At 46.1% G+C, this 40411-nt stretch carries 41 protein-coding genes; 20 read left to right on the top strand and 21 right to left on the bottom strand.

Annotated elements, in window-relative coordinates; all coding sequences use genetic code 11:
- Nucleotides 1–205 precede the first annotated feature (205 nt).
- From ruvC to Q0274_RS05415, 3 genes are read left to right on the top strand one after another with little or no spacing between them, the layout of a single operon-like run.
- Nucleotides 206–685: a crossover junction endodeoxyribonuclease RuvC gene (gene ruvC, locus Q0274_RS05425; protein ID WP_298028244.1), complete on the top strand. Its 480-nt coding sequence runs from the start codon at nucleotides 206–208 to the stop codon at nucleotides 683–685.
- A gap of 9 nt (nucleotides 686–694) precedes the next feature.
- A complete protein-coding gene (locus tag Q0274_RS05420; protein WP_298028243.1) occupies nucleotides 695–1501 on the top strand; it encodes a nitrilase-related carbon-nitrogen hydrolase in 807 nt (268 codons plus the stop codon).
- Nucleotides 1501–2028, top strand: a complete 528-nt coding sequence (locus Q0274_RS05415; RefSeq protein WP_298028242.1) for a cysteine hydrolase family protein — start codon at nucleotides 1501–1503, stop codon at nucleotides 2026–2028. Before Q0274_RS05420 ends, Q0274_RS05415 begins: the two co-directional genes overlap by 1 nt.
- Nucleotides 2029–2157: 129 nt before the next feature.
- Here Q0274_RS05415 and nhaA read toward each other — a convergent pair whose 3' ends face one another.
- The 5 genes from nhaA to glmM form a co-directional block, all read right to left on the bottom strand.
- Nucleotides 2158–3321 carry a Na+/H+ antiporter NhaA gene (gene nhaA, locus Q0274_RS05410; RefSeq protein WP_298028241.1) on the bottom strand — a complete coding sequence of 388 codons (1164 nt, stop codon included), beginning with the start codon at nucleotides 3319–3321 and terminating at the stop codon, nucleotides 2158–2160.
- Nucleotides 3322–3384: 63 nt separating this feature from the next.
- Nucleotides 3385–3825 (bottom strand): CopD family protein, encoded by a 441-nt coding sequence (locus Q0274_RS05405; protein WP_177386933.1) that lies wholly within the window; start codon nucleotides 3823–3825, stop codon nucleotides 3385–3387.
- Nucleotides 3826–3834: 9 nt separating this feature from the next.
- On the bottom strand, nucleotides 3835–4227 hold the full coding sequence (locus Q0274_RS05400; RefSeq protein WP_298028240.1) for an SHOCT domain-containing protein: 393 nt from the start codon (nucleotides 4225–4227) through the stop codon (nucleotides 3835–3837).
- Nucleotides 4214–4675 (bottom strand): signal peptidase II, encoded by a 462-nt coding sequence (gene lspA / locus Q0274_RS05395; protein ID WP_298028239.1) that lies wholly within the window; start codon nucleotides 4673–4675, stop codon nucleotides 4214–4216. The genes Q0274_RS05400 and lspA overlap by 14 nt, the downstream gene beginning before the upstream one ends.
- A 98-nt stretch (nucleotides 4676–4773) precedes the next feature.
- Complete coding sequence (gene glmM / locus Q0274_RS05390) at nucleotides 4774–6114, bottom strand: phosphoglucosamine mutase (RefSeq protein ID WP_298028238.1); 1341 nt, start codon at nucleotides 6112–6114, stop codon at nucleotides 4774–4776.
- A 152-nt stretch (nucleotides 6115–6266) separates the two neighbouring features.
- Here glmM and rpsT point away from each other — a divergent pair, with 152 nt between their 5' ends.
- Together rpsT and prfA are read left to right on the top strand one after the other, a co-directional pair.
- Nucleotides 6267–6539: a 30S ribosomal protein S20 gene (gene rpsT / locus Q0274_RS05385; protein WP_291938896.1), complete on the top strand. Its 273-nt coding sequence runs from the start codon at nucleotides 6267–6269 to the stop codon at nucleotides 6537–6539.
- A 24-nt stretch (nucleotides 6540–6563) separates the two neighbouring features.
- Nucleotides 6564–7631: a peptide chain release factor 1 gene (gene prfA, locus Q0274_RS05380; protein ID WP_298028237.1), complete on the top strand. Its 1068-nt coding sequence runs from the start codon at nucleotides 6564–6566 to the stop codon at nucleotides 7629–7631.
- Nucleotides 7632–7642: 11 nt separating this feature from the next.
- On the opposite strand, the gene Q0274_RS05375 is transcribed toward prfA, so the two are convergent.
- From Q0274_RS05375 to Q0274_RS05355, 5 genes are all read right to left on the bottom strand, one after another.
- Nucleotides 7643–8131, bottom strand: a complete 489-nt coding sequence (locus tag Q0274_RS05375) for a chemotaxis protein (protein WP_298028236.1) — start codon at nucleotides 8129–8131, stop codon at nucleotides 7643–7645.
- A gap of 909 nt (nucleotides 8132–9040) precedes the next feature.
- Nucleotides 9041–10942, bottom strand: a complete 1902-nt coding sequence (locus Q0274_RS05370) for an ABC transporter ATP-binding protein/permease (protein WP_298028235.1) — start codon at nucleotides 10940–10942, stop codon at nucleotides 9041–9043.
- 401 nt (nucleotides 10943–11343) lie between these two features.
- The gene (locus Q0274_RS05365) at nucleotides 11344–13845 is read right to left on the bottom strand and encodes a TonB-dependent siderophore receptor (RefSeq protein ID WP_298028233.1); all 2502 of its coding nucleotides are present in this window, start codon (nucleotides 13843–13845) and stop codon (nucleotides 11344–11346) included.
- A gap of 281 nt (nucleotides 13846–14126) precedes the next feature.
- A complete protein-coding gene (locus Q0274_RS05360) occupies nucleotides 14127–14972 on the bottom strand; it encodes a universal stress protein (protein WP_298028231.1) in 846 nt (281 codons plus the stop codon).
- A gap of 301 nt (nucleotides 14973–15273) precedes the next feature.
- Nucleotides 15274–15531 carry a SemiSWEET family transporter gene (locus Q0274_RS05355; protein ID WP_298028229.1) on the bottom strand — a complete coding sequence of 86 codons (258 nt, stop codon included), beginning with the start codon at nucleotides 15529–15531 and terminating at the stop codon, nucleotides 15274–15276.
- A 314-nt stretch (nucleotides 15532–15845) separates the two neighbouring features.
- On the opposite strand from Q0274_RS05355, the gene Q0274_RS05350 reads away from it, so the two are divergent.
- The 6 genes from Q0274_RS05350 to Q0274_RS05325 all read left to right on the top strand — a co-directional run bounded on the left by Q0274_RS05350 (nucleotide 15846) and on the right by Q0274_RS05325 (nucleotide 18452).
- A complete protein-coding gene (locus Q0274_RS05350) occupies nucleotides 15846–16037 on the top strand; it encodes a hypothetical protein (protein WP_298028227.1) in 192 nt (63 codons plus the stop codon).
- Nucleotide 16038: 1 nt separating this feature from the next.
- Nucleotides 16039–16446: a hypothetical protein gene (locus tag Q0274_RS05345; RefSeq protein WP_298028225.1), complete on the top strand. Its 408-nt coding sequence runs from the start codon at nucleotides 16039–16041 to the stop codon at nucleotides 16444–16446.
- A gap of 13 nt (nucleotides 16447–16459) precedes the next feature.
- A complete protein-coding gene (locus tag Q0274_RS05340; protein ID WP_298028224.1) occupies nucleotides 16460–16987 on the top strand; it encodes a hypothetical protein in 528 nt (175 codons plus the stop codon).
- A 46-nt stretch (nucleotides 16988–17033) separates the two neighbouring features.
- Nucleotides 17034–17336 carry a hypothetical protein gene (locus Q0274_RS05335; protein WP_298028222.1) on the top strand — a complete coding sequence of 101 codons (303 nt, stop codon included), beginning with the start codon at nucleotides 17034–17036 and terminating at the stop codon, nucleotides 17334–17336.
- 229 nt (nucleotides 17337–17565) lie between these two features.
- Nucleotides 17566–18048 (top strand): hypothetical protein, encoded by a 483-nt coding sequence (locus tag Q0274_RS05330; protein WP_298028221.1) that lies wholly within the window; start codon nucleotides 17566–17568, stop codon nucleotides 18046–18048.
- A gap of 35 nt (nucleotides 18049–18083) precedes the next feature.
- Complete coding sequence (locus tag Q0274_RS05325; RefSeq protein ID WP_298028219.1) at nucleotides 18084–18452, top strand: hypothetical protein; 369 nt, start codon at nucleotides 18084–18086, stop codon at nucleotides 18450–18452.
- Nucleotides 18453–18795: 343 nt separating this feature from the next.
- Here Q0274_RS05325 and Q0274_RS05320 read toward each other — a convergent pair whose 3' ends face one another.
- On the bottom strand, nucleotides 18796–20136 hold the full coding sequence (locus tag Q0274_RS05320) for an FAD-dependent oxidoreductase (protein ID WP_298028217.1): 1341 nt from the start codon (nucleotides 20134–20136) through the stop codon (nucleotides 18796–18798).
- Between the two features lie 327 nt (nucleotides 20137–20463).
- A complete protein-coding gene (locus Q0274_RS05315) occupies nucleotides 20464–21087 on the bottom strand; it encodes a TetR/AcrR family transcriptional regulator (protein ID WP_298028216.1) in 624 nt (207 codons plus the stop codon).
- Nucleotides 21088–21363: 276 nt separating this feature from the next.
- On the opposite strand from Q0274_RS05315, the gene Q0274_RS05310 reads away from it, so the two are divergent.
- The 4 genes from Q0274_RS05310 (at nucleotide 21364) to Q0274_RS05295 (ending at nucleotide 25475) form a co-directional block, all read left to right on the top strand.
- A complete protein-coding gene (locus tag Q0274_RS05310) occupies nucleotides 21364–22002 on the top strand; it encodes a helix-turn-helix domain-containing protein (RefSeq protein WP_298028214.1) in 639 nt (212 codons plus the stop codon).
- Nucleotides 21999–22586 carry a UPF0323 family lipoprotein gene (locus Q0274_RS05305; protein WP_298028212.1) on the top strand — a complete coding sequence of 196 codons (588 nt, stop codon included), beginning with the start codon at nucleotides 21999–22001 and terminating at the stop codon, nucleotides 22584–22586. Before Q0274_RS05310 ends, Q0274_RS05305 begins: the two co-directional genes overlap by 4 nt.
- Before the next feature lie 345 nt (nucleotides 22587–22931).
- On the top strand, nucleotides 22932–24116 hold the full coding sequence (locus Q0274_RS05300; RefSeq protein WP_298028210.1) for a glutathionylspermidine synthase family protein: 1185 nt from the start codon (nucleotides 22932–22934) through the stop codon (nucleotides 24114–24116).
- Between the two features lie 426 nt (nucleotides 24117–24542).
- Nucleotides 24543–25475 carry a D-2-hydroxyacid dehydrogenase gene (locus tag Q0274_RS05295; RefSeq protein WP_298028208.1) on the top strand — a complete coding sequence of 311 codons (933 nt, stop codon included), beginning with the start codon at nucleotides 24543–24545 and terminating at the stop codon, nucleotides 25473–25475.
- Between the two features lie 188 nt (nucleotides 25476–25663).
- Here the strand turns inward: Q0274_RS05295 and Q0274_RS05290 are convergent, their stop codons facing one another.
- Both Q0274_RS05290 and Q0274_RS05285 read right to left on the bottom strand, forming a co-directional pair.
- Nucleotides 25664–26809 carry a PepSY domain-containing protein gene (locus tag Q0274_RS05290; RefSeq protein ID WP_298028207.1) on the bottom strand — a complete coding sequence of 382 codons (1146 nt, stop codon included), beginning with the start codon at nucleotides 26807–26809 and terminating at the stop codon, nucleotides 25664–25666.
- A gap of 49 nt (nucleotides 26810–26858) precedes the next feature.
- Nucleotides 26859–28829: a TonB-dependent receptor gene (locus Q0274_RS05285; RefSeq protein ID WP_298028205.1), complete on the bottom strand. Its 1971-nt coding sequence runs from the start codon at nucleotides 28827–28829 to the stop codon at nucleotides 26859–26861.
- A 109-nt stretch (nucleotides 28830–28938) separates the two neighbouring features.
- On the opposite strand from Q0274_RS05285, the gene Q0274_RS05280 reads away from it, so the two are divergent.
- Complete coding sequence (locus Q0274_RS05280) at nucleotides 28939–29895, top strand: AraC family transcriptional regulator (protein ID WP_298028204.1); 957 nt, start codon at nucleotides 28939–28941, stop codon at nucleotides 29893–29895.
- A gap of 219 nt (nucleotides 29896–30114) precedes the next feature.
- Here Q0274_RS05280 and Q0274_RS05275 read toward each other — a convergent pair whose 3' ends face one another.
- From Q0274_RS05275 to Q0274_RS05250, 6 genes are all read right to left on the bottom strand, one after another.
- Nucleotides 30115–30918: a transporter substrate-binding domain-containing protein gene (locus tag Q0274_RS05275; RefSeq protein ID WP_298028202.1), complete on the bottom strand. Its 804-nt coding sequence runs from the start codon at nucleotides 30916–30918 to the stop codon at nucleotides 30115–30117.
- A gap of 15 nt (nucleotides 30919–30933) precedes the next feature.
- The gene (locus tag Q0274_RS05270) at nucleotides 30934–31737 is read right to left on the bottom strand and encodes a transporter substrate-binding domain-containing protein (protein WP_298028201.1); all 804 of its coding nucleotides are present in this window, start codon (nucleotides 31735–31737) and stop codon (nucleotides 30934–30936) included.
- Nucleotides 31738–31801: 64 nt separating this feature from the next.
- On the bottom strand, nucleotides 31802–32605 hold the full coding sequence (locus tag Q0274_RS05265) for a transporter substrate-binding domain-containing protein (RefSeq protein ID WP_298028200.1): 804 nt from the start codon (nucleotides 32603–32605) through the stop codon (nucleotides 31802–31804).
- Between the two features lie 22 nt (nucleotides 32606–32627).
- Nucleotides 32628–33437, bottom strand: coding sequence for a transporter substrate-binding domain-containing protein (locus Q0274_RS05260; protein ID WP_295150425.1), 810 nt, complete (start codon nucleotides 33435–33437; stop codon nucleotides 32628–32630).
- A 607-nt stretch (nucleotides 33438–34044) separates the two neighbouring features.
- Nucleotides 34045–34488, bottom strand: a complete 444-nt coding sequence (locus Q0274_RS05255; protein WP_298028198.1) for a copper resistance protein CopD — start codon at nucleotides 34486–34488, stop codon at nucleotides 34045–34047.
- Nucleotides 34489–34730: 242 nt separating this feature from the next.
- Nucleotides 34731–36050, bottom strand: a complete 1320-nt coding sequence (locus tag Q0274_RS05250; protein ID WP_298028197.1) for a Na+/H+ antiporter NhaC family protein — start codon at nucleotides 36048–36050, stop codon at nucleotides 34731–34733.
- 87 nt (nucleotides 36051–36137) lie between these two features.
- Here Q0274_RS05250 and Q0274_RS05245 point away from each other — a divergent pair, with 87 nt between their 5' ends.
- Nucleotides 36138–37148 carry a DUF475 domain-containing protein gene (locus Q0274_RS05245; protein ID WP_298028194.1) on the top strand — a complete coding sequence of 337 codons (1011 nt, stop codon included), beginning with the start codon at nucleotides 36138–36140 and terminating at the stop codon, nucleotides 37146–37148.
- Between the two features lie 227 nt (nucleotides 37149–37375).
- On the opposite strand, the gene Q0274_RS05240 is transcribed toward Q0274_RS05245, so the two are convergent.
- Complete coding sequence (locus tag Q0274_RS05240; RefSeq protein ID WP_298028192.1) at nucleotides 37376–38458, bottom strand: DUF3137 domain-containing protein; 1083 nt, start codon at nucleotides 38456–38458, stop codon at nucleotides 37376–37378.
- Nucleotides 38459–38591: 133 nt separating this feature from the next.
- Between Q0274_RS05240 and Q0274_RS05235 the strand changes: the two genes are divergently transcribed.
- The 3 genes from Q0274_RS05235 to Q0274_RS05225 all read left to right on the top strand — a co-directional run.
- Complete coding sequence (locus Q0274_RS05235; protein ID WP_298028190.1) at nucleotides 38592–39023, top strand: redoxin; 432 nt, start codon at nucleotides 38592–38594, stop codon at nucleotides 39021–39023.
- Nucleotides 39024–39159: 136 nt separating this feature from the next.
- A complete protein-coding gene (locus Q0274_RS05230) occupies nucleotides 39160–39711 on the top strand; it encodes a sel1 repeat family protein (RefSeq protein WP_298028189.1) in 552 nt (183 codons plus the stop codon).
- A 293-nt stretch (nucleotides 39712–40004) separates the two neighbouring features.
- Nucleotides 40005–40411 (top strand): hypothetical protein (locus tag Q0274_RS05225; protein ID WP_298028188.1); only part of this gene is annotated, 407 nt, incomplete at its 3' end.

The following is a 40411-nucleotide window of genomic DNA, read 5'->3' as shown; positions in this document are numbered from 1 at the left end:
TTAAATTTCAAATTTTTAATGTATCTAGAGTATTCGGTAGGTAAAATTTCCTTCTCTAAATTCGATAAAATTTCTTGTGCTTGCGACGTCGCCATTGAATTCCCTTATAAATTAAGCCGCTATTTTAGCTAAATTTCACTAAATTTGCGGTAAATTTCAGTTTATTCACCGGTGATTAAACTGTGAATAAGTGTGAAAGGTGGTTATGAAAATTTTAGGAATTGATCCGGGAACTAGAAATTTAGGCTATGCGATTTTGGAAAAAGATGTGAATAAGATAAAACTCATCGAAGCCGGATTGGTAAAAATGAAGGCCGAAAACGTGCAATTTCAAATGACGCAGATGAGTGAGGCGATCGATCAAATTTTTAGCGCTCATAAGATCGATGAGGTCGCGATAGAATCGATGTTTTATGCCTATAATCCGCAATCTGTTTTAAAGCTTGCTCAGTTTCGCGGCGCGCTGGCCCTTAAAATTTTACAAATTTTTGGTAATTTTGCCGAATACACGCCGCTTCAGATAAAAAAATCGGTCACCGGAAGGGCAAAGGCGGCGAAAGAACAGGTTGCGTTTATGGTGAAGCGGATTTTGGGGATTAATAAGGAGATTAAGCCGCTTGATATTACGGATGCTATAGCTATCGCGCTTACGCATGCAAATGTTATGCGCTTAGCGCCTAAATAGGAGGGTTTTATGAAAATTGCTATTTTGCAAATGGACGTGAAAATAGCTCAAAATTTCAAAGATTGCGAGCAAAATTTTATTTGCGCGCGCAGGCTGATAGATCGTGCGTTAAAGCGCGGTGCGGACGTAGCGGTGCTGCCTGAGGCCTTTAACATGGGCTTTTGCGTACAAAATTTCAAGCGCTTAGCCGACGCGGGAGCTGCGCGAACGAAGGGATTTTTAAGCGAAATTTCGCAAAAAAGCGGCGCTGTTTTAATAGGTGGAGCGATAAATTCTAGGCAAGATAAAATTTATAATTCTGCTTTCGTCTATCAAAACGGAGCTAAAATTTTACGCTACGACAAGATCCACGCCTTCTCACCCGTTCGAGAAAACGAGATCGTAAGCGGCGGCGATAAGCTAGGCATTTGCGAGATAAAATTTCAAAATCGCGCGGTCAAAATTGGCGTCGCGATCTGCTACGATCTGCGCTTTTGCGAAATTTTTCGCGCTTTAGCGCTTCGCGGCGCGCAGATTGTTTTTGTGATCGCGCAGTTCGCGCAAAGCCGCATAGAGCATTTTATCACGCTCGCTAAGGCTCGCGCGATCGAAAATCAAATTTTTATCTGCGCGGTAAACGGCTGCGGCGATACGGGGCAGGGCGAGAGTTTCGGCGGAAATTCCATGCTGATAAATCCCTACGGCGAGATCGTCGCGCGCCTAGGCAAAAAAGAGGCCGTGAAGATTGCTCGAGCGGATTTAAATGAAATTTTAAAATTTCGCGCTAAAATGGATCTTTTAAAAGATATGAAACCTGAAATTTATAAGGAGTTTTGATGAAAACTTTGGTATTTGTGATCGATATGCTAAACGGCTTCGTAAAATTCGGCGCGATGGCCGATCCTAGCATAGCAAAGATCGCTCCTGCGGTGATTAGGCAGATTGAGGCGGCGAAAAATGTGCATTTCATCTGCGACGCTCACGCCGAGCGTGATTTAGAGATGAAGCGCTATCCGATCCACTGTCTAGTTGGCTCGCCCGAAGCGGAGGTGATCGAGGAACTCGCACTCTACGTAAGCGAGCAAAACGTCACTTTTAAGCGCAGCACGAACGGCTTTCATAATTTGGATAAGAAAATTCTGGACGGCTTTGATCGCTTTGTGATTACCGGCTGTTGCACCGATATCTGCGTGATGCAGTTTGCGCTTAGCCTACGCACCTATCTCAACGAAATTGGCGCCGATAAAGACGTCATCGTTCCGCGTGATGCGGTGGCTACATACGATGCGCCGAACCATGAGCGCGGCTACTACGACGAATGTGCACTGAACTTAATGCAAAATGCGGGGATTTTGGTGATTTAAGCTGCGCTTGGATCAGACAGAATTTTAAGTTAAATTTTATAGCGTATAAATTTAAAATTTAGAGCCGCTCTTAAAATTTTGAAATTTTTTGAGTGGTAGAATTTTAAAATTTTAATCTTTTTATTGAATTTAGCTTTGTTTTACCGCGACTGCTTTTGCGACGAAAAATCCCACTACCCCGGAAATTATCGAGCCTAAAAATACCGCGAGCTTGTCCGTGTAATGATACATATCGCTGCCGCCGTATGCCAGACCGTCGACGAAAAGCGCCATCGTAAAGCCAATACCACAGATGATTGCTACTGCGTAAAGCTGCGGCCAGCCTGCGTTTTCCGGCATGTAGGCGATTTTGGCTTTGATTAAGATCCAGCTGAAGGCAAAAATTCCGATCTGTTTACCGAAAAATAGTCCGAGCATAATGCCCATCGGTACCGGGCCGAAAAGGAAGCTAGGACTGATGCCCGCTAGCGAGACGCCTGCGTTTGTAAAGGCAAAGATCGGCAAGATGAAAAAATTTACGGGGTAGGCTAGTCCGTGCTCCATATCCTTTAGCATAGACCCCGAGCGGGTCTTAAGCGGGATACAAAAACCCGCCAATACTCCTGCGATGGTCGCGTGGATGCCGGAGTTTAGTACCATCACCCACAGCACGACGGCTATGATGATAAACGGAAGCTTTTTATCAACGCCAAGTCTGCTCATCGCTAACATTATTGCGACACAGGCAGCTGCGCCGCCTAGATAGATTGCGTTTATGGTAGAGGAATAAAACAAAGCGATGATTAAAATTGCACACAAATCGTCCATTATCGCAAGCGTCAAAACGAAAATTTTAAGGCTCGCGGGGATTTTTTTGCCTAAAAGCGCCATCACGCCCACGGCAAAGGCTATGTCGGTCGCCGTAGGGATTGCCCAGCCCTTCATCGCGACGGCATCGCCCCAGTTGATGATCGAAAATATGATCGCAGGCATCATTACTCCGCCCAAAGCCGCGAAGCTAGGAAGTAAAATTTGTGAGAAATGGCGCAACTGCCCTTCGATCTTTTCGCGCTTAAGCTCAAGTCCAATGGCAAAAAAGAATATCGCCATGAGCACGTCGTTTACCAAAAAATGCATCGATTCATCGAGCTTTGCAGGACCGACGCCTATGGTGAAGCTTAGATGTAAAAACGCCTCGTAGTATTTTGATAAAAAGCCTACGTTTTGAGCGATGATCGCAAGGACTGCGGATAAAAGCAGTATGATCCCCGCGCTACTTTCGCTCGATAAAATTTTTCTTATGATCTGCCGCACATGCTTCCTTTAAAATTTTGTCCTAATTTTATGCAAATTTTAATTAAATTTTTATCAAAGTGCTTAGTTGCTCGGTAAATTCGGCATTATTAGCATCGCATAAAGTATTATAAACATTATGATCGTAGGACCCTCGTTGATCGCACGGAAGTATTTTCCGCTCCTGTGGCACTCGTTTTTTTCAAATTTATACATATAATAATACAGCCACAAATGATAACAGATTAGCAAAACTCCGGCTAGTAATTTTATATGAAAATATCCCATTTTCATAAGCCCCGGATTTAAAATGATAAGCATCACGCCGCTAAAAACCGTCACCGCCATTGCTATCCAGCCGATCGCGTGATACAGCATCCGCTCCATCTTTTTAACGACCTTTACGAAATCCGGCTTGTCTAAATTTTCAGCGTGATAAACATATAGGCGCGGCATATAAAATAGCATCGCCATCCATGAAATAAAACCCGCAAAATGGACAAATTTAAACCAATAGTAACTCATTTTTTCTCCTTAATCTCTCATTAAAATTTCTTTTCGCGCTTCGAATTCCTCTTTGGAAATCGCGCCTTTTTGATACAGCTCATAAAGTGCATCGACCTTTTTCAGACGCCCCTCATAGTCGTCCTCCTCCGTCTCGCTTTCAAAAGCATTTAAATCTTCTACCCAAATTCCTACGAAAAATATGTCTAGCAAAATCCAAATTCCCCAAATCGCCCAAAACAAAAAGCCCACCAAAAACCATAGTGTAAAACTTCCCAGCCAAAATAGCGCGATTTGAGCAAATCCGCTGATAAATTTGCCGCAATAAATTCTATGCAGTCCGCCGCCAATCGGCATAGCTGCGATCCACGAAAACGCACCTAAAAACCAAAGCGCGTAAGCGATATAATTATTTCTCTTCATTTTTCTCCTTTTTTGCGGTGCGTAAGCCCTGAAAAATAAAAATCACTACGGCCAGATCTATCATCACGTCGGCGAAATTAAATACCGCAAACTCAAACCACTTATGCCATGCGACATAATCCACGACGCCGCCACGAATGAAGCGATCAAGTAAATTTGAGCAACCTCCTGCGAGCATCAGCGCAAACGGCATCCAGTGCTCGCAAAAGAGCTTTTTATGACAAAATATATACGCCGCAAGCGCTGAGATAAGCGCGATCTGGATAAATTTTAAATTTTCGCCCAAAAACGCAAACATCGAAAACGCAACGCCGCGGTTAAGCGTAAGCTCTAGCGAAAAAAACTCCCCCTGCCACGAAAAGCCGTTTAAAAATAGAAGTTTGATCGCTTGATCGATCGCAAAGATCACTGCGAAAAGCAAGATAAATTTAATACAGGTCTTAGCCATCTTGCAATCCAAATTTAAATATATAAAGCCTGCGCTTTTTATCCGCGCTTTTCCTGTGGAGCGGACAGCTTGCCGCGTCATAAAATTTTATAAAATCGCTATTCATTTAGGGCTTTGATGAAAAATTTTTCCACTTCATCCATTCGCTTTTGCAGCAGTTTTTCGTTTTTGCCCTCGAGCAAGAGGCGGATAACGTTTTCGGTGCCGGAGTAGCGAAAGAGCGAGCGGATTTTGTCCGCTTTGAGGCTTGCTTCAAGCTCCTTTAGCCCTTTTAATTTTTCAAGCGGCTTTTTATCCGAAATTTTTAAATTCTTTAAAATTTGTGGATAGGGCTTAATCATCCCCGAAAATTCGCTTGCCTTCTTTTTCATATCCAGCATGCAGGCGGCGAATTGCAGCGCGCTTGCGATGCCGTCGCCCGTTTTGGCGTAATCGCCAAAGATCACGTGCCCGCTCTGCTCGCCGCCGAAATTTGCGCCTAGTTCGTGCATTGTCTCAAGTACAAATTTATCGCCTACATTGCAGCGATGAAGCGCGATGTCGTGTTTAGCTAAAAAATCCTCCAGCGCAGAATTACTCATCACTGTGGCTACCATTTTATTGCCTGCTAAGCGATTTTTTCCTTTTAAATAGACTGCTAAAATTCCAAGTAGCGCGTCGCCGTGGATGATCTCGCCGTTTTCATCAACGACTACGAGCCTATCGGCATCCCCGTCGAAGGCAAAGCCGACATCGGCGCGCAATCTTTTGACCTCCGAGGCTAAATTTTGCGGGCTTAACGCGCCGCAAGCATCATTAATATTTTTGCCGTTGGGTTCGTCGCCGATGACGATCGTTTCGGCCCCCAGCTCGTTAAATACCGTAGGTGCGACCTTATAGCTTGCTCCGTTTGCACAATCAAGCACGACGCGAAGCCCGTGCAGCGTCTTTTGCTTCGGGAAAGAATTTTTAATATGCACGATGTATCTGCCGATGACGTCATCCACGCGCTTTGCAGCGCCTATTTGCATCATTTTGGTGCGCGCCTCGGCGATTAGATCGTCGCTGAAATAAATTTTTTCGATCTGCGCTTCCTCTTTTTCATCGAGTTTAAAGCCCTCGCTATTGAAAAATTTAATGCCGTTGTCGTAGTATGGATTGTGGCTCGCGCTTATCATGATGCCCGCGTCGCAGCGCATGTCCTCGGTGAGAAAGGCAATCGCAGGAGTAGGCATCGGCCCGATTTGGCGGACGTTATAGCCTACCGAGGTAAGGCCTGCTACGATCGCAGTTTCTATCATATAACCGCTTCTGCGGGTATCTTTGCCGACTAAAATCATATTCGTAACGGAATTTTTTCTAAAATAAATTCCCGCTGCCATCGCTACGCGCATCGCAAGCTCGGCGGTTAAAAATTCTCCCGCTTTGCCTCGTACGCCGTCCGTTCCGAAAAGTTTCATTATCAAATCCTTGTATAAAAATCGGGAAATTCTACCAGAAAAAGTTTAATCTTAATAAATTTAAACTATATTTAAATTTTACTTAAATTAAGCGTCGATTAAATATTTTTTACGTATAATCGCAGGTTCAAATTTAACCGAAAAGGAACGTTATGGCAAATCACAAATCCGCCGAAAAACGCGCGAGACAAACCATAAAAAGAACGGAGCGAAATAGATTTTATCGCACCAGAGTAAAAAATATCACAAAGGCCGTAAGAGAGGCGGTCGAGAGCAAGGATCTAGACGCAGCGACTCAGGCTCTGAAAACGGCTAATGAAAGCTTCCACAGCTTCGTAAGCAGGGGCTTTTTGAAAAAACAGACCGCGAGCAGAAAAGTAAGCCGCCTAGCCAAACTCGTAAATTCTTTAAAAACCGCCGCGTAAGCGCTACTTACGCATAAAATTTAAATGCTAGCCGATAAACTAAAGCCTTTTTTGGATCGCTATGACGAGCTTTCGCGCATGCTTAGCGATCCCGCAGTTACCGCAGATATCGCTAATATGACGGCGCTATCTAAGGAGCAGCGCAGTATCGAGCCGATCAAAGAGGCGGCTAGCGAGTATCTTAAAATTTTAAATCAGATCGAAGAAAACAAAGCTCTGCTAAGCGATGCCGATCTCGGCGAGCTAGCCAAAGAGGAGCTTAAAAACCTAGAGACGCAAAAACCGCAGCTTGAAGAAAAAATCAAAATTTTACTGCTTCCGAAAGACCCCAACGACGATAAAAATATCTTTTTAGAGATCCGCGCCGGTACAGGCGGCGACGAAGCGGCGCTGTTTGCGGGCGATCTGCTCGGCGCGTATCTGCGCTACGCCGATCTTCGCGGCTATAAATGCGAGATCGTAAGCACTAGCGAAGGCAGCGTCGGCGGCTACAAAGAAGCGATCTTGCTCGTAAAGGGCGCGGGAGCGTATTCGCGGCTAAAATTTGAAGGCGGCACCCACCGCGTGCAGCGCGTCCCTGAAACGGAGAGCCAGGGCAGGGTGCATACCTCTGCAATCACCGTCGCCGTCATGCCCGAGATCGAGGATAGCGAGATACAGATCAATCCAAACGACCTTCGCATAGACGTTATGCGCAGCTCCGGCCACGGCGGGCAGTCCGTAAATACCACCGATAGCGCCGTTCGCATCACTCACATCCCAACCGGTTTAGTCGTCACCAACCAAGACGGCAAGGATCAGCACAAAAACAAAGAAGCGGCGATGAAGGTGCTAAAGGCGCGTCTTTACGATATGCAGGAGCAGGAGCGCTTAGAAAAAGAGCGCAAAGATCGCAAGGATCAGGTGGGCACCGGCGACCGCTCGGGGCGGATTCGTACCTACAACTATCCGCAAAATCGCATCAGTGACCACCGCATAAATTTAACTCTCTACCGCCTGGACGCGATCATGGCGGGCGGCTTGTTCGACGAGATCATCGATCCTCTCATCGCGCACTCTCAAGCCGAAGCGATCGCAAACGCGGGCTATTAAGCCTTTTAAATTTAGACTCTACATCCGTCCGCTTTGCCGAATTTTGCCTCGATCAAAAGAACCAAGATGAAGAAAATTTTTTCATCGTTAAACTTTGCAATCTCACGCAGGTCTTGATCTGCGCTTATGAGCTTGATACCGTTTGATTTCAAAATCGTAGCGAGCTCGTCCACACTAAAGCCCATTTTACCAGCAATCTCTCTAATATTATAGGACTCGATCGCGCCGATGATGCGATCCATATTACAAAAGCCGGGATTTTTGCGCCTTAAGATCACGTCCAAAAACTCGCCCCAGAGCTTTGCGAGCTTTCTTTGCCTAGCAATCACGTGCAAAATCGCGACGCAAAGTAGGCCGAATCCAGCGATCTTATGCAGGCTCATCCACGTCTCGTCGTACTCGCCGCGCGCAAAGCAAGCGCCCGAAAAGCCCAAAATGAGGAGCGCGCAAGCTAGCAGCACGATGAGCGCAAATTTATAAACAATCCCCGCCTTAAGCATCAAATCTCCTTGCTTTTTTTAAAATTTAGCGGCTCAGGCATAGCGCTCGCGGACGCTATGCTGCTGCACCGGTACGCCTCGCCGATCACCGCTATCGTATCGCCTCGGCGTTGTTGCGCCGCCCGCACCGCTGCTTCACTTATACGCTCCGCGGGTCGCCATCGTTGTATCGCGGCGGTATTATTGCGTTGCTCGCACTGCGCTTACGCATCTCGTCGATCGCGGTTGCCATATTGCGGCATTTTATGCTGTCGTCACCGTAATCACGCCGCGTCGCTTTGCGCTGCCTATCCACGGTCACGGCCGTACTGCTCGCTTCGATCGTAGCGCCGTTACGATGATGATTTGCCCGAGCGAAGGTTATGTCATACGACGCCGAGTAGGTACATATTGCCGCTCTGCTTCTCGACTACGGCGTGCCGCCCGTGCTGCCGATGTGTTACGTGCCATCCGACGCACTACCGATTTATCGCGACGCCTGCGCATCGCGCTTCTCGCGCAGCCCCTCATTTAGCATGCCGTTATGCTACCGATCGCGGCTCGGTTTAAAATTTTATCTAGGCGACATCTCCTCGGCGGATCATTTTGCGTTTAAATTTTACCGACTTAATTTCGCGCAAAATCGCGATCGCGCGCCGTCTACCGACCTCCAAGCCGATCGCCGCCGCGTAGTCGTATGGCCCATGACGCCGCCGTGCTGACGACTGCATGTATGGGTCCGAGCATACACGGATGCGAGCCTCTGCACCTATGTACGCGAGCACTAATTACTCATGCGCACAGGCACCTAGCGCCTCGGCTAAGTTTTATCGCCGCTTAATATAAACGAGTAATTTTAATAAATCTGGATTTAAAAAGATATGAATTTAAAGGCGAAATCCCTGCGGCGTGAAATTTCAACGGCCGAATTTAAAGCTCTATCGTCCGCTCAAATATCTCCTCAAGCCCCGTTTGATGCACGATCGCTAGCATGCCGAGGCTAGGCAGATCCGCGCGCAGACCCAGTAGCAGCTCGCGCGCCGAGGCGGGATCGAGCGCGGACGTGATCTCGTCTGCGAAAACAAAGCTCGGCTTGTGGTAATGAATGCGTGCGAAACTAAGCCGCTGCGCCTCCCCGCCGCTTAAAATTTTAACGTAATCGGCGCGTGAGTTTAGCATGCGAGCAAATTTCTTAAGTCCTACGCGGCGTAAAATTTCTAAAAATTCCGCGTCGTCTGCGCGCGGCGGCTGCGGATATGAAATGAGTTCTTTTAGACTAAGCGGCGCTAGATAGGGCTTTTGCGGGATAAACATCACGCCCGTGCGCGGCAGACTGATCTCTCCGCGACCGTATCGCCAAAGCCCCGCCGCGTAGCGCAGAGCCGTGCTTTTGCCCGCGCCGCTCTTGCCCCGCAGCATCACAAACTGCGCGGGCGCAAGCTCGAAGCGTAGATCCTCGATCAGCGGCTCGCCCGCAGGCGTGAAGACCGACAAGCCCTCGCAGCGAGCGGAATTTTCGTCGCTTTGTTTGACGCAAGCACGTAGATTTGCGCTCTCGCCGTCCATGCGCGAGATGAACTCATAGATCCTCTGCACGCTCGCCGCCCACTCCATGATCTGCTTGTAATAGTCCATAAACCACGCAAATCCGTCCTGCACGCTGTAAAACGCCGAGCGCGCCTGCATCATGTCGCCAAAGCTCATCGCGCGCGCCAGATAGAGCGGCAAGCAGGCAAAGATCGGGATTAAATTCGTGATTTTTAGGTAGCTTGCCGAAAAGCATTCGAGGCGAAATTCCGTATTCATGATGCTGCGCCAGTTTCTCATGATCTCGCCGAAGCTCGCGCGAAAGCGGCCGCGCTCGGCATCCTCTCCGCGCATAAAGGCTACGGCTTCTGCGTTTTCGCGCACTAGCAGCAGGTCTGAGCGGTAATTGGCTTCGGCGCGCTGTTTAGCAAAATTTAGCCCCCTAAGCCTGCGCCCGATGAGATGCGTAATCAGCGAGCAAAGGAGAGTATAAATAAGCGCGACATATAGCAAAAAGCCCTCGATCTCAAAGTGCATGCCGAAAATTTCAAATCTCAGCACCTTCGAGACCTGCCACAAGATCGCAACGAAGGCGATGAGCTTGGCGAGATTATAGACGAGCGATTTTACGAGATCGACGCTTTTTTGCACGAGCAGCAAGCTGTCCTCGGCGATACGCTGATCGGGGTTGTCTAGCTTTGCGATCGTTTTTGAAATTTCACGATCTGCGCGAGTTTTGGATGAAATTTTATTCTCGCCTGCGCCGCTTTGCCCTGCTACATTTTGCTCCGCCGTGCTCGGTAAAATTTCAAACCCCTTTGCGTCTCTATGCAAAGCTGCGCTGTCCGCTTCGACTGCGGAACACTCTGCACACTCGTTTAAATTTTCATCTACATTTGCGTCGCCAGATTTTTCTAAATTTGATCCGCCCCTGGCGCTAAAATTTCCATCAAGGCTCGTGCGGTAGAAGTTTGCGTTATGTAGCCATTTGCGCTCCATCATCGCGCTTAGCCGCTCGCGCCAGACGATTACGAGCAGTTTGCGAAGCCAGCTGCCGCAGACGATGAAAAGCACAATGAGCGCCGTGTAGAGCAAAAACTCGCCCACGAGCGCGGGAATGAGCTCGCCCTTAAGCTCGCTTAGCGCGTCGTAAAAGCGCTTATCCCACGCGTTCATCAGCACGCTGATTTTTATGATAGCGAGGCTAAAACCAAGCGCGAGCAGCAGCAGCGCCCACAGCTTCGCCGCGCCCTTGCCGAACCAGTGCGGACGTAGAATTTCAAAAAATTGCTTTAGCGTTTTCAAATTTTCTCTTTAAATTTTAAAATTTAGCGCCGATTACAGCGAAATCGCGGGATTAAATTTGATCCCGCAGACTCGCGAGCGAATTTTATGCTCGCAAGTCTGCGCGTTTAATTCGCTTGGAATTTCGCGAGATTAAATTGCGAAATTAAATTTATCGCCCTTGCCCGCATCGCCTGCAATCGCCCGCACTAATTAATCGCTAATCAACCAAATCGCAAGTTAAATTTTAATCCCGCGGCTTCGTTCAAATTTTACTCGCCTCGCTACGTGCTACTTGCGACAAAGCCTAGTCTCGCGCCTCTGCGCTCGCCTCATCCGCGCCCTTATGAAGCGCGGAATTGTCTATAATCGCGGCAAGTTCGGTCGGCCCGAGTTCGCATAAGCGCAAATTTTATCCGCGCTCAATACGTATAATTTAGCGTTAGCATAAAATTCCGCGGCTCGCCGTAGTAATTATTCATCCCCGCGACGCGATTTTGCGTATTTTGAAAATACTTCTTATCCGTGATGTTTTTGACCGCAAAATTTACGCTAAAGTGTTTGTCGAAATGATAGCCGACGTTTGCGTCCCACAGCGCGTAAGCCTTTTGCGGCGCGGCATAATACGCAACGTTTTCGCGATATATCGAAGCAGTTTTGCTCTGATAGCGCACGCCCGTACCCAGGGCGATCTTACGATTTTCGCCGAGTGGAATTTCATAGTTCGTGTAGAGCTTAAACAGATGCTTCGGAATGTAGCGTTTGGCGTTTGCGCCCTTGCTATAATCGACCGCTGCGGAGGTTCTTTCCGTCTTTAAATAGACGCTGCGGTTGAAAGTATATCCTGCGAACAATTTCCAATCATCCGTGAGCGAGCCTTGCAGCTCGGCATCCACGCCGCGGCTTCGCACCTTGCCCTCGGCGATGGAGTAGTTCGTATTAAGAGGATCGCTCATCGCCCTATTTTTCTGAATGATCTGAAATAGCGCGACATTCGTATTAAGCGCGCCGTCAAAAAATTCTCCCTTCACGCCGGTTTCTAAATTATAGCCGACGACGGGATCTAAAATTTTACCGTCTTTATCGCGCGCAGCTTGCGGCTTAAAAATTTCGGCATAGCTTGCGTACCACGAAAAATTATCTGCAAAATCCCAGACCACTCCCGCATACGGCGTAAAATCCGATTTACTCGGGCTTGCGCTATGCGAAGCCGTACCGCGCAAAATATTATAATAATATCTGCTGTAAGTTACCTTCGAAAAGCGCCCGCCGAGTAAAAAGTGAAAATCGTCGGTTAAGTTTAATCTAGTCCCGAGCGAGATCGCGCGCTGCTTTATAGTAGTGGAGCTTCGGTCTTTAAACGTAGCGGCACTTCTCCAATCGGGCTGAGCGATCCTTGAGCGGTCCCAGTTATAAATGTTCATCCCCAGTGACGCCATAGATGAATCTATTGTCCTAGTCTCGCGCCAATTAAGCTTTTCGTTGCTAAGCGAGCCGTTTAAGAAAAAGTCGTGCTTCTGCCCAAATGCTTCGAATTTACCGTCTAGTCCCGTTTGAAACCCGATCTCTTTGGAGTCGTTATCGTAAATCCTATATCGCACCGTATGCGACGTAGTGCCGTTGTAAGGATTTGCCCCGCCGAGCGCTCCGAATTTTAACATGCTGTCGCTATCGGTATAATTGAGCCTCGCATAGGCTTTCAGATCATCGCTAAATTCGTGCGAGAGTTCGCTGTAGGCGTTAAATTTTTTATATTCGCTTCTGTCCCAATCCGAGCCGAAGTAACTTCTGCGCGGTAAATTTAATAAATTTTTTTGATTATCCAAGACGGGCACGCCGTAAATATCATATACGCCGACGGTTTTTTGCCACAAAAATCCCGCGCTAAGAAGCGTCCTATCGGCTACGTCAAATTCCGTCGAAACGCCGACGCCTTCGCGATAGCCGTTGTGTGGATAGTCCTTAAACGAACCCGTTTTACTTAAAATTCCGATCAACCGCGCGCGTGCCGTACCGCTTTGATTTACCGTATCCGTTACGTCGATCATACCGCGATAATTATCCCAGCTACCGCCGCTTAGACTTGCGTTAAAGCCGAACTGATCGCTCGGACGCTTTCGGATTAAATTTATCGTACCGCCGGGCTCGCCGTTACTTTGCGTAAGGCCCGCTACGCCGCGCAGAACCTCAACGCGATCGTAGAATTCCAAATCGGTAAATTCCTTCGATGAGCCCAGCGGCCCGAACACGGAGCTGGAAACCGAGCTTGCGATGCCGTCTTCTTGGATATTATCGACATAAAAGCCGCGCGAGACGATGCGATTGCCGCCCGCGTCGTTATTTAGCGAAATGCCGGTTGCGTATTTTGAAAGAGCCTCTTCGGCGTTGTGCAGGCTCAGATCTTTTAAAAGCTGATTGGAGATGACGCTTATGGATTGCGGCGTTTCTCTTATGCTTAAATTTAGCCCCGTCGCAGTGCTCATATTGCCCGTCGTATAAGAGCCCGTGCCCTCGGTAGTGGACAGATCGGCCTTGCCCGTGACGTTTATGGTGCCGAGATTATCGTCGTCCGAGCTCTGCAGCGTAGAATTTGCCGCGCTACCGCTTTGTGGCATGGAATTTTGTGTAATGCCTTTAGTAGCGGGGCTTACGACGGCGTTGCCCTGCGGCGCGGAATTTGCAGCGGTAGGGCCTCCAGGCTTTTGCGCAGAGCTTTGCGGAGCCGCACTATTAGAGGCTAAATTTGAAGCCCGCGGCGTGGAACTCCGCGATGCGGCGGCTGCGCGCGAGCTTTGCGATGACGAAATTTTAGAGGCAGAGCTTGCGGCGGACGAGTTTTGAGAAGCGCCGCTATTTTGCGCCGCAGTAAGCCAAAACGGCGAGCAAAGTAGCGCAAAAGAAAGTAAAATTTTACCCTTTTTCATAAAAAATCCTTTTTAGATTTTATAATCTATATCAATTTACTGGCGGTATTATCTTACAATTCTTCTTAAATAATAATAAAATTTTTAATAAACTAAATCATAAAAATTTATATGCAATTACTAATTTAACGGAATTTAATAAGATCTATTGACGAATTTTTAAGCAAAATTTCTATGAATTTGAAAAACAAAGGATTTAAAAATTTAAAATTCTAAAATTCCGCCACTTTAAAATAACGTAAGCGACGGAATTTAGCGTTTATCGGCGTTTGATCTTGCGATTACGATAGCACTAGTACCGGTACAAGTGCATTGTGCAAGATGTCCTCGGAGACGCTGCCTAAAAAGAGCTTTTTGAAAAATCCCTTTGTAAAGGCGCCGGTAGCGATTAGATCGAGGTTATTGGCGCGGCGATATTTAATGATCTCATCGGCGGGCACTTCCGCTTGGATGTATTTGAAAGTGGCGTTTTGAGTGCCTAAAATTTCGCGCGCTAGATCCAACATCCGCTCGCCCTCTGTGACACCCGCATTGATGTGCAAGACATGCTTATGTGCGCTCGCAAGAAGCTTTGAGCTTTTTATAAACTCAAGCGTGCGCTTTGCCGCGTCGGTACCGTCAAATGCAATGAGCACGGAGTTTATCGGCGAAAATTCCTTATTCACGAGCAGCGACGGCACGTGAAGCTCCTTTATTAGCACGCTTGCGTTAAAGCCTACGTCCTCGTTATTTGAGCCCTTGATACCGAGTACAAAAATTTCAGTTTCGTCCTTATACTCAGCGATAACGTCGATGAAATCGCCATCTTTAATGATCTTACTCGCCTTCACGCCCGCAGCAGTCGCAGCGCAGATATATTCATCCAGCATCGCTTCAGCTTCTTCGTGGTCCTTTTCTGCATCCACGCCGCCTAGTGTGGGACTTCCGTAGCTATTTGCAAGGATATCATTCTCTCCTAGGACGATCCCGCCTGCGGCTAGCCCATAAAAATTCTCGCCAAGCTCTGGAATTTCAACCACGTGAATAAATACGAGCTCGGCACCCAAGGTTTTAGCGACGTAAATTCCGTAATCTCTAACCGCTGGGGCAAGCGCATTTTGATCGACGCAAGTGATGACCTTTTTCATTTTTCGTCCTTTTAAAGATAAAATTTTGACCGAAATAAGCTTATCAAATTTTGTATAAAAGTTATTTAAATTCGGCAGATTTGAATGCGGCGCGGGTGATTTTCTAAAATTCTAAAGCCACGCCGCAATAAGTTTGTGAGGCGTGGGCGCGCTTGTGGTAAGCTAGCTCAGACTCGGTGTGACAGGCGATCGAGCAGTTGCAACGTAGTAGCATAGTGGGCGGCTAAAAAGCGTTGCGGGTGCGGCTTGCAGAGTGCGGTGCGGGCGATTTTGAAATTTATTAAGCCGCTAAAGGCGCGGTTTAAAGCGCCGTTATTGCGGTTAGTAGCCCAAAGATGATCCCCGTGAAATTCGCCGCGGCGAGCGGATAGTCCTTTTTAGGCTTTAAAAGACCGTAACTAACCCATATCGTGCAGTTTATCGCAGCTGCAAGCGGCTGGAGAAACGGGACTTTGTTGCCGTCTAAATTTGCCATTATGTTCGGCACGTAGGATACGTACATGATGACCGACAGGCATGTGCCCGCCCAACCTAAAATTTGTAAATTTCTTTCGCTCATCGGCTCTCCTTGTTTTTAAGATACGTTCAAATTTACGAATAAAACGGAGCGGGATTTTGATACATCAAAGAGTAAGAAACAAATTAAAAGATGGCTAGAAATAAAATTTGACTTTAGATTTATAACAGCGCCCTCTTGCCTGCTCGCATCTGCGTAAATTTTAAAGCGGCGTTTGAGGCGCACATTTTAAAACGGCGAAATTTAAAACGCCAGGCGACAGCTGAAATTTAAATTTTAAAGAGATAAAATTTTAAACGACTGAAGCCAAATTTAAGTAAAATTTTACAGGAAAATTACGGTAAAATTTTAAAAATATGAGAAGTAAATTTTATAATTTCTCGGACGTTGAAGATAGGAGTGCTTGCCCTAAGTGCGGAGGTGAACTGCAAGATTATGCCGAGATAGAAAAGTGGAATCAAGCAGAAAAGAATAAAAAGCTTGAAAGATATTATAAATTTGAAAAAGAGTGGTTAAAGACGATAAAAAAGCAAGGAAGCGAGAAATAAAATGCTAAATTATAAAAATATCGGTTCTATTTACGAGCTTGGCTCTTTGTCCAAAAGCGGCTTAGACATATATTTGCTTATCGGATCGCACTTTATGGATAAGATAGATATCTTTAGCAATATCACAACGGATTTTCTTATAGGCGTCAAGTGGATATTCTTCTACGCAGAGAAAGCGTCGCAATTAGAAGATATCTTTGATAGTTTTATAGAGCGGCACGATTTATTGGATATCGTTACATTGTCATACGGAATCGATGAAAAAACGGAGCTTGTAAATCTATTTTTATCTAAGATTACTCCAACAACTATGGGCATATCAATATTAGATGAGAAAAATGCCGCCGAAAACGAGCTATTGCATGAAATTCTAAAAGGCGTAAATAATAAAAATGGCGATGAAATTTAAAAAGAGGTGAGATATGCAGCAAAATGAAGGGTTGTATTATTTAGTAGCTGGATTTCTATCCGATTGGTGCGATATAGAGCTGTTTTGCGATGAATTTTATAAGATGTATGATTTGGAATCGCAATATTTTGCAACCAATAAAGCGGAAGAGCAGGCATTAAAAGAATTGGATATGATGGCGGGTAGATTTTCTGAGTTTGATGAAGATTTTAAAAAGGCTCCTAACGTATTTTTTAAAGAAGGCGAGATAAGGCAAAAGGCAGAAGAAATTTTTCGATTATTTTCTAATATCAAAATTTCTAAAGAGGAATTTTTTAGATTTTTGAAAGAGCAGAGAGGGTTAAATTTTCCGATTGGCGTTGATTTGGGCGAAGGCTATGTAATGTGCCCGAATTGCTCTAATGCAATGAAAGTAGATAAGCGCCAAAGCGTAATTACATGCGATAATAAATATTGCATCGCTAAGCTTATCAATCCTTTGGCAAAATTAACGCTTGCAAAGATCGAGAGTGCGAAATACAATAGCCAAGAAGCCGATTAAAAGGCTCAAGCGGATAAATCTTTGCTAAACTGCAAAAAGGAGTGCGATGCTAAGCGGAAAGGAAATTTACGAGAATTTTTTGTTAAGATTTTCGGACAACGAACGCGATATTATGAAAAATTTGGCGAGAAATATATATGAACTAAACAAAAGAGAGTTTATCATTGAGTTTGATAAAAACAATATATATAAAGTCAGATTTTATGACGACTTTGAGGGATGCTGTGATCCAGGTCTCGAAGAAGGAGAAGAGGGGTGGGATGAGCTATTTTTTGGATTTGAATTTGTAGTTTTAGAGGTTTTATCAACGCAAGCTGCAAAATTTAAAAAAGGCGACTATATCGAATAAACTATAAAAACTATCCCAAAATATTTGATATGGATAGAAATTTGATTTAGATATGATGATTTAATAGAATTATGGAGAAAAATAGATGCTTAATTTAGAAGAGCAGGAATTCCGCATAAAGAGTATGGCGCGGGAGGCCATAAAAGAATGGGATAAATACGATTTAGGCTCGAACGATAGAGCATTCAAATTAAATTAGGTAGCAAAAAACAAAAAATAGGATTTTAATATGATAAAAAATGAATTTGAATTTTTAATTGCCTCCGTGCCGGATAGAGAAAAAGTAGTAGCCGAGATTTGGCATATGGACAGAGAGGCTTTAATAGAGATCAACCATGAAACGAATAAGCTTTTGGTTACTGCTACCGAAACTCGGCATAATATCAATTTTTACGAGCTTATATGGGCGCTATATGCCGGGGGAGTATGGCTAAAAGATGGGAATCAAACACCGAATTTTACGGAGCAGTTTGAGAAATTTTCAAAAAGAAACGGAAGATGCTCGAAAAATATCTTTAAATTTACAAGATATGAAAATAAAGTGAGTATAGAGCATAAAGGAAATGTAATAGCACGTGTCATAAAAGAAGGTGGCTCCCTATCGGTGGGTTTGTTAAATTTTGGATTTGAATTAAAAGACTGCGTAGAGCTCGAAAATTTCGTATGGGCTTTGCAAAATTCTAGGAAACTGCTAGATGGCGCAGTCGTCTAAATATAGCGGCAAAAACATATATAAAGGATAATAAAATGACCGATTATTTCGTAAGAAAGGAAAGCGCGATAAAATTAAATAAGCTTTTGGGGTTAGATTCGGTGGGAGATGAGCAGGATTGGGAGCTAGAATTAGCAGACATCGGCAAAATTACGTCTATGCTAAATCTACTAGAAAACAAGACATTAAATTTCCACGACAAGATTGCTCTATCGCATTTAATTGTCGCTTCGTTTGAGAAAGAGGATGAAGAGCTAGGCACGGTAGACAGGGATAGGATTAAAATATTTGCCGACTTTTTGGACGACAACTTACAAATTAAAAATATCATAAGAGAATACTGGGTAGTTGCGTATGGGAATTTGAGCAAAAATTTAACCTATTTGATATTTGGGGATAGATAAAATTTTGAGCCTATCCATAAAGTATAAATTTTTGAAATTCTAAACAACAAGCGATTAGTACATACCGATAGGTGCTAACAGAATTTTACGCACAGCTCTTTCAAAACAATTCCAAGATAACCTAGAAATTATTTTTTACAAGCGGCGGATGAAGCGATGCGTGCCAAGCTATAGCGACCAAGAAAGACGCTGGCGGCAATGACTCAAACTATTTAACCCAGTCTAAATTTAACCCGCTCCGGCGCATTAAATTTTACGATCGATTTGTGCTAGGTCGCTCGGACATCGCCGGGCCCGAGCGCCGCTTGCTATCAAAGCTTTCAACGCCAAAAGGCTTAAAAGCTCAAAACTGTCCGAAAAGATCGTTCAGCGCCTCGCTGATGCTAGGATGCGTAAAAATTTGGTTTTTGAAAAAGTCCGCCTTCGCGCCCAGTGCCATGGCGATCGCCAGCTCATTAACGATCTCGTGCGCGTTTACGCAGTGAAGCGCCGCGCCTAAAATTTCGCCGCTAGCTGCGTCCACGACCGCTTTCATCATTCCCTCGTCGTGCACTACGACCTTGGCGCCCGGCACCGCCGCCATCGAAAGCTTCAGCACCTTGATCTCGCGTCCGCTCGCCCTTGCCTTGCGCTCGCTAAGGCCGATGCGAGCTAGCGGCGTGCGGGTAAACAGCACGCTTGCATGCGGTGCGCGGTTTTTCGTAGTGCGCGTGCCGTCTCCGAAAAGCGCGCTAAAAATGATTCTAAAATCGTCTAAGCTCGTGTAGGTAAACATCTCGCCGCCGCGCACGTCGCCTGCTGCGTAGATGCCAGCAGCCGAGCTTTGCAGATGCTCATTCGTGATGATATTACCGTATACGTCCGTCTGCACCCCCGCAGCGGCTAAATTTAGCTCGCCAGTATTTGCGCGACGACCGAGGGCGTATAAAAATGCGTCCGCCGCGACCACTCTGCTCTCGCCCGCAAGGTTAAATTTTAGCTCGCCGCCCTTTAAGCTCAAAAACTCGCAGCCCTCGATAATCTCCACGCCTTGGGCCTGCAGAGCGGATTTGACGCTGGCGGCCACGTCCTCATCCTCGTTTTTCATAAATTTCGATCGCATCAGCACGCTGACTTTAGAGCCGAATCCCGCAAACATCGAGGCAAACTCAAGCCCGATAAATCCGCCGCCGATGATTACTAGATGCTTCGGCAGGATCTTTAAATTTAAAATTTCTTCGCTGCTATAAGCGAGCCCTGAGCTTACCTCAAAGCTCGGCTCAACCTCCCTCGAGCCCGTATTTACGACGATCGTTTCTGCCGAAATTTCACGCGTTTGTCCGTCAGGATTTAGCACTCGCACGGAATTCGCGCTCGTAAATGAGCCTTCGCCGTCGATTACATCGATATTCGGGTTACCCTTTAGCATGGCTAAATTTTTCGCCCTCAGCGCCTCTACGAGCTCGTCCTTTTTCTGCATGCTCAGCACGAAATACTCTCCGAGCACGCTAAAATTTACGAAGCCCGCTTCCTTGCTCGCCGTAACTAGCCGCTTGGTTGGGATGCAACCTACGTTGATGCAGGTGCCGCCGTACATCTGCGGTGAGCGCTCGATGAGAGCAACCTTTTTGCCTAGCGCGGCGGATTTTGCGGCAAGGGTTTTGCCCGCTTTGCCAAAGCCTATTACGATGATATCATAATCCATTTTTTATCCTTTTGATCTGAAATTTCGCGGGATTATAAGAGGTTTTATTAAATTTAAAATCTGAGTGGCGCAAATTTAAAGGCGCAGGCAAGAGGCGTGAAATTCCACGATGAAATTCTAACTGCAGCACAGAATTTAATGCGGAAAATAAAAATTTTGGCTCTAATCGTTTTAAAAATTCTGCGCCGATAGAATTAAAATTTTAAGCGCGGGATATGCGGCATTTTATAGCACTTGGTAACGGATAGAATCAAATTCTAAGCCCCAAACCGCTCATAAAATTTAAAGGCACGAAAAACGCGGAATTTGCGCTGTAAAATTCCGCCACTAGCGCTTTTTTACGCCTAGCAAAAACATATCGATGCGGTCCTTGATTAGCTCGCTCGCTTTGAAATTTAGCTTTTCGTCGAAAAATAGCAGCCTGCTAAAATGCGGCTCTCTAAGCAAAAAGCAAAAATATAGCGCTAGGCTTTTTGCCGTGCGCCCGGGCGCAAACTCGCCCGAATGCGCCGCCAAATACTCATCCAGCGCATTCGGCGAACCTAGCACTCCGCTTTTTAAAAAGATTTTTGGGCTCTCGCTAAGCGCGCCGTTAAAGCCGCTGAAAAGTATCAGCCGGTAGAATTTTATCGCCTCCGGAGCAAAAAGAAACTCCAGATAAATCCCTGCAAACTCCTGCAGATACTCGCGCAATTTTAGGTCTTTATTAATTCGCATGCGCTCGTTCATTCGCTCGTCGAGCTTTTTGCTTTGCAGTTCGATGATGCGCAAAAATAGGCTTTCTTTGTTATCAAAATACTTATAAACCGACGATAGCGAGCCGCCGCTAAGCTCGATGATATCGCTTAAGCTCGTAGCTTCGTAGCCTTTGGCTAAAAACAGCTCCAGCGCCGCGTCTAAAATGAGCTTGCAGCGAATTTCGGATTTTTTGTATTTAGGCGATTCGGGCATTTCGCCTCCTTTGAAATACTAAAATTTTTTCATAAGTGTATAAAAAATATACTTAATTAAGCAACATTATTGGGCAAAATTCTAAAAGCTTAGCAAAAAATAATTTGCGCGGCTTTGCAAGCGAAGCGAAATTTTATATCTAGCGGGCGCAAGCGAGCGGAATTTATCGCGCGCCAGCTGCTATAAAGCGGAATCCATCTTTGTAAACGAAGCGTTTAATGCCTATTTTAGGCAAATTTAGCAATAATTACCTAAAACGCTAAAAGGCATCTTTGTATGAAAAAAGTCTCGATCGGCGAAGCAGCCGAAATTTTAGGAATTTCAAAAGAAGCCGTCTATAACCGCATCCGCAGAAATTCCTTGCGAGCCGAGGAAAGCGGCGGCGTACGCTACGTGCTTTTAGATGATGAAATGCAACAAAGCGAGCCCACTTCGCAAAACTCTGCGAAAAGCCCGCGCACCAGTGGCACAGCTGGCACTCAAAGCTTCATCGACTATCTCATCAAAGAAATCTCCGAGCTAAAAGGTAAAATCGAAGCGCTACAAAGCGATAAGGACAGGCTTCACAAAGAAAAAGAAGAAATTTTAATCGCCTCGAAAGATGAAATCAAGCTGATGTATAAAGAGCGCGATGAGAAGCTCAGGTATTTTTTGTCGTTTTTCGACAAACCGCTACTTTCGAGCAAAAGCCGCGAAGCCAAACCCTACGATGTCGAAATTAAAGAAAAAACCTTCGATCGTAGCGAATGGACGAGCCTTGCAAAATTCATAAAATCGCTCAAACGCAAAAAGCGCCTCAAAGCGCAAAGCCTAATCATCGAAAACATAGGCAAGAGCGAGTTTATCCGCGTCGAGGGAAATGAACTTTTGATAAATCAAAGCCTAGATATAAAATCACTGAAAGGATCTAAATGAAACTACGTAAAATCGCTAGCTATGCGCTGGTAGGCGGCTTCGGGCTCGTTATGGCGGGCTCGTTAGCGGGCTGCGACGATAGGGGGCAGGAGCAAAATGTCCGTCTGCAAGAAGGCGCGCTCGTGCGGCTCGAAGAGGTTGCGCCGGGAAAATATAAAATTTTAGAGGAATTCCCGAGCGAAAAAACTCAGATCATCTTAAGATCGCTCGACGGCACGGAGAGAATTTTAAGCGACGAAGAAACCAAAGCCCTTCTAGCCGAAGAAAACGCTAAAATCGACGCCGGCACTTCAAATTTAACCAATCAAAACGCGCAGCTTAGCAGCGGCGGCATGAGCCTGGGCGAAGCGATCTTGGCAAGCGCTGCAGGCGCCATCATCGGCTCGTGGATCGGCGGCAAGCTGTTTAACAACCCGGCCTACCAAAGTCAGCGCCAAACCGCCTACAAAAGCCCGAGCGCCTACTCCAGAAGTGTCGATAGCTTCAATCAAGCAAAGCAGCAAAACGCCAAGGCGCGAAGCGGCAGAAGCGGATTTTTCGGCGGAAGCAAGAGAGGCAAGAGTGGCGGATTTTTCGGCGGCTAAACGCGCTTTGAAATATGCGGCGACTTTACGCGGCGAGTTTAAATTTGGAGCGTAGAGTTTAAAATTTGCGTGAAATTTAGCATTGATTTGACGTCGATTTTTCAAAAACGCGCGATGAAGCTTGACTAAATTTCATCGCTTCTGCCGCGCCCGGTCCACACCGCGCAAGCGCGCCGTTTAAATTTAGCCGCACATCTCGCGCAGCTTAAATTTACGCATGATCTACGCTAATTAAATTTTGCCGTGCGCGCTTTAAATTTACGCGAAGCCGTATGCGTATCAAAACCAGCAAAAGCCGCGAAGATCGCGGCGCAAATGAGTTAAAATTTTAAAAAAAGGATAAAAATGCAACTAAAAAAGATAACGCCGTTAAGCAACGAATATCTCGAAAAGCTCGGCTTTTACTGGCACACGGACGCAGACGAGACCCCTTACGTCAGCGACGAGATCGTGCGCGTGAGCGCTGCGGAGGCGGATGCGTATTACGAAGCGGCGAACGAGCTATATGAGATGTTTGTCGCGGCTGCGCAGCATGTCATCGACAACAACCTCTTCCACGAGCTCGGCATCCCCTTCAACCTCGTCGATCTAATCAAGCAAAGCTGGGAAAACGAGGTGCACTGGCACCTATACGGGCGCTTCGATTTCGCAGGCGGGCTGGACGGCAAGCCGATCAAGCTGATAGAATTTAACGCCGACACGCCTACGGCGGTGTTTGAGACGGCGATCATCCAGTGGGCGATGCTCAAAGAAAACGGCATGGACGAGGCGAGCCAGTTCAACGACCTTTACGACGCGCTGCGCGATAATTTCAAGCGGCTCGTGGTGCTTGACGGCGAGCTCGAGGACTTTTCCAAATTTTACGAGGGGTGGAAAATTCTATTTAGCAGCGTCGCGGGCAACGTCGAGGATGAAAAGACGACGAAACTTTTGCAGCAGACCGCGGAGGATGCGGGCTTTAAGACGCGCTTTGCCTACGTGGACGAGGTGGAATTTAACGACGAAGAGGGGGTGTTTTTTGAGGGCGAAAACTACGAGTATTGGTTCAAGCTCATCCCTTGGGAGGCGATCGCGATCGAGGAGGGCGAGCTCGCGCTCATCTTAAAAAACATCGTGCAAAACCAAAAGGCGATCATCCTAAACCCCGCATACACGCTGCTTTTCCAAAGCAAGGGGATTATGAAAATCCTGTGGGATCTGTATCCGAACCACCCGCTGCTGCTGCAAAGCTCCTTTTCGCCGATCATCGGTAAAAAGATGATCAAAAAGCCGTTTTTGGCGCGCGAGGGGGCGAATGTGGCGATTTTCGACGCTGACGGTAGAAAGATAGAGGAAAACGGCGGCGAATACGGAAATCAGAAATTTTTATATCAGGAATTTTACGAGCTAAACAAAGACGAGCGCGCCCAGAGCTACCAAGCGGGGGTGTTTTTCGCATACGAAGGCTGCGCGCTGGGCTTCCGCAAGGGCGGCGAGATACTTGATAATCTCTCAAAATTTGTGGGGCACTACATCGAGGACGCGAAGTAGCAGCGCGTCAAATTTTATAAAATTTAAAGAATTTTAGGGCGGAGTATTTTGGCGATGGTTTTGGCGGCAAGGCTCTGCCGGCGGTAAATTTTATCGCTGGCGGCGGCGAAATTTACCGCTAGGAGGCTACGGTAAAATTTAACGTAGCGTCGCGACCGGAATTCTGCGCGGATAAAATTCCGCGCAGCTCAAATTCACGTGAACTAAAATTCCGCGCAGAGCAAGATTTGCGCGAGCGAAATTTTAAAATTTAAACGCGAGCGGCAAAAATTTATCTCTCGCTTCGGTGCAAATTAGAATTTTAAAATTTAGACGCAGGTTTCAGCGGCGGTAAAATTTACCGCTTGCTTCGATGCGTATTAGAATTCTGAAATTTAACGCTCCGCGCGGCTGCGGCTTAAAATTTTAAAACGCAAAGGGAAAAATATGAAAATCGTATGTTTGGATGCCGCGACGCTGGGAAGCGATGCCGATCTTAGCGAGATCGCGGGCTTGGGCGAGTTTGAAAGCTACGAGATGACCGAGCCCGCGCAAACCGCGCAGCGCCTAGCCGGCGCCGATGTCGTCATAACCAACAAAGTCCTAATCACGGATCAGATCATGGCGCAAACCGTGCTTAAGCTGATCTGCGTCAGCGCCACTGGCACAAATAACGTCGACATGCAGGCCGCGCAAGCTCGCGGCATCGCGGTAAAGAACGTGGCGGGCTATTCGACGAACAGCGTCGTGCAGCAGACCTTCGCGTCGCTGTTTGCGCTGACCAACGCGCTCGGATATTACGCGGATTACGGCAGCAGCGGCAAATGGTGCGAGAGCGAAATTTTTACTCACATTGACGCGCCCATCAGCGAAATTTACGGCAAAGAATTCGGCGTCATCGGGCTTGGACAGATCGGCGTAAAGGTCGCCCGTATCGCCGCCGCGTTCGGCGCGAACGTGAGATACTACTCCACCAGCGGCGCAAACGATAACGGCGAGTTCGCCAGAGTGAGCCTGGACGCGCTTTTGAGGGCATGCGACATCATCTCGATCCATGCCCCGCTAAATCAAAAAACGGCGGGATTGATCGGCGAAGCGGAGCTTGCGAAGATGAAAGATGGGGCGATCTTGATGAATTTCGGCCGCGGCGGCATCGTGGATGAGGACGCGCTGGCTCGCGCCGTGGACGAACGAGGCCTGCGTACGGCGCTTGACGTGCTGCAAACAGAGCCGATGAGGGCGGATCATCCGCTTTTGCGCGTGAAAAATCGCCGCAACGTCATCATCACGCCTCACATCGCATGGGCGAGCATAGAGGCCCGCAAACGGCTGATAAAGATGATCGCGCAAAATATTAGGGATTTTATGAGCGGTAAATGAATGCAGTTAAAACGCCGAAGCAAATTTAATAAGATCAAGATGCGGCGCAAGGCTCACAAAGACTCTGCACATAGTATTTCAAAGCGCTACACATAAAATTTATTAGCTGAAAAGAAGCGATACTGCTTAGGATAAAATTTTAAATTTACGCCGCGAATAAGCCATCTCTCCGCTTTGAATTCATAGATTTATCTTTTCTTGCAAATTCTTTTTATGCTCATCCAAAATCCCGTAACTATAAAAAATAACACAGAAATCGCCGCTACGCAGAATAAGAACTTACCCGCCTCGCCGAAGATATAGCCCGAATGCACGCTCAAAACGGCTTTATGTATAGCAAAAGGGCGCGGCATGGTGCTTTTCGCATCATCATAGCGAGTATGCCGCAAGATGCCCTTTTTAACGTTTACGCTCATCGTGTTCATATGCTCTTCGCCCTCTTCGCCTTTATCGAAATAAAAGATCATAAAATTTTCTCCATCTTTTTGAGCGATGATGTTAAAGAATTCGTAGTTTTCACCGCGTTCACGCTTAAAAATATCAATTGCCGTCTGCAAATTTAAAATTTTATCTTCATCCTCGAGCGAAAATCCTCGCACTTCGGTAAAACTCGTTTTTCTAAAAATTTCCTTTTCGCCTAGCGCTCTGTTAGTGATTTTGGCTATCCAATCATACGACCAATAAAGCCCGCTAGCGCTTATCGTAAGCAAAATAGGCAGCAGCAAAACTCCGACCGCGCCATGCAAGCTATATAAAAACGCAAAACCTCTCGCTTTAAAATTTATCCTAAATGCGCGTAAAATTTTCCCTCTAAAGCTAGGATAATAAATCACCGCGCCTGAAATTAAGACCAAAATAAATATAACCGTGCTAAGCGCCACGATATTTTTGCCTATCAGCCGCAGAGTTTCGTTTTTGCTTAGCCCAAATCCCAGATTGGTATGTAGGTTTAGCATTACGCCGATAAACGTATCACCTATGTTTTCCGAAGTAATTTCGCCGCTATAAGGATCTATAAAATATGATTTAAACTCGCCGCCAGAATCTGTGCCGGAAAGCCTAATCGCTTCGTTTTTGTTTTGAGGAATCCTATAATAACTGAGCGTAAAACCGGGCCTAGCTTTTCTGAAAATATTTAAAATTTTGGCGGGCTTAAGAGCGTCTTTTTCGCTCGAGCTCAAGAAAGATTTGCTTTGATTTAACGCATCTATAATCTCATCATGATACGAGATAATAGCGCCGCTAAGGGCTACGATTAAGATCGGCACGCAGCATATAAGCGTCAAAACAAGATGGACGTTTAACCAAAATTTTTTCCTTTTTAAAATCGCCATTAATTTCCTTAAATTTTAAATCCGCGGACGAAATTTATGCGCCGCAAATTTAAAAGTTTACGTTAAATCCAACCTGCGCCTTCATCCCGTCTACGACCATCATTTGATAATTTCCCGAGCGCGTTAGTACGAATTCGTTGAATATGTTATAAAGCGTAAAATTTAAACTTGCGTCTTTTGTGAGCTTATAGCTCGCGCCCAGATCAAAAAGCGTGTATGAGCGGATATCCTCATCGTAGCTTAGGCTATCGCGCGTCCTACTATAATAATTTATTTGCGACCATAAGTTTAGCTTGGAACTTACATCGTAATCAAATCCTAGCTTTACCGAATGGATTGGAAAATTATTTAAGGTTTTGCCCTTCTCGTTACCCGTTTTTTGCTCGGATTTCGTATAGGCATAGTTTGCATGCAGCTTCAAATTATCTAAAATTTGATAATCGCTACTTAGCTCTAGACCCCTAACCTCGGCTTCTCCGACATTTATAGTGTCCCAAATACCGCGCCTATAAGTTTTGCCGTTATGCACACAAGGATTTCCTGGTCTTGGGCGGCAAATCAATTTGGTAGAAATTCCATCTTTGATTTCGGTATAAAACGCAGTAGCGCTAAAGTTAAATTTATCGTTATCGTCGTAAGAAAACCCGCCTTCGTAGCTTATGCTGCTTTCAGGCTTTAAAGAGCTTCTGCCGATCTGCGCTCCCTGACCTCCTGCGAACGGCAGGGCAAGGCCCTCACTACGCTGCTTAATATCCGGAGTTGAATATCCCGTCGAAACGCCGCCTTTAATAGAAAAGCTTTCGTTTAAACGATAAACGGCATAAGCGCGCGGCGATATATGGCCGCCGTAGTCTTTATCGCGGTTATATCTGATTCCACCGGTTAGCGTTAAATCATCAGTTAGATAAAAATCATCCTCGCCGTAGATCGAATAATCCCATCTTTTGACATTTGCCTCATCTGCGGTAGTAGCGGCTTCGTTTAATCTCTCGCTTCGGTATTGCACACCCAAACTCAAAGCATTTGAATCGAAAAAATATGAGCCTTTAGAATTTAGCGTAGTCGTTCTAAGACGCAGATCCTGGGCGCCGCTTTCTTTCATGCTATCGTAATTTGCGTAGCTATCTATCATAAACTTATCGTATTTTCCCTGATGAGACAGGCTTGCGGTGTAGCCTTTCATATCCTCTTTCGCAATATCGTTATTGCCTCCCGAGGTTGTTCGCGTACGCCCGTATGTACGCCTAAATTTATTATTTACTTTACGATAATCAAGCGCTACCTCATCGTTTTGCGTTACGTTATACATCAGTTTTGCGCCCATATTCGTCTCTTCATTATTTCTATTCGCATAAGGCTCTTTGTCCTCTATCTTTTCAAAAAATCTGCCGTAAAGTGCGATACCTAGCACGTCCGGAACGATAGCCCCGTTTAGATAAAAACCCGTTTGATAATCACCTTTTATTTGCGATTTTTTAGCGAAAGTATAGTATCCGTTTACATTACCGCTAAGCTCATTTGAAAAGCCCTTGGTGATGATATTTATTACTCCGCCCATAGCGTCGCTGCCGTAAAGCGAGCTCATAGGACCGCGGACGACCTCTATACGCTCTATCGCATTTGCGGGAGGCAAGAAATTCTGACTGCTACCAATACTTCTTAATCCTTTATAAGCACTATCGCTGGTTGCGGGCTTGCCGTCGATTAAAATTTTTGTATATTTTTGAGATAGGCCTCTTAGGCTTATGCCTTTTCTAGATGCAGCACCTAGCGTTGCGGTAAAGGCACTCGGCAAATCCTCTACCATTGCAGAGATATCTTGATAGTTACGTTTTTGTATCTCTTTTTGCGTAAGAACGGAGATAGAAGCGGGTGCGTCTTGGATATTTTGCCGATAGCCCGTAGCACTGACTACGGTAATTTCACCCAAATTTACGCTTTTGCCTTGTTTTTCTAACTCGCTCGATGTCCCGGCTGTCGCTATAGCAGTGATCAGCGATAATTTATATATTACGCGCACAAACGCCCCTTTTCTTATTAAAATTTAAACTCATTTTACTATAATAAGATATGCATTATCAAGAAATACTAAACGGTAGAGGGATTATTTTAAACGCTAAAGGGATAAGATGAGCAAGGAGATAAGTTTAGATGATTTTTTGCAAAAAATATCTAACGACATTGAGCCGTCTAAGCAATGTGGGTATAACAAAACCGAGCTTGAAAGCGAAAGTATAAAATTCGACTTTAGCTCTTTTTATACGGGCGGAGAGATAGGATATTATAGCAGCGATATAATTTGCAGAGATTTCCTTTTGCATCGCCACGAACGGGGCAGCCGCTATTCATTTTTATTTTTCAATACTGGCGAAAATCCTATCTGCTTCAGATCGGATAAAGATCAATTCGTTTTGAATAAAGGTGAGTTTTGGCTCGGAACTATGCAAAGCAAATTGCGTGGCGTTCACGAGCTTGAAAATAAACACTATAAAAGCTCCTGCATAGCGCTTAGCACCGCTTTTGCAAATGAGCTGGGAATTTTAAAAAATTTGAATTTAGATCAAGCCGTTTGCATGAAGAAATTTAAAACAAGCGCCGTGCAAAATATTATCCTCAAAGAGCTCGAAAATGTCACAATATACGACGGCAAAATGCGCGAAATTTTTATGGAAAGTAAAATTTTAGAGATGCTTTATAGAAGTTTTCATAAATTTAATGAGCCCGAAAATGTGCTTAGTCTTGATGAAAATCGCATAAAAACAGTTCAAAAAGCAAAGAAAATGTTACTCGAAAATATGCAAAATCCACCTAGCATTAAAGAGCTCGCTCATCTTTGCGCCACGAACGAATTTGCACTAAAAAGGGATTTTAAAGCATATTTCGGCACGAGTGTTTATGCGATGCTGACAAATGAACGGCTTGAGATTGCAAAAGAGCTATTGAGCGTAGATCAAATCAGCGTAAGTGAAGCCGCTAAAATGGTTGGATACAATAATTTATCGCATTTTTCTAAAATTTTTAGGACTAAATTTAATATACTGCCGACGCAACTGAAAAAGGATATAAAATTTTACTACTCGGATTAGAATTTCTTGCGACCGACTATCTTTTAGAAGCCACACTCTTTCGCAACTGCATATCAAAATCTCATAAAATTTTATATCGCAACCAGACCCGCAAAATACGGAATTTAAATTATAAATGCCGCCGAAGCCTTGTCGGCAAAAGCGAGCTGCGATCAATATCGCAGCTGCGCGTATGTTTGGACGCCAAAGGGCGCCTTAAAATTTTAAATGCGTCTAAGCCTAAAACAGGCTATAAACCTCATCGAGCGTGAAGTGCTTTTTATCGATCTTGCCGCCGTAGTATGGCTTGATATCCTCGTCAAAAGCCTTGTGAAAAAATTTTGCTTTATACATTTTTACCAGGCTGCTGTTGACCGCATCAAGTAGCTCGGTATTGCCCTTAGATAGGGCAACGGCGATATAATCTACCTTGCCGAGATTGATGATTTTTGCATCAAGCGCGGCATCGTTTCTAGCGTATCCGAGTACGACCGTATTATCGTCGGCAAAGCCTATGCCCTCGCCAGCCTTTAGTCTGGCGACACACTCATTCGCGTCGGCACATGTAGCAATCTCATAGCCCGCGTTTTTGAAGTGCTCCTCGGCAGTTGTGCCTTTAACGCTTAGAATTTTTTTATGCGCGATCTGATCGATTCTTGAAATATTATCGTCCTTACGGCTTAACACGCCGATTTGTACTGAATAATACGGGTAAGAAAAATCGACTTTCTGAACGCGATCTTTTGTGACGGTAAGCTTGGAAACGATGAGATCTACTTTGTTTTGCTCCAGTGAGGGGACGCGATCTTTAGATGCTACGGCGATAAAGTCGATTTTGATCTTTTTATTGCCGAATAGATTTTTAACCAGCTCGTTTGCCAAATCAACTTCAAAGCCCTTCAGCGTGCCGTTATCATCGAAGCTAAACGGGGGCTGGGAATCTTGCAAGCCTATGCGAATTTCGCCTGCTTGCTTGATATCTGCTAGGGAATTAGCGCAAAGCGCGCCAGCACCCAGCAAAATACTTAGTAGAATTTTTTTCATATTTCGTCCTTTGAATTAAAACATTTTATAAAGATCATCTAGCAAGAAATATTTTTTCTCAGCCTTTCCCTTGTAAAAAGGATCTATGCTATCGTTAAAAATTTTCTTGAAAAAGCCATTTTTGCTGAGCTTAACAAGCCCGTCGTTTAAGGCGTTTAGCAAGTCATCGTTGCCTTTTTGCACCGCGATAGCTAAAAAGTCCGTCGTGCCTAAATTCTTGATATTTACCTCTACCTTGCGATCTACGACCGAATAGCCCAAAACCACCATATTATCGTCCGCATAGCCGCTGCCGCGACCGGATTTTAGCGCGCGGAAGCATTCGCTCGAACTAGCGCATGAGATAACTTTAAAGCCTTCCTTGTTAAAATAATCAAAAGCCGTAGTGCCAGGCTCTGCTAAAATTTCTTTATCTTGTAAATCGTCTACGGTTTTTATATTATCATCGGTGCGGGTTAGCACGCCGATATTTACGCTAAAGTAGGGATTTGAAAAATCCACTAGCTTCTCGCGCTCTTTCGTAACCGTGATGGCTGCGATATCTAAATCGACCTTGTTATCTTGCACGGCTGTGATACGGTCGTTGCCTAGAGTTACAACATATTCGATTTTGCCGCCCTTATCGCCGAAAATTTCCTTTGAAAGCTCTTCAATAAGCGAAATTTCAAAACCGCTATATCTTCCATCCTCAGAGACGCTAAGCGGCGGCAGTGAGCCGTCTATTCCGATACGAATGAGCCCTTTTTCTTTGATCTGCGCTAAAGAGTTAGCAAATAACGAACACGAAGCGATTAACAACGCAAATATAATCTTTTTCATAAAATTCCTTTAAATTTTACTAAAATTTGCCGGCGAATAGAATTCCATCCATCGCCACTTTAAATTAAAACAAGCTGTAAAGATCGTCCAGCAAGAAATACTTTTTATCAATGGTGCCTTTATAAAAAGGCTCAATACTCTCATCAAAAATTTTGGTAAAAAACCCCTTTTTACTTAGCTCAATTAGTCCCGCATTTACCGCGTTAAGCAGCTCAGTATTGCCCTTTTGCACCGCGATGGCCAGGAAGTCCGTCGAGCCTAAATTCTTGATATTTACCTCAACCTTGTAATCGACTACGGCATAAGCAAATACAAGTAGATTATCATCGCCGTATCCGTCGCCCTTACCCGATTTTAGATCATTAAAGCATTCATTCGCGCTCGCACACGGTACTACGTTATAGCCCTGTTTCGTAAAGTAATCAAACACAGTAGTGCCGGGTTGCGCCAGTATAGTCTTTCCGTTTAGATCGGAGACCTTTCTGATATTATCGTCGCTACGAGTTAGCACGCCGATATTTACGCTAAAGTATGGATCGGAGAAATCTACCAGCTTCTCGCGCTCTTTCGTAACCGAGATTAGCGCGATATCTAAATCAACTCTGTTATCCTGTACCGCTTTTATACGATCATCGCCTACCGTTACGACATATTGTATCTTGCTGCCTTTATCACCGAAAATTTCTTTAACAAGCCCTTCGATTAAGAGTATCTCAAACCCGCTATATTCGCCGGCTTTAGCGACGCTAAACGGCGGAGACGAGCCATCTATACCGATTCGAATAACCCCTTTTTCTTTGATTTGAGTCAAAGTGTTGCTAAGAAGCGAGCACACAGCCAGCATTAACGCCAAGATTATCTTTTTCATAGCGTCCCCCTTTTTTTAAAAATTACAGCAAGCTATAAAGATCGTCCAGTAAGAAATACTTTTTCTCTGCAGTTCCTTTGTAGTAAGGCTCGATGAAATTATCGAACGAATTTTTGAAAAAGCCCTCTTTGCTTAGCTTGATTAGCTCGCCGTTTAGAAAATCCAAAAGCTCCGAATTGCCCTTTTTCACGCCAATGGCCAAGAAATCCGAAGTGCCTAAATTTTTGATATTTACTTCAACCTTTTTATCTAATACCGGATAAGCCAGCACGACTAAGTTATCATCGGCATACCCGTCGCCCTGTCCGGCTTTTAGCGCCTTGTAGCAAGCGTTTGCGTTATCGCATCTGGCGATATTATAGCCTTGCTTTTCAAAGTATGTTTCTGCGGTACCGCCGCTAAGAACTAAAATAGTTTTATCTTGCAATTCATTTAAGGATTTAATCTTATCTTCGACGCGGGTTAGAATGCCTATATTGACGCTAAAATACGGGGTCGTAAAATCGATCTGCTTCTCGCGCTCCGGAGTTACGGTAAGAGTTGCGATAACCGCGTCGACCTTATCTTCTTGTAGGAATTTTATACGCTGATTTGCAAGCACGGAGGTAAACTCCACCTTTCCGCCCGATGGAAGCATATCTTTAGCGATGGCATTTGCCATATCGACCTCAAAGCCCTGATGCACGCCGTCTTCTATCTTGCTAAACGGTGGCTGCGCGTCATAAACGCCTATTCTAAGCACTCCGCTACTTTTGATCTCGGAGAGCGATCTGGCGCAAAGCGCACTACTAGCTAAAGCTGCTACGAGCAGACTTAAGAGAAATTTCTTCATCCTTTTTCCTTTCTCATAAATAATTTCAAAACCATTGCCACGGCTACGGAAAACCTCAAAATCCCGCCCGAATGGCAAGCAGACATTAAATTCGCCTGCAGGCGAAAAGCAATTTTAGCTTTTTATATCTTTAATGATTATTAAATAGTAAGTAAAGTCGCCAAATAAATTCGCTTTTTCATTGTTTGCTTCGATTTTGCGCAAGCTTCTTTTAGAATTTTCGTCCGCATCCTAGCGATAGAATTTAAAATTTTGCAAAATTTTAAAGCCACAAAATTTTACAAAATTTTCAGAGTAGGATTGGGTGAGAAATTTTATGAGCGCTTTAAAACTCGCGATGAAATTTTAAAATTTCATGAGATCAAATCTTGCAGGTTGCATTTGGCAAAACAGCACAAAAAAGGAGTGAAATTTTAAAATTTCGCGCTTTAGCGCAGACATAGTGGAATTCAAAATTCTTAAATTTATACGCTCCGCCCAGCAAAACGAAATTTTAAAATTTTTAGCAAGCGTCATATTCTATAAAGTAGGCAAAATTAAATCTGTGCCACGCTGCGGAATTTCGCGATAAAAGTCACGCCGCCAGCGCTAAATTTTGCGCCATAAATCATACTACAAACATCAGTTTGGCGCAAAGTACTATGATGAAGCCGAATACAAAGGCGATTTTGTGGATATTTGCTCGTAAAAACTCAGGCGCGGGCCTTCCCATCGCGCGGCAACTTAAATTTATCGCTACGCACACGGCGATGATGAGCGCGAGCGTGACTTTTAGCATAAAGATTTTTTGAAACGGCGTGCCGAAATACCCGCCGTTAGCACTTCCGACCCAGCGGCTCATCATCATTCCGCCGGTGATAATCAGCGTAAAAAGACAAACTGGCATAATCTTAATCGCGCGCGAGCCGATCGCTTTTTTAATGCGCTCAAAATCCGCGCCCAGCGTGCTTTTAAGCCGCGAAAAAATCATGACGTCGAAAAATATGTAACCCAAAAAGATAATGGCGCAGATGAGATGGACGATCTGCACGTAAGGATAAATTTGCTCCACCACCGCTCCTTGCTATGAAATTCGGCCCATTTTATGCGAAATTTCAAATTTTAGCAATGATTTTCATCAACGCGCCGCGAGCGGTTAAATTTAAGCCGATCGTGCGAGCGACGCAAATAAATTTTGGCAAAATCGCGCGAGCAAATTTAAAAGTAAAGCCGCGCAGCTAAATTTAAAAATGGCCGCATTCGTAAATTTACAAAATTTACGAGCAGCGCCGCGCGGATAAATTTTATAAAATTTCAAAGCATCATCGAAAAGATTATGCCGAATATGATTAGCGGGATATTAAAGAAAATAAAAGTCGGCACGCAGGTATCCCACATATGGCTATGCTCGCCGTCGATATTCAGCCCCACGGTAGGTCCGAGCGTGCTATCGCTCGCAGGCGAGCCCGCATCGCCGATACCGGCAGCCACGCCGATGATAAAGATCGTCGCCGCCGTGCTAAAGCCCAGCTGCGCGGCTAGCGGACAATAAATCGTAGCGATGATAGGGATCGTGCCGAAGCTCGAACCTATGCCCATCGTCACAAGAAGTCCGATGCCGATCATCAGCAGCGCGCCGCCGAGCTTGCCGCCGCTTAAAGTGCTCGCTACGTGCACCAGCTCGTTCACGCCGCCGGTTTCTTTTAAGATCGTGCCGTATCCTGCGGCGATCAGCATCAAAAACGCGATGTAGCCCATCATATGCACGCCTTCGTCAAATACGCTATCGAGCTTCTTCCACTCGATGCCCTTACTAGCAAGCATTACTAAAATTCCGCTAAGCGCGGCAAACGGAAGGGATTTGATCCAAATTTGCACCGCGAAGCACACCGCGATACCCGCTAACGCGCCCCACTCTCGCATACCCATCTTAAGCTCGCTAAAATGCGCGTCCAGGCTCTGTTTAGTTTCGGCATACTCTCTTGGCTTGCGGTAGTAGATCACGGCCAGCACTAGCCCCACGAGCATCGGCACGGCGCTTAGCCACATCACGCTCGATATGTCGCTTAGGCTTACTGCGATGCCGTTTGCGTTCATATTTTTTTCGATTAGTCCCATAAAGATAAGTCCAAATCCCAGCGGCAGCGCCATATACGGCGTCTGCAAGCCGAACGTCAGCGCGCACGCTACGGCGCGGCGGTCGATCTTTAGCGAGTTCATGATCTTAACTAACGGCGGGATCAAAATCGGGATAAAGGCGATATGCACGGGGATTAAATTTTGTGAAAAGCACGCAAAAAAGGCGATCGAAAAGATAAAGACGTATTTTTTATCGCTGATTAAATTTGCCACCGCGCGCACCAAGATCGCCGTTAAATTAGTCTTTGAGATCGCGCTTGCGATGACGCCTAGCAGCAGATACGAAAGCGCGGTTTCTAAATTTCCGCCCATGCCGAGGCTGCCTGCGTTTTCGGGGTTGCCGTTTATGAATAAATTTATAGCGTCTCCTAGCGGGATCTTGCTTGAGAGCACGGCGCATATCGTGCCGATTAGGATCGCGAGCATTACGTTGCACCTAAACAAGCACAGCGCGCACATTACACAGATACTGATAAATACGGGATTGGTAAGCATCTTTTGCCTTTTTTGGAATTTTTGCAATTATATAGAATTTAGGGCTAAATTTTGCTAAAATCGCGCAAAAAATCGGCTAGGACAGCGATGAAATATTTTTACTCCTCTTTTGTAGTAAGCCTAATTGCGCTTGCTATCGCATTTTATATAGGCGGTGCTGGTGCAGCTTATATCTGCGCGCTTTTGTGCGCACTTGAAATCAGCCTCAGCTTCGACAACGCCGTAGTCAATGCCAAGGTGCTAAAAGATATGGCGCCGGTGTGGCAGAGCAGATTTATCCTCTGGGGCATTCCGATCGCGGTTTTTGGCATGAGGTTTTTATTCCCCGTGCTAATCGTCGCCGCAAGCGCGCATCTGGGTCTTTGGGAAACCCTCGTGCTGGCGCTTAAGCAGCCGCACCGCTACCATGAAATTTTAAGCGAGAACGAAGCGCAAATTTACGTTTTCGGCGGCGCGTTTTTGTTGATGGTCTTTTGCGATTTTTTCTTCGATGCACAGCGCGAGCTACACTGGCTAGGCATAATCGAAAATAACGGGCTCGTGCGATTTTTAAAGCGCATTCCAAACGCGCCCACGCTGATCGCTCTAGCCGCGGGGCTCGTGCTGCTTGCTAAAACGGGCTCGGCGACGCTCGGCGCGGCGTATTTCGGCGCGATTTTACTCTATCTACTCATCTCCTGCTTCGGAGGGCTTTTCGGCACGGACGGCGTAAAAAACGGCCTTGCAGGCTTTTTATACTTAGAGACCCTGGACGCGAGCTTTAGCTTCGACGGCGTGATCGGCGCGTTTGCGCTAAGCGATAATATCTTCATCATTATGCTAGGTCTCGGCGCGGGCGCGATGTTCGTGCGCTCCATCACGCTGTATCTCATCGCCCGCGGCACGCTGTCGCACTTCGCGTATCTGGAGCACGGCGCGCACTACGCCATCGCGTGTTTGGCGTTTATAATGTTTGCTAAGCTGAAATTTGAAGTAAGCGAGATCATAACCGGCACCGTGGGGATCTTATTCATCGCGCTATCGCTCCTTTCGTCGGTGCTTTACAACCGCCGCAACAAACGCAAACTAATCGAAACGATCGCGGGAAACAACGAGTAAAATTTCATCGCATATCTTGCCGTGCGCGAGATCAAATTTTAAAATTTCGAGCTACTGCCGCAAGCGGTAAATTTTACTCGCTTGCGCCGCGTTAAATTCCAAGAGACGCCAAATTTCAAGAAACGCCAAATTCTAAAAAGCGCTAAATTTAAAGACGCGAACGATGAGATTAAAATTTTACGAAAAGCATTAAATTTTAAGCCGCGAGATGGCATTTTAAATTCAAATCAGCGGTCGCGCGAACTCAAGCCTTTATCGCGCAATCTCTGTAGCTCCTCGCCGCCGAGGGACGTGCTCTTTGCGGGCTCGCCGCTCTCGCTTGCGCCGCCAAAAAATCCTTCATTTAAACGCAGCTCGTCAATGATACCAAGAAGCTGTAAAACCTCAGCCTTTATCCGCTCGGCGTCTTTTAGCGTAGTGCGCGGCGAAAACAGCGCGGCTTCGAAGCGGTTTTTCGCGCCGTTTAAAAATAGATAAAATTTACCGTCCATAAACGCCGCGCTAAGAGCGATCTTGGGCGCAAGCTTAAGCTTCAAAGCTCCGAGGCGCCCCATAAAGCTAGGCGTCAAAAGATATCGCGCCTCGATCTTATCGCTTGCGAACACGCGAAATTCCTCTCCGAAAATCACGTCGTCCATCAGCTCCTGATCGCCTAAAAATTTAGTGCCTGGCGAGCGGTCCGCGATGATGGTTTGCCCCTTAAATTTCTTATAAAACTCGCACACCAAAACCGAGCCGCTAAAGGCTTGCACATATTCGCCGAGCCTCCAAGCGTTCCAAAGCGCGATCGCCGATAGCAAAAAAGTCGCAGAAAGATCGCTCTTGGATCTTTGAGATAACTCTACAAGCCTCATAGATTCTCGCGTTTCATAGATTTTTATCGCCTCGCTTAGGCTAAATTTTACCCCTTTATACACGCCGTCTATCTGATCCTCGGCTACGAATTCATTGCTCGGATAGATGCCCGTTTTGCGGATCTCTTCTTCGTCTATGCCGCTTTGTGGCTCATATCTAAAGGCGGGATCGATATCTGAAATGATGGCGCGGATGAAGGCGTCTTTGTAAAAGGCGTTGTACTCCCACTTGGCGATGGAATCATCAAAAATCCCCCATACGCAGCTTACCGCAATTATCGGGATCATCGCGGACATCAGCACGGCGGAGGAGTATTCGTTTTGAATCAAGCCGTGGATAAACCAGCCGACGGAAAAAACCGCGATGCATAGCAATAAAATCAGCGGTTTTAGAAATTTTATCTTGCACTGCTGCTGCTTTTTTGCCAGCTCCTCTATCGCTCTGTCAATATCCAAATTTAACTCCAAATTTGATTTGCCGAAATTTTGCCCCTTATTTTACGCTAAATTTTATTAAAATTTCATCCGTTAAGCGGGTTTAAGATTTTTTATGCTATTTTTGCGACCTATTTCGATCAAAAGGCGAGAGATGATAAATTTACCGAAAAATTGCGTGGTTTTTACCTATCCGAAAATGGGCGACAGCGGCAAATTTTTGCCGGAGGAGTTGCGCGACGCGGCGGGGCTTACTGGCTGCACGCTTCAGTGCAAGGCCTACGAGAGCGCGTTTACGCAGATAAAAGCCCTCGGCTTCGAGCTTATCGCCGTAGGCAGCATGGGCGAGGCGGGCACGAGCGAGTTTAAGCGCGCTACGGTCGCCTCGTTTGAGTTCATAAACGACGAAAAATTCGAGCTTGAAGCGCCGCTTGGGCTCGGAACCTTCACCACCGGCGACGGGAAGAAATTTTACCACCGCCAAACTCTGATTTTTAGAGGCGGCAAGGAGATAAAGCGCTTTAGCCGAATCGCTGAGCCCGAGCAAGACGCACAAAACGTACTTGCGGCGCTAAAGAGCCTATGATCGATCACTTCGGCGCCGCGCTTTAAATTCGCGCTCCAAACGCGCTGCGATACAAGGCTGGAATTTAGGGCGGAGCGTATTTCTCTTAAATTCAGCATTTTTAATTAAAATGGCGCTAAATTTAACGGAGGCGGGTATGAAAAAATTTCTATTTTTGGCGCTGTTTTGCGCCATTGCGGCAAACTGCGACGAGAGCGGGCGGATAGATAAAATTTCCGCGGCGGGCAAAACAACAAGCATCGGCGAGACCGCAAGTGCGCGCTTTATAAAGAGCGGCGAAGCAAGCGCCGGCTCGCAAAGCAGCGCCGATGCGGTCATCCAAACGGACGGAATTTCGCGGGCGGATCTGCAAAGCTGCATCGTAAAAAGCGACGAAGGCTCCTGCGAGCGCGTCGCGCGCGGCCTGAAAAGCGGCTGCGAGCGCAAAGATCAGCTATCGTGCTTTTTCTACGCAGATGCGCTAGGGCGCGGTCTGGGCATGGAGAAGGACGTCGTGGCGTCGTTTGAGCTTTTTCGCGAGCAGTGCGATGCCGGCAGTAGCGAAGCGTGCTACGAGCTGTCGGTCAAGTATCTCCAAGGAATCGGCACCCCCCAAAGCTTTGAGCTCTCGGGCGAGGCGCTAGATAAGGCGTGCAAAATGCACAACAAGCGCGCCTGCGCGGTGCTCGATCTACTACCGAAAAATTAGCACGACAGAGGCAAAGCGCTTCTTTGGGCGGCACAGAATTGCTTTTTAGGGCTAGACCGCGTAGATTGCCGGACGCCTTGCAAATTTCGCCGCACGAAAGCTTAAATTTTACAACTCGCACCTAGATGAGCGTGCGATCCGCATTTAAAGGCGCCGATCACCGCGTAGCAGCCCCGTTTTGCTTCGAATAAGCGAGGTTCGGTTTTAAAATTTAAAGCGATTTTCGTGGGTGTGGTGCGATGAAGCAGTAAATCGGGGCGAGCGGCAGATAAACAAAATCAAAAGGAGCAGAGATGAAAGCTTTAAAGCTTGCGCTGGCTGCGGCACTGGCGCTTAGTTTGGCAAACGCGGGCGGCGAAGCCAAAGAGTTTAAATTTAGCGGCGCAAAAACTAGCGCGCTTTTAGCAAAATGCAGCAAAAAGGACGCCGCCGCATGCTACGAAGCGGCGATGAGATACGAGCTGGGCGGTCGCGGCGTCGTGCGAAACCGCCTCAAAGCGCAAGGCTTTTTCGCAAACGCGTGCGAGCTCGCCACCCTCGCCGAGCGGAAGCGGGGAGATAAAATGGGCGGCGCAGGTGGGCGCGCGATGAGCGATCTGCGCGAGCGAGCCTGCCTGGGCAACGCGGCGGCGCTGGAGAGTTTCGCGAGCGGGCAGTGCCGCAGCCTCTTGATATACGACGAGCTTTGCGAGAGCGGCTC

The organism is uncultured Campylobacter sp., from assembly GCF_937973075.1.
In the GTDB taxonomy this organism is placed as follows: Bacteria; Campylobacterota; Campylobacteria; order Campylobacterales; family Campylobacteraceae; genus Campylobacter_B.
Note: the sequence above shows the minus strand (reverse complement) of the source record. Positions and strands in the feature narration are given on the sequence as shown.

Coding starts and splice junctions, on each gene's coding strand:
- Q0274_RS05325 (WP_298028219.1), top strand. CDS start 18,084: ATGACCGATTATTTCGTAAGAAAGGAAAGCGCGATAAAATTAAATAAG.
- Q0274_RS05280 (WP_298028204.1), top strand. CDS start 28,939: ATGAGCAAGGAGATAAGTTTAGATGATTTTTTGCAAAAAATATCTAAC.
- Q0274_RS05260 (WP_295150425.1), bottom strand. CDS start 33,437: ATGAAGAAATTTCTCTTAAGTCTGCTCGTAGCAGCTTTAGCTAGTAGT.
- Q0274_RS05355 (WP_298028229.1), bottom strand. CDS start 15,531: ATGAGCGAAAGAAATTTACAAATTTTAGGTTGGGCGGGCACATGCCTG.
- Q0274_RS05350 (WP_298028227.1), top strand. CDS start 15,846: ATGAGAAGTAAATTTTATAATTTCTCGGACGTTGAAGATAGGAGTGCT.
- Q0274_RS05265 (WP_298028200.1), bottom strand. CDS start 32,605: ATGAAAAAGATAATCTTGGCGTTAATGCTGGCTGTGTGCTCGCTTCTT.
- Q0274_RS05310 (WP_298028214.1), top strand. CDS start 21,364: ATGAAAAAAGTCTCGATCGGCGAAGCAGCCGAAATTTTAGGAATTTCA.
- Q0274_RS05365 (WP_298028233.1), bottom strand. CDS start 13,845: ATGAAAAAGGGTAAAATTTTACTTTCTTTTGCGCTACTTTGCTCGCCG.
- Q0274_RS05335 (WP_298028222.1), top strand. CDS start 17,034: ATGCTAAGCGGAAAGGAAATTTACGAGAATTTTTTGTTAAGATTTTCG.
- Q0274_RS05415 (WP_298028242.1), top strand. CDS start 1,501: ATGAAAACTTTGGTATTTGTGATCGATATGCTAAACGGCTTCGTAAAA.
- Q0274_RS05290 (WP_298028207.1), bottom strand. CDS start 26,809: ATGGCGATTTTAAAAAGGAAAAAATTTTGGTTAAACGTCCATCTTGTT.
- Q0274_RS05270 (WP_298028201.1), bottom strand. CDS start 31,737: ATGAAAAAGATTATATTTGCGTTGTTAATCGCTTCGTGTTCGTTATTT.
- Q0274_RS05295 (WP_298028208.1), top strand. CDS start 24,543: ATGAAAATCGTATGTTTGGATGCCGCGACGCTGGGAAGCGATGCCGAT.
- Q0274_RS05360 (WP_298028231.1), bottom strand. CDS start 14,972: ATGAAAAAGGTCATCACTTGCGTCGATCAAAATGCGCTTGCCCCAGCG.
- Q0274_RS05300 (WP_298028210.1), top strand. CDS start 22,932: ATGCAACTAAAAAAGATAACGCCGTTAAGCAACGAATATCTCGAAAAG.
- Q0274_RS05420 (WP_298028243.1), top strand. CDS start 695: ATGAAAATTGCTATTTTGCAAATGGACGTGAAAATAGCTCAAAATTTC.
- Q0274_RS05405 (WP_177386933.1), bottom strand. CDS start 3,825: ATGAGTTACTATTGGTTTAAATTTGTCCATTTTGCGGGTTTTATTTCA.
- rpsT (WP_291938896.1), top strand. CDS start 6,267: ATGGCAAATCACAAATCCGCCGAAAAACGCGCGAGACAAACCATAAAA.
- glmM (WP_298028238.1), bottom strand. CDS start 6,114: ATGAAACTTTTCGGAACGGACGGCGTACGAGGCAAAGCGGGAGAATTT.
- Q0274_RS05315 (WP_298028216.1), bottom strand. CDS start 21,087: ATGCCCGAATCGCCTAAATACAAAAAATCCGAAATTCGCTGCAAGCTC.
- Q0274_RS05235 (WP_298028190.1), top strand. CDS start 38,592: ATGATAAATTTACCGAAAAATTGCGTGGTTTTTACCTATCCGAAAATG.
- Q0274_RS05320 (WP_298028217.1), bottom strand. CDS start 20,136: ATGGATTATGATATCATCGTAATAGGCTTTGGCAAAGCGGGCAAAACC.
- Q0274_RS05345 (WP_298028225.1), top strand. CDS start 16,039: ATGCTAAATTATAAAAATATCGGTTCTATTTACGAGCTTGGCTCTTTG.
- Q0274_RS05250 (WP_298028197.1), bottom strand. CDS start 36,050: ATGCTTACCAATCCCGTATTTATCAGTATCTGTGTAATGTGCGCGCTG.
- Q0274_RS05245 (WP_298028194.1), top strand. CDS start 36,138: ATGAAATATTTTTACTCCTCTTTTGTAGTAAGCCTAATTGCGCTTGCT.
- Q0274_RS05305 (WP_298028212.1), top strand. CDS start 21,999: ATGAAACTACGTAAAATCGCTAGCTATGCGCTGGTAGGCGGCTTCGGG.
- ruvC (WP_298028244.1), top strand. CDS start 206: ATGAAAATTTTAGGAATTGATCCGGGAACTAGAAATTTAGGCTATGCG.
- Q0274_RS05375 (WP_298028236.1), bottom strand. CDS start 8,131: ATGCTTAAGGCGGGGATTGTTTATAAATTTGCGCTCATCGTGCTGCTA.
- Q0274_RS05275 (WP_298028202.1), bottom strand. CDS start 30,918: ATGAAAAAAATTCTACTAAGTATTTTGCTGGGTGCTGGCGCGCTTTGC.
- Q0274_RS05400 (WP_298028240.1), bottom strand. CDS start 4,227: ATGAAGAGAAATAATTATATCGCTTACGCGCTTTGGTTTTTAGGTGCG.
- Q0274_RS05330 (WP_298028221.1), top strand. CDS start 17,566: ATGATAAAAAATGAATTTGAATTTTTAATTGCCTCCGTGCCGGATAGA.
- lspA (WP_298028239.1), bottom strand. CDS start 4,675: ATGGCTAAGACCTGTATTAAATTTATCTTGCTTTTCGCAGTGATCTTT.
- Q0274_RS05340 (WP_298028224.1), top strand. CDS start 16,460: ATGCAGCAAAATGAAGGGTTGTATTATTTAGTAGCTGGATTTCTATCC.
- prfA (WP_298028237.1), top strand. CDS start 6,564: ATGCTAGCCGATAAACTAAAGCCTTTTTTGGATCGCTATGACGAGCTT.
- Q0274_RS05230 (WP_298028189.1), top strand. CDS start 39,160: ATGAAAAAATTTCTATTTTTGGCGCTGTTTTGCGCCATTGCGGCAAAC.